The organism is Pseudomonas bananamidigenes, assembly GCF_001679645.1.
Taxonomy (GTDB): domain Bacteria; phylum Pseudomonadota; class Gammaproteobacteria; order Pseudomonadales; family Pseudomonadaceae; genus Aquipseudomonas; species Aquipseudomonas bananamidigenes.
Map to the genome: position 1 here is coordinate 1 of NZ_LRUN01000034.1, position 54,476 is coordinate 54,476.

The 54,476-nt window shown below is 59.5% G+C and carries 60 protein-coding genes and 2 pseudogenes (1 of these 62 running past the window's edge); 31 read left to right on the plus strand and 31 right to left on the minus strand.

The features are described 5' to 3' along the window. Positions 1-166: 166 nt before the first annotated feature. Positions 167-2,122 carry an acetate--CoA ligase gene (acs, locus tag BBF94_RS12220; RefSeq protein WP_065259281.1) on the minus strand — a complete coding sequence of 652 codons (1,956 nt, stop codon included), beginning with the start codon at positions 2,120-2,122 and terminating at the stop codon, positions 167-169. Positions 2,123-2,515: 393 nt separating this feature from the next. Here acs and BBF94_RS12225 point away from each other — a divergent pair, with 393 nt between their 5' ends. The 5 genes from BBF94_RS12225 (at position 2,516) to BBF94_RS12245 (ending at position 7,430) form a co-directional block, all read left to right on the plus strand. Then, on the plus strand, positions 2,516-2,776 hold the full coding sequence (locus tag BBF94_RS12225) for a DUF2790 domain-containing protein (RefSeq protein ID WP_007951066.1): 261 nt from the start codon (positions 2,516-2,518) through the stop codon (positions 2,774-2,776). Positions 2,777-3,319: 543 nt separating this feature from the next. Then, on the plus strand, positions 3,320-4,570 hold the full coding sequence (locus BBF94_RS12230; protein ID WP_065259282.1) for a ribonucleotide-diphosphate reductase subunit beta: 1,251 nt from the start codon (positions 3,320-3,322) through the stop codon (positions 4,568-4,570). 346 nt (positions 4,571-4,916) lie between these two features. Next, a complete protein-coding gene (locus BBF94_RS12235; protein ID WP_065259344.1) occupies positions 4,917-5,447 on the plus strand; it encodes a BRO-N domain-containing protein in 531 nt (176 codons plus the stop codon). A gap of 114 nt (positions 5,448-5,561) precedes the next feature. Next, a complete protein-coding gene (locus BBF94_RS12240; protein ID WP_065259283.1) occupies positions 5,562-6,275 on the plus strand; it encodes an HNH endonuclease in 714 nt (237 codons plus the stop codon). 168 nt (positions 6,276-6,443) lie between these two features. After that, complete coding sequence (locus BBF94_RS12245) at positions 6,444-7,430, plus strand: hypothetical protein (RefSeq protein WP_065259284.1); 987 nt, start codon at positions 6,444-6,446, stop codon at positions 7,428-7,430. Between the two features lie 3 nt (positions 7,431-7,433). On the opposite strand, the gene BBF94_RS12250 is transcribed toward BBF94_RS12245, so the two are convergent. Then, positions 7,434-8,690 (minus strand): hypothetical protein, encoded by a 1,257-nt coding sequence (locus BBF94_RS12250; RefSeq protein ID WP_225875050.1) that lies wholly within the window; start codon positions 8,688-8,690, stop codon positions 7,434-7,436. Then, positions 8,678-9,493 carry a sulfite exporter TauE/SafE family protein gene (locus BBF94_RS12255; RefSeq protein ID WP_065259286.1) on the minus strand — a complete coding sequence of 272 codons (816 nt, stop codon included), beginning with the start codon at positions 9,491-9,493 and terminating at the stop codon, positions 8,678-8,680. Before BBF94_RS12255 ends, BBF94_RS12250 begins: the two co-directional genes overlap by 13 nt. Positions 9,494-9,604: 111 nt before the next feature. Here BBF94_RS12255 and BBF94_RS12260 point away from each other — a divergent pair, with 111 nt between their 5' ends. From BBF94_RS12260 to BBF94_RS12275, 4 genes are read left to right on the plus strand one after another with little or no spacing between them, the layout of a single operon-like run. Further along, the gene (locus BBF94_RS12260) at positions 9,605-10,405 is read left to right on the plus strand and encodes an AraC family transcriptional regulator (protein WP_065259287.1); all 801 of its coding nucleotides are present in this window, start codon (positions 9,605-9,607) and stop codon (positions 10,403-10,405) included. A gap of 60 nt (positions 10,406-10,465) precedes the next feature. Further along, positions 10,466-10,783 carry a helix-turn-helix domain-containing protein gene (locus BBF94_RS12265; protein ID WP_065259288.1) on the plus strand — a complete coding sequence of 106 codons (318 nt, stop codon included), beginning with the start codon at positions 10,466-10,468 and terminating at the stop codon, positions 10,781-10,783. 42 nt (positions 10,784-10,825) lie between these two features. Beyond that, a complete protein-coding gene (locus tag BBF94_RS12270; RefSeq protein ID WP_065259289.1) occupies positions 10,826-11,179 on the plus strand; it encodes a type II toxin-antitoxin system RelE/ParE family toxin in 354 nt (117 codons plus the stop codon). A 2-nt stretch (positions 11,180-11,181) separates the two neighbouring features. Next, on the plus strand, positions 11,182-11,502 hold the full coding sequence (locus BBF94_RS12275; protein WP_065259290.1) for a helix-turn-helix domain-containing protein: 321 nt from the start codon (positions 11,182-11,184) through the stop codon (positions 11,500-11,502). A gap of 12 nt (positions 11,503-11,514) precedes the next feature. On the opposite strand, the gene BBF94_RS12280 is transcribed toward BBF94_RS12275, so the two are convergent. Then, positions 11,515-12,567, minus strand: coding sequence for an MBL fold metallo-hydrolase (locus tag BBF94_RS12280; RefSeq protein ID WP_065259291.1), 1,053 nt, complete (start codon positions 12,565-12,567; stop codon positions 11,515-11,517). A gap of 215 nt (positions 12,568-12,782) precedes the next feature. Here BBF94_RS12280 and BBF94_RS12285 point away from each other — a divergent pair, with 215 nt between their 5' ends. The 3 genes from BBF94_RS12285 to BBF94_RS12295 all read left to right on the plus strand — a co-directional run bounded on the left by BBF94_RS12285 (position 12,783) and on the right by BBF94_RS12295 (position 15,173). After that, positions 12,783-13,391: a TetR/AcrR family transcriptional regulator gene (locus BBF94_RS12285; RefSeq protein ID WP_065259292.1), complete on the plus strand. Its 609-nt coding sequence runs from the start codon at positions 12,783-12,785 to the stop codon at positions 13,389-13,391. A 145-nt stretch (positions 13,392-13,536) separates the two neighbouring features. Next, positions 13,537-14,589: a diguanylate cyclase gene (locus BBF94_RS12290; protein WP_065259345.1), complete on the plus strand. Its 1,053-nt coding sequence runs from the start codon at positions 13,537-13,539 to the stop codon at positions 14,587-14,589. Positions 14,590-14,642: 53 nt separating this feature from the next. Next, positions 14,643-15,173 (plus strand): DUF1003 domain-containing protein, encoded by a 531-nt coding sequence (locus BBF94_RS12295; RefSeq protein ID WP_065259293.1) that lies wholly within the window; start codon positions 14,643-14,645, stop codon positions 15,171-15,173. On the opposite strand, the gene BBF94_RS12300 is transcribed toward BBF94_RS12295, so the two are convergent. Next, positions 15,174-16,115: a LysR family transcriptional regulator gene (locus tag BBF94_RS12300; protein WP_065259294.1), complete on the minus strand. Its 942-nt coding sequence runs from the start codon at positions 16,113-16,115 to the stop codon at positions 15,174-15,176. It abuts the gene before it with no gap. A gap of 15 nt (positions 16,116-16,130) precedes the next feature. On the opposite strand from BBF94_RS12300, the gene BBF94_RS12305 reads away from it, so the two are divergent. Together BBF94_RS12305 and BBF94_RS12310 are read left to right on the plus strand one after the other, a co-directional pair. After that, entirely contained in the window at positions 16,131-16,838 is a 708-nt protein-coding gene (locus BBF94_RS12305) for a CTP synthase C-terminal region-related (seleno)protein (protein ID WP_065259295.1), read from the plus strand. Further along, positions 16,835-17,149 carry an antibiotic biosynthesis monooxygenase family protein gene (locus BBF94_RS12310; RefSeq protein WP_065259296.1) on the plus strand — a complete coding sequence of 105 codons (315 nt, stop codon included), beginning with the start codon at positions 16,835-16,837 and terminating at the stop codon, positions 17,147-17,149. Before BBF94_RS12305 ends, BBF94_RS12310 begins: the two co-directional genes overlap by 4 nt. Before the next feature lie 133 nt (positions 17,150-17,282). Here BBF94_RS12310 and BBF94_RS12315 read toward each other — a convergent pair whose 3' ends face one another. Beyond that, complete coding sequence (locus BBF94_RS12315; RefSeq protein WP_065259297.1) at positions 17,283-17,606, minus strand: DUF2025 family protein; 324 nt, start codon at positions 17,604-17,606, stop codon at positions 17,283-17,285. Between the two features lie 215 nt (positions 17,607-17,821). Here BBF94_RS12315 and BBF94_RS12320 point away from each other — a divergent pair, with 215 nt between their 5' ends. Next, complete coding sequence (locus BBF94_RS12320) at positions 17,822-18,949, plus strand: glycerophosphodiester phosphodiesterase (RefSeq protein ID WP_065259298.1); 1,128 nt, start codon at positions 17,822-17,824, stop codon at positions 18,947-18,949. Between the two features lie 138 nt (positions 18,950-19,087). After that, positions 19,088-19,393, plus strand: coding sequence for a PepSY domain-containing protein (locus tag BBF94_RS12325; protein WP_065259299.1), 306 nt, complete (start codon positions 19,088-19,090; stop codon positions 19,391-19,393). 121 nt (positions 19,394-19,514) lie between these two features. On the opposite strand, the gene BBF94_RS12330 is transcribed toward BBF94_RS12325, so the two are convergent. The 3 genes and pseudogenes from BBF94_RS12330 to BBF94_RS28390 form a co-directional block, all read right to left on the minus strand. Beyond that, complete coding sequence (locus BBF94_RS12330; protein ID WP_065259300.1) at positions 19,515-19,958, minus strand: hypothetical protein; 444 nt, start codon at positions 19,956-19,958, stop codon at positions 19,515-19,517. A gap of 112 nt (positions 19,959-20,070) precedes the next feature. Next, on the minus strand, positions 20,071-20,838 hold the full coding sequence (locus tag BBF94_RS28385; RefSeq protein ID WP_371859721.1) for a methyl-accepting chemotaxis protein: 768 nt from the start codon (positions 20,836-20,838) through the stop codon (positions 20,071-20,073). A 165-nt stretch (positions 20,839-21,003) separates the two neighbouring features. Further along, a pseudogene (locus BBF94_RS28390) lies at positions 21,004-21,777 on the minus strand (hypothetical protein); the annotation flags it as partial. A gap of 192 nt (positions 21,778-21,969) precedes the next feature. On the opposite strand from BBF94_RS28390, the gene BBF94_RS12340 reads away from it, so the two are divergent. From BBF94_RS12340 to BBF94_RS12355, 4 genes are all read left to right on the plus strand, one after another. Beyond that, entirely contained in the window at positions 21,970-22,992 is a 1,023-nt protein-coding gene (locus BBF94_RS12340; protein ID WP_065259346.1) for a transporter, read from the plus strand. Positions 22,993-23,144: 152 nt separating this feature from the next. Beyond that, a complete protein-coding gene (locus tag BBF94_RS12345; protein WP_065259302.1) occupies positions 23,145-24,758 on the plus strand; it encodes an inorganic phosphate transporter in 1,614 nt (537 codons plus the stop codon). A 179-nt stretch (positions 24,759-24,937) separates the two neighbouring features. Then, positions 24,938-25,804: a 2OG-Fe(II) oxygenase family protein gene (locus tag BBF94_RS12350; protein WP_065259303.1), complete on the plus strand. Its 867-nt coding sequence runs from the start codon at positions 24,938-24,940 to the stop codon at positions 25,802-25,804. Continuing rightward, on the plus strand, positions 25,801-26,523 hold the full coding sequence (locus tag BBF94_RS12355; protein WP_065259304.1) for a TylF/MycF/NovP-related O-methyltransferase: 723 nt from the start codon (positions 25,801-25,803) through the stop codon (positions 26,521-26,523). The genes BBF94_RS12350 and BBF94_RS12355 overlap by 4 nt, the downstream gene beginning before the upstream one ends. A 67-nt stretch (positions 26,524-26,590) precedes the next feature. On the opposite strand, the gene BBF94_RS12360 is transcribed toward BBF94_RS12355, so the two are convergent. Further along, the gene (locus BBF94_RS12360) at positions 26,591-27,487 is read right to left on the minus strand and encodes a LysR family transcriptional regulator (RefSeq protein ID WP_065259305.1); all 897 of its coding nucleotides are present in this window, start codon (positions 27,485-27,487) and stop codon (positions 26,591-26,593) included. A gap of 120 nt (positions 27,488-27,607) precedes the next feature. Between BBF94_RS12360 and BBF94_RS12365 the strand changes: the two genes are divergently transcribed. Then, entirely contained in the window at positions 27,608-28,363 is a 756-nt protein-coding gene (locus BBF94_RS12365; protein ID WP_065259306.1) for an SDR family NAD(P)-dependent oxidoreductase, read from the plus strand. 46 nt (positions 28,364-28,409) lie between these two features. On the opposite strand, the gene BBF94_RS12370 is transcribed toward BBF94_RS12365, so the two are convergent. Then, positions 28,410-28,847: a multidrug/biocide efflux PACE transporter gene (locus tag BBF94_RS12370; protein WP_065259307.1), complete on the minus strand. Its 438-nt coding sequence runs from the start codon at positions 28,845-28,847 to the stop codon at positions 28,410-28,412. Positions 28,848-28,935: 88 nt separating this feature from the next. Between BBF94_RS12370 and BBF94_RS12375 the strand changes: the two genes are divergently transcribed. Then, positions 28,936-29,790: a LysR family transcriptional regulator gene (locus BBF94_RS12375; protein ID WP_065259308.1), complete on the plus strand. Its 855-nt coding sequence runs from the start codon at positions 28,936-28,938 to the stop codon at positions 29,788-29,790. Between the two features lie 65 nt (positions 29,791-29,855). Here BBF94_RS12375 and BBF94_RS12380 read toward each other — a convergent pair whose 3' ends face one another. The 3 genes from BBF94_RS12380 to BBF94_RS12390 are packed head-to-tail and all read right to left on the minus strand — an operon-like array spanning position 29,856 to position 31,903. Beyond that, a complete protein-coding gene (locus BBF94_RS12380) occupies positions 29,856-31,100 on the minus strand; it encodes an RNA polymerase sigma factor (RefSeq protein ID WP_065259309.1) in 1,245 nt (414 codons plus the stop codon). Continuing rightward, positions 31,093-31,437 (minus strand): YciI family protein, encoded by a 345-nt coding sequence (locus BBF94_RS12385; protein ID WP_065259310.1) that lies wholly within the window; start codon positions 31,435-31,437, stop codon positions 31,093-31,095. Before BBF94_RS12385 ends, BBF94_RS12380 begins: the two co-directional genes overlap by 8 nt. 40 nt (positions 31,438-31,477) lie before the next feature. Beyond that, complete coding sequence (locus BBF94_RS12390) at positions 31,478-31,903, minus strand: YybH family protein (RefSeq protein WP_065259311.1); 426 nt, start codon at positions 31,901-31,903, stop codon at positions 31,478-31,480. Positions 31,904-32,044: 141 nt separating this feature from the next. Here BBF94_RS12390 and BBF94_RS12395 point away from each other — a divergent pair, with 141 nt between their 5' ends. Beyond that, positions 32,045-32,551 carry a GNAT family N-acetyltransferase gene (locus tag BBF94_RS12395; protein WP_065259312.1) on the plus strand — a complete coding sequence of 169 codons (507 nt, stop codon included), beginning with the start codon at positions 32,045-32,047 and terminating at the stop codon, positions 32,549-32,551. After that, positions 32,548-33,153 carry a pyridoxamine 5'-phosphate oxidase family protein gene (locus BBF94_RS12400; protein WP_065259313.1) on the plus strand — a complete coding sequence of 202 codons (606 nt, stop codon included), beginning with the start codon at positions 32,548-32,550 and terminating at the stop codon, positions 33,151-33,153. The genes BBF94_RS12395 and BBF94_RS12400 overlap by 4 nt, the downstream gene beginning before the upstream one ends. Before the next feature lie 74 nt (positions 33,154-33,227). On the opposite strand, the gene BBF94_RS12405 is transcribed toward BBF94_RS12400, so the two are convergent. The 3 genes from BBF94_RS12405 to BBF94_RS12415 form a co-directional block, all read right to left on the minus strand. Then, on the minus strand, positions 33,228-33,716 hold the full coding sequence (locus tag BBF94_RS12405) for a GNAT family N-acetyltransferase (protein ID WP_065259314.1): 489 nt from the start codon (positions 33,714-33,716) through the stop codon (positions 33,228-33,230). A gap of 316 nt (positions 33,717-34,032) precedes the next feature. Beyond that, positions 34,033-34,527, minus strand: a complete 495-nt coding sequence (locus BBF94_RS12410) for a GyrI-like domain-containing protein (protein WP_065259315.1) — start codon at positions 34,525-34,527, stop codon at positions 34,033-34,035. 69 nt (positions 34,528-34,596) lie between these two features. Beyond that, complete coding sequence (locus BBF94_RS12415) at positions 34,597-35,259, minus strand: LysE family translocator (RefSeq protein ID WP_065259316.1); 663 nt, start codon at positions 35,257-35,259, stop codon at positions 34,597-34,599. Positions 35,260-35,398: 139 nt separating this feature from the next. On the opposite strand from BBF94_RS12415, the gene alaC reads away from it, so the two are divergent. Further along, positions 35,399-36,616 (plus strand): alanine transaminase, encoded by a 1,218-nt coding sequence (alaC, locus tag BBF94_RS12420; RefSeq protein WP_065259317.1) that lies wholly within the window; start codon positions 35,399-35,401, stop codon positions 36,614-36,616. 178 nt (positions 36,617-36,794) lie between these two features. Here the strand turns inward: alaC and BBF94_RS12425 are convergent, their stop codons facing one another. Further along, entirely contained in the window at positions 36,795-38,147 is a 1,353-nt protein-coding gene (locus BBF94_RS12425) for a GntP family permease (RefSeq protein ID WP_065259318.1), read from the minus strand. Between the two features lie 82 nt (positions 38,148-38,229). Beyond that, positions 38,230-38,763, minus strand: coding sequence for a gluconokinase (locus tag BBF94_RS12430; protein WP_065259319.1), 534 nt, complete (start codon positions 38,761-38,763; stop codon positions 38,230-38,232). Positions 38,764-38,979: 216 nt separating this feature from the next. Between BBF94_RS12430 and gntR the strand changes: the two genes are divergently transcribed. Then, the gene (gene gntR, locus BBF94_RS12435; RefSeq protein ID WP_065259320.1) at positions 38,980-40,011 is read left to right on the plus strand and encodes an HTH-type transcriptional regulator GntR; all 1,032 of its coding nucleotides are present in this window, start codon (positions 38,980-38,982) and stop codon (positions 40,009-40,011) included. Between the two features lie 134 nt (positions 40,012-40,145). On the opposite strand, the gene BBF94_RS12440 is transcribed toward gntR, so the two are convergent. After that, positions 40,146-41,018 (minus strand): LysR family transcriptional regulator, encoded by an 873-nt coding sequence (locus BBF94_RS12440; protein ID WP_065259321.1) that lies wholly within the window; start codon positions 41,016-41,018, stop codon positions 40,146-40,148. A gap of 121 nt (positions 41,019-41,139) precedes the next feature. On the opposite strand from BBF94_RS12440, the gene BBF94_RS12445 reads away from it, so the two are divergent. The 3 genes from BBF94_RS12445 (at position 41,140) to BBF94_RS12455 (ending at position 43,846) form a co-directional block, all read left to right on the plus strand. Beyond that, positions 41,140-41,580: a PACE efflux transporter gene (locus BBF94_RS12445; protein WP_065259322.1), complete on the plus strand. Its 441-nt coding sequence runs from the start codon at positions 41,140-41,142 to the stop codon at positions 41,578-41,580. 125 nt (positions 41,581-41,705) lie between these two features. Next, positions 41,706-43,127: an MFS transporter gene (locus BBF94_RS12450; protein WP_065259323.1), complete on the plus strand. Its 1,422-nt coding sequence runs from the start codon at positions 41,706-41,708 to the stop codon at positions 43,125-43,127. Positions 43,128-43,279: 152 nt separating this feature from the next. Beyond that, positions 43,280-43,846 carry a hypothetical protein gene (locus BBF94_RS12455; RefSeq protein WP_065259324.1) on the plus strand — a complete coding sequence of 189 codons (567 nt, stop codon included), beginning with the start codon at positions 43,280-43,282 and terminating at the stop codon, positions 43,844-43,846. A gap of 61 nt (positions 43,847-43,907) precedes the next feature. Here BBF94_RS12455 and BBF94_RS28395 read toward each other — a convergent pair whose 3' ends face one another. From BBF94_RS28395 to BBF94_RS12480, 6 genes and pseudogenes are all read right to left on the minus strand, one after another. Then, positions 43,908-44,447, minus strand: a complete 540-nt coding sequence (locus BBF94_RS28395; RefSeq protein WP_371320920.1) for a methyl-accepting chemotaxis protein — start codon at positions 44,445-44,447, stop codon at positions 43,908-43,910. A gap of 9 nt (positions 44,448-44,456) precedes the next feature. Continuing rightward, positions 44,457-45,227 (minus strand): annotated as a pseudogene (locus BBF94_RS28400) (PAS domain-containing protein); the annotation flags it as partial. 509 nt (positions 45,228-45,736) lie between these two features. Beyond that, entirely contained in the window at positions 45,737-46,750 is a 1,014-nt protein-coding gene (locus tag BBF94_RS12465) for an ABC transporter substrate-binding protein (RefSeq protein WP_065259326.1), read from the minus strand. Beyond that, positions 46,747-47,292 (minus strand): sigma-70 family RNA polymerase sigma factor, encoded by a 546-nt coding sequence (locus BBF94_RS12470; RefSeq protein ID WP_065259327.1) that lies wholly within the window; start codon positions 47,290-47,292, stop codon positions 46,747-46,749. Before BBF94_RS12470 ends, BBF94_RS12465 begins: the two co-directional genes overlap by 4 nt. Before the next feature lie 127 nt (positions 47,293-47,419). After that, the gene (locus BBF94_RS12475) at positions 47,420-48,211 is read right to left on the minus strand and encodes a phosphate/phosphite/phosphonate ABC transporter substrate-binding protein (RefSeq protein WP_065259328.1); all 792 of its coding nucleotides are present in this window, start codon (positions 48,209-48,211) and stop codon (positions 47,420-47,422) included. A gap of 7 nt (positions 48,212-48,218) precedes the next feature. Continuing rightward, positions 48,219-49,160, minus strand: coding sequence for a fatty acid desaturase (locus BBF94_RS12480; RefSeq protein WP_065259329.1), 942 nt, complete (start codon positions 49,158-49,160; stop codon positions 48,219-48,221). A gap of 120 nt (positions 49,161-49,280) precedes the next feature. Here BBF94_RS12480 and BBF94_RS12485 point away from each other — a divergent pair, with 120 nt between their 5' ends. Continuing rightward, positions 49,281-49,700 carry a GNAT family N-acetyltransferase gene (locus tag BBF94_RS12485; protein ID WP_065259330.1) on the plus strand — a complete coding sequence of 140 codons (420 nt, stop codon included), beginning with the start codon at positions 49,281-49,283 and terminating at the stop codon, positions 49,698-49,700. Here the strand turns inward: BBF94_RS12485 and def are convergent, their stop codons facing one another. The 3 genes from def to BBF94_RS12500 all read right to left on the minus strand — a co-directional run bounded on the left by def (position 49,701) and on the right by BBF94_RS12500 (position 51,561). Beyond that, entirely contained in the window at positions 49,701-50,240 is a 540-nt protein-coding gene (gene def / locus BBF94_RS12490) for a peptide deformylase (protein WP_065259331.1), read from the minus strand. Between the two features lie 2 nt (positions 50,241-50,242). Next, a complete protein-coding gene (locus tag BBF94_RS12495; protein ID WP_065259332.1) occupies positions 50,243-51,193 on the minus strand; it encodes a YihY/virulence factor BrkB family protein in 951 nt (316 codons plus the stop codon). Between the two features lie 176 nt (positions 51,194-51,369). Continuing rightward, positions 51,370-51,561, minus strand: coding sequence for a CsbD family protein (locus BBF94_RS12500; RefSeq protein WP_065259333.1), 192 nt, complete (start codon positions 51,559-51,561; stop codon positions 51,370-51,372). Between the two features lie 196 nt (positions 51,562-51,757). On the opposite strand from BBF94_RS12500, the gene BBF94_RS12505 reads away from it, so the two are divergent. Further along, positions 51,758-52,135, plus strand: a complete 378-nt coding sequence (locus BBF94_RS12505; RefSeq protein WP_065259334.1) for a hypothetical protein — start codon at positions 51,758-51,760, stop codon at positions 52,133-52,135. Positions 52,136-52,308: 173 nt separating this feature from the next. Here the strand turns inward: BBF94_RS12505 and fadD1 are convergent, their stop codons facing one another. After that, the gene (fadD1, locus tag BBF94_RS12510; protein WP_065259335.1) at positions 52,309-54,006 is read right to left on the minus strand and encodes a long-chain-fatty-acid--CoA ligase FadD1; all 1,698 of its coding nucleotides are present in this window, start codon (positions 54,004-54,006) and stop codon (positions 52,309-52,311) included. Between the two features lie 350 nt (positions 54,007-54,356). Further along, positions 54,357-54,476 carry the 3' portion of a long-chain-fatty-acid--CoA ligase FadD2 gene (gene fadD2 / locus BBF94_RS12515; RefSeq protein ID WP_065259336.1) on the minus strand. It continues 1,569 nt past the right edge of the window, so only the last 120 of its 1,689 coding nucleotides appear in the window; its start codon lies beyond the right edge, outside the window — the gene reads right to left on this strand; its stop codon occupies positions 54,357-54,359.

Here is a 54,476-nt window from a genome sequence, read left to right on the forward strand (position 1 = left end):
CGTGGGAATGCAGCCCGGGACGCTCCGCGTCCCAAGAGCGGACGCAGAGCATCCAAGAAGGCGTTACCGCGCAGAGCGTGGGAACGATCAACGTGGCGTGATCGAAAACAAAAAGCCCCGCCCGGCGCGATGCCGGGCGGGGCTTTTCAGCCTTCAGACCCTTCGCTTACGCGACGTTCATGGTCTTGTGCGTGTCGATCAGATGCTGCACCACACTCGGGTCGGCCAGCGTCGAGATGTCACCCAGGCCTTCGTACTCGGCGGTAGCGATCTTGCGCAGGATGCGGCGCATGATCTTGCCCGAACGGGTTTTCGGCAGCCCCGGCGCCCACTGGATCACGTCCGGCGAAGCGATCGGGCCGATCTCCCTGCGCACCCAGTTTTTCAGTTCCAGGCGCAGTTGCTCGCTCGGCTCTTCGCCATTCTTCAAGGTGACGTAGACATAGATGCCCTGCCCCTTGATGTCGTGCGGCACACCGACCACCGCCGCTTCGGCGACTTTCGGGTGAGCGACCATCGCGCTTTCGATCTCGGCAGTACCCATGCGGTGGCCTGAGACGTTGAGCACGTCATCCACGCGACCAGTGATCCAGTAGTAACCGTCGGCATCACGACGAGCGCCGTCACCGGTGAAGTACATGCCACGGAAGGTCTTGAAGTAGGTGTCGACGAAACGGTCGTGGTCGCCGTACAGGGTGCGCGCCTGACCCGGCCACGAATCGAGAATCACCAGATTGCCTTCGGCCTCGCCCTCGATGATGTTGCCGAGGTTGTCCACCAGCGCCGGCACCACACCGAAGAACGGACGTGCGGCCGAACCTGGCTTCAGGGTATGAGCGCCCGGCAACGGGCTCATCATGTTGCCGCCGGTTTCGGTCTGCCACCAGGTATCGACGATTGGGCAACGGGACTTGCCGACGTTCTTGTAGTACCAGTCCCAGGCTTCCGGGTTGATCGGCTCGCCCACCGAACCGAGCAGACGCAGGCTGCTGCCGTCCGCGCCTTCGACAGCAGCGGTGCCGGAAGCCATCATCGCGCGGATCGCGGTCGGCGCGGTGTAGAGAATATTGACCTTGTGCTTGTCGACGATCTTCGCCACCCGGGTGATGTCCGGGTAGTTCGGCACGCCTTCGAACAACAGCGTGGTCGCACCGTTGGCCAGCGGGCCGTAGACGATGTAGGAGTGACCGGTGACCCAGCCGACGTCGGCGGTGCACCAGTAGATTTCGCCCGGACGGTAGTCGAACACGCGCTCATGGGTCATGGCCGCGTACAACAGGTAACCGCCAGTGGTGTGCTGCACGCCCTTCGGCTTGCCGGTGGAGCCGGAGGTATAAAGGATGAACAGCGCTTCTTCGGCGCCCATCTCTTTCGGCGCGCAAACGGTACCGGCCACTTTCATCAGGTCTTCGTACCAGATGTCGCGATGCTGGTTCCACTTGATGTCGCCGCCGGTGCGCTTGCACACGATGACTTTCTGGATGCTGCTGGTTTCCGGGTTGGTCAGAGCGTCGTCGACGTTGGCCTTGAGGGAAATCTTCTTGCCGGCACGGATGCCTTCGTCAGCGGTGATCACCACTTTCGAGCGGCAGTCGATGATGCGACCGGCCAGGGCTTCCGGCGAGAAGCCGCCGAACACTACCGAGTGAATCGCACCGATCCGCGCACAGGCCAGCATGGCGACCACGGCTTCGGGAATCATCGGCATATAGATAGTGACAACGTCACCGCGGTGCACGTCCTGGCCACGCAGGGCGTTGGCGAACTTGCAGACCTGTTCGTGCAGTTCGCGGTAGGTGATGTTGCGGCTTTCGGAAGGATCGTCGCCTTCCCAGATGATGGCGACCTGATCGCCACGCTCGGCCAGATGACGGTCGAGGCAGTTATAGGAAACGTTCAGGGTGCCGTCGGCAAACCACTTGATGTCGACATGGTGATCGTCGAACGAAGTCTGTTTCACCGTGGTGAAAGGCTTGATCCAGTCGAGACGCTTGGCTTGCTCGCGCCAGAAACCGTCAGGGTTGACGACCGACTGCTGGTACATGGCTTTGTAGGTCGCCTCGTCGGTCAGCGTATTGGCCAGAACCTCGGGACGAACGGGATACAGAGAAGCCGCACTCATCTTTCCTACCTCGGTGTAATAGTTGTTTTTGTATGACCCTGTTGTAGCCGGGGCGTCCGTATAGAACCATTCGACGATGGTAGTAACAAGCCCCTACAGGTCGTGGCGATAATCCCGATGCTTCCCCTTGAGCACCCCGCAAGCCTTGATTCCTGTGGCTCGGCGGCGATTGTTACCAAATCTGCCAAAGGTGTTTATCAAAACCGCATCTGTTTACCCCCACCCCGCCTCCCTAAAATCTGCCTCGCCGACAAGGCAAAGTGATTAACAAGGTTACAGCCCCCACGAAGGCCGTTAATCCAGCTCCGAAGTAACAAACCAAACGATGAAGTTCCACACGCAACCCCAAAAAGGTTGCGTGACCCCACTCGACCTCAAGAAGGTAAATTTCAAATGAAAGCTTTATTGGTTCTGGCCCTCAGCAGTCTGTGCGCAACCGCCATGGCAGACGAGGTCCCGACTGATGTCGCACAGCAACAACCGGCCATCGAGGAATACACTTACTCCACTCACCTGGACATCGCCAAAGTTGTATCGATGAGCGAAGTTCCGAATGTCTGCGAAGTGGTACCGATGAAAATGGAGTACGACGACTCCACCGGCCAGCGCCACATCCTGCGTTACAGCATCATGGGCAACGGCTGCACCAATTGATGGTTTGAGACTGCACCGGATCGGACCGCTCGGCGCAACATCGAGGGTCGATTCCAGCCCGGCTTCGGTCGGGCTCAGTTGTGTCTGGAGCTGCAAAAAGCTCTTGCAAAACACAACATGTAGTGAAAACGGTGTTTTTTTGTTCGTTTTTTGAGCAAATCCACAATTGCGAGATTTTTTCGAAAAAAATTCTATCCCCGGCAAAGCCCTGTAAACCCTCGCTCTCGTCGAAAAACCAGCCTCCCCGACCGCGCCATGCGCGGATTCGCCTCAGCACAGCCGTGTTTTTTTCCCTATAATGCCGCCCCATCGGGTCAGCAATATTCCCTTACAGGGATCAAAGCCATTCTGAAGCCCCGCAGCAGCGTCAACGCTGACTCGCGCCCGTCAGAGGCTCTCGGAAACCCGAAAAAAATTTTCTGTTTATTGCCTGCGTAGCACCGCTGCAAAAAACGACATCCAACGCGGCCTGTACGGCCGTGTGAAAAACCAACCCATCAGTTTTCACACGGGCACAGGCCCTCACGCAGGAGACGACACGTCATGCTGAGCTGGGACGAATTCGACAAAGAAGACAGTGAAGAAGCAGTAGTGAAAGGCGCCAACGCCGGCCGCGCCGCCGAAGCCACCATGGACCGCCTCGACAGCGCCGGCGGTGCCGCCGCCCTCGAAGCCCGCGCCGTGACCGCCAACGACTCGGCTGCCGTTGCCCGCGCCAAGGCTGCACTGGATTCGCTCGACGTCGCCGAAGGCCTCGCCGAACTCGAAGGCTCCGCCGCCCGTGTCGCCGTTGACGAAAAGCGCATGATCAACTGCCGCGCCGACCTCAACCAGCTCGTGCCATTCAAGTACGACTGGGCCTGGCAGAAATACCTGGACGGCTGCGCAAACCACTGGATGCCGCAAGAAGTCAACATGACCGCCGACATCGCCCTCTGGAAAAACCCGGAAGGCCTGACCGACGACGAGCGCCGCATCGTGATGCGCAACCTCGGCTTCTTCTCCACCGCCGACTCCCTGGTGGCCAACAACCTGGCCCTGGCCGTGTACCGCCTGATCACCAACCCGGAATGCCGCCAGTACATCCTGCGCCAGGCCTTCGAAGAAGCGATCCACACCCACGCCTACCAGTACTGCATCGAATCGCTGGGCATGGATGAAGGCGAGATCTTCAACATGTACCACGAGATCCCGTCGGTCGCGAAAAAAGCCGCCTGGGGCCTGAAATACACCCGCGCCATCTCCGACCCGGAATTCAACACCGGCACCGTCGAAACCGACAAGGAACTGCTGCGCAACCTGATCGCCTACTACTGCGTACTGGAAGGCATCTTCTTCTACTGCGGCTTCACCCAGATCCTCTCCATGGGCCGCCGCAACAAAATGACCGGCGTCGCCGAGCAGTTCCAGTACATCCTGCGCGACGAATCCATGCACCTGAACTTCGGCATCGACGTGATCAACCAGATCAAAATCGAAAACCCGCACCTGTGGGACGCGGAAATGAAGGAAGAAGCCTCGCAAATGATCCTGCAAGGTACCCAACTGGAAATCGAATACGCCCGCGACACCATGCCTCGCGGCGTATTGGGCATGAACGCCGCGATGATGGAGGACTACCTGAAGTTCATCGCCAACCGTCGTCTGTCGCAGATCGGCCTCAAAGAAGAATATCCAGGTACGACCAACCCGTTCCCTTGGATGAGCGAAATCATGGACTTGAAGAAAGAGAAGAATTTCTTTGAGACGAGAGTGATCGAATACCAGACTGGTGGTGCTCTGAGCTGGGATTAATCGTCTCGCTCGCCATGGTTTGACGATTGCTGCTTGAGTCGTCGAATTGAGAAAGCAAAAAGCCCCGATTTTATCGGGGCTTTTTATGGGCGGCTGTTTGTACTTTTCCGTACCTACGTTACAGCGCTCAATCTCCTACAGCACTTACAGCTGCTTCGCATTGAAGCCAAATGCAGGCACCTCTAAGCTCAATTGCAGGTGCCTAAGAAACACCCAACGTAAAAAGCTTGGTCAGTCACACAGACGCGTACGCCGTCGGTGGAGCTGCCTCGCTCGTTGGAATTTCTTAAGTCCACTCTACGTTGGGGTCAGGCCCTCCAAAAATCTAAACGTAGAGGTAATGGATATGCCCAATCCTTTTTCTGTAACAGTCTTCACTCGTCACAACCTCGCACTACACGCCCTTCTGCTCGAAAACCAACCGTGGTTCTGTGCTCGCGATGTCGGCCGCTTGATGGGTTTCCATCTGTGCGAACGCATGGTCAACAAACTAGATAAGGATCAACGTCGCGATTTGTGGATTGAGTATTTTCGGCAACCTGAAAAGCAACTGATGCTCAGCGAGTCAGGTGTGTATGCGCTGCTGGTGTACCACTACGTTCCGGGGAACCGGTTGTTGCGAGAGTGGTTGACTCAGCAAGTTGTGCCGGCCCTACGCGACGCAGAACACTTGGGAGATTCAGAACGACCGACGTTGAGTTTGTTGGATTGGCCGGAGATGTCGTTGAGTTTGCTGCATTGGCAGGATGAAGGATGGATTCGGCTACGGGATATGCCTTATCTGCTGAGTGATCAGACGCATCGGCAGAGACCGGGGAAGCCCTGGTGGCGAAAGGTTGCCCAGGTGTTTCAGTCTTCGGGACATTCCATGGGCTAGTAATGGCGGTTGTAGGACTTTGCGAGATCCGTCGTTATTTTATGCAGGAATTTTCGTAGACATAGGTGATGGCCACTCAGTATCGTCCGAGGGTTTTCAACCCTCGGCGATTGTATGGACACGGAAAAAAGTAATAGCGATTGGAGTGACGTAGAGATTCAGGCAGCGGTCGATGCCTACCTCAAAATGCTGGCACGCGAGCAGAGCGGCCAGAAATTCGTCAAAACTGAGGAAAATCGCATTCTGCGTGAAGGCCCACTCGCCGGTCGGACGAAGGGTTCTGTCGAATTTCGGATGCAGAACATTTCTACCGTGTTAGCAGAGCTGGGTCGAGAGCGTATTGAAGGCTACAAACCTGCCAAGAATGTTGGTGCGAATGTAGCGCGTAGCATCCGTAAGGCACTTGATGCATCCATTGTTCTGACGTTTGAAGACTCCAATCCAACTGCTGACGAAGCGTTACTGGAACAACGCGCAGACAAATTTGAGCGAACACAATTTGATTACGTCCCCAAAGGGATTAAGACACCTCTCCAAACGACGTCCACTAGAAAGGTTTACTTTCGTGATCCCGAATTGAGGGGCTGGGTTCGCCAGGAAGCCAATGGGAAGTGCGAAGGCTGTGGCGAAGAAGCACCATTTAAGAAAAATGGAAAACCGTTTCTTGAAGTTCATCACGTAAAGCATATGTCGCAAGAAGGATCGGACCAGCCTTCGAATGTCGTGGCGCTGTGTCCCAACTGTCACCAACGTTGCCACCATTCGGACGACAGAGAGGCTTTCACTGCTTGGCTGTATGACAACGTCGGAAGACTCGAAAGGGAATAATCGCGGTTTATCTGACAAATCGCGTTTGCTGATTTCTGGGCTGTTCCTCAGCCCAGCGGGAGCAGGCTCACTCACACAGAATTTGCATCATCCCGAAAACAATCAGTGCAACCCACCCCACCACCCGCTATTAATACCCCTCCCCCACTCAAGGACCCGAGCCCCACCATGAAATTCGACCTCGCCTACTGCCTCAGCCTCGACGACAAGTTGTCGATCTATGACGTTCGCGATCTCAATTTCGATGAGACGGTGGCGTTCGATTCTGCGGAGGAGCATTTCCAGTGCCCCAACGATGCCTGTCGTGCGGCGTTCGATGCGTCCAACGAGTTGGGGACGTTCAACGCCAAGAACGTGAATTACGTGCGCACGCCGCATTTCAAGAATCTGCCCGGTACGCAGCATGTGGCGGGTTGTCCATATGTGAGCGTGAAGACGTCGGCGTCGGGGGTTGAGGCGGCGGATGGGGAAGCGGATGACGGTCGGGAGGAGCATTTCCCGTCGGAGTTGTTGCTGACGCGCCGTGAGTATGTGCGCAAGCCTGCTGCGCCAGCGGGGGCGGCGGATGTGTTGCGGGATGATCCGGTGCGGGTGGCGACTACCGCCTCAAAAGAGTCGTCGAGTCGGGAGACGGCGCCGGACAAGACCAGTGTCTTCGCTCACCCCGTGGAGTGTTTTGTATCGAACTTCGCGGACAAGGACTTGCTCAAGCGCATGCCGTTGAAGATTGGCGAGCATACGGCGCCGTACAGTTCGTTCTTCAAGAAAATCGAGTACCTGACGGACAACAAGGGGCTGATTTACTGGGGCCGGATCAAGAAAATCGAGGACTTCCACAGCGCCAGTTTCCGGATCGATTTCGAGGACAAGGTCTGGTTCAAGAAGCCGGATGACAGCAAGAAAAAACCTTATCCGGTCAGTGTCTATCTCAACAAAAAGCTGATCGACAACTACCGCAAGCGCAAGGCGTTTCTGGAAGAGATCAAGCACGCGATCGACAGCGACAAGGCGTTGTTCTGCTTCTTTTATGGCGTGACGCCGGAGTTGAAACAGGTGCCGGGCAAGAAGAACCCCGAAAAGCCTTTCGAGGTCTTCAATGCCAATATCGAGAACCTGGATCACTTCATCATTCGTGAAGCGCCGGGTCTGGCGTGAGAGTCAGCCCTGGGGCAGTTGCAGTTTGACGGCGCCGGGGTGTTGTTTGATGACTGAGTACGGCAGAACACTCCAGTCGACGAATCCGCACACGGCCGCGACATGCGGATACGACGAATCAAATTTGATGCCCTGCTCCATGAAGTACCACCCCGGGAATTGCCAAGGATCGTTCTCGTCGTAGTGACAGTCGTTATCGCCCTCTGCCGTGACTGTCATTTGCCGGGGATACAGTTTCAGCAACTGTGCGACCAGCCAGGGTGCCAACTCTGTAGTCCGGTATTTCGACCAGGCATCAAAAGAACCGGGAGCCCCCGCATTGAAATCATCGTGTTGTTCATAGTGCAGCGGCTGACCTTGCCCTACCCACAAGACGTCCTCGAGCGTCAGTGTCTGACCGGTTGTGGCATCGAAGTTGAGCGCGTCATTGCTTTGGTCCGGGTAGGCGCCGCCACAGTAATAATCCGTTGAAATCCGCACACTCATTACCGATGGCGTCATCCACAGAGGTTGGCTGGATTGAGAGTAATCACCCGAGCAACTGAAATACGCCATCACCTCTCCCCACAATCGGCCCATCAATTGTTGGTTGATGCGTTGAAGCACTTGCGGGGAATAACCGGACACCACTTCAAAAAGCGAAGCTTGTGATTTGGGCTCGCTCCACCATTGCAGTGTGTAGCCCATGAAAGTTTCGGTTTTGCCCTTTTGCAGTTTCATTCCTTGCAGCCGTAAATACTCATAAGGGGCCTTCTCACGCAGGCTGACGATATAGGGCAATGAGTCGGCGGGGGCTTGCGGAATCATTGCGGGCTGCAATTCAACCTTGAGGGTTTTCCCCGCTGGATTACTCCACTCACCGGACCAATTGCTCCCGATCGCGTGTAAACGAAGCGTTGGACGGGAGTCCCCGTCCATCATCGAACCTTCGCTGAGTTCGAGCGTGTCCCCATCCCTGGAACCTTCGAGCTCCAGATCCTTGCGGTACTTCTGGTAAAAGTAACGCCCCTCTCCCGTTCGGGTATTCATCTCCAGAACGATCGCCGTCTTGCCCAACGTTCCTGTGTAGACCTGCGTAGCGTTTTCCGCCCATGCCAAGGGATGGAAGAAAACGGCGAGTACCAAAATGCCGGAAAGGCGCAACAATCCGTGAAACATCAATTCTTCCTTGAGCAAGCGGACAAGTGCCGCAAAAAGTGACCGCAGATTATGTCGATGTTGTGACGGGGAATCGAGCTTCGTCCGGATCAACTCGCGCACATGCTGAACATCACAATCACCAGCAACCCGATATACACCCAAGCATGCACCCGATCCGGTATCCGCCCGATCCACGGCGTGGCCAGTCGAATTCCCAGCATCGAGCCCAGCGTCAGCACTGCAAATGCCAGCAGATCCACATATCCGATAAACCATGGCCCGAGCTCTGTCTCGCTGAACCGCGCCATCAGCATGTAGGTCAGCGTGCCCGCCAGTGCCACCGGTACGCTCAATGGATTGGCCATGGAAGTCGCCTGAGACATGCTCAACCCGCAACGGCGCAGCAATGGCACGGTCATGACGCTTCCTCCTACGCCGAGGAAGGTCGCGATGGCGCCAATGCCTACACCACTGCCGGACGTTTCCAGTGTTCCCAATCGCCGAGGGATGACACCTTCGGACTGCGTAAGAAATCCCTTTCGCAGCAGACAGTCGACAATCGTCACGCCGAGGTAGGCGATGAAGGCATAGCGAATGACTTCGCCGCTGACCCACACCGCGGCGATTGCACCGACGACCGCGCCCAACCCAATGAACCCGCCCAAGGGCCATAGGTAATCCCGGATCAGGTTGCCGGCGCGGCGGTGTTTGTCGGTGGCGACCAGGGCGTTGACGATCATCACGCAGGTCGAGGTGGCGACGGCGATGTGCATGGCGGATTGGCTGATCGGGTCGTCGGCGCCGTGGCTGGCGGTGAGCATGCGGTACAGCAGCGGTACGACGACGAAGCCGCCGCCGAATCCGAAGAGTACGGCGGTGACGCCGGTCAGGCAGCCGAAGAGTGTCAGCAGTAGGTAGAACATGGTGCGTCGTCCATTGTTTGGAAGCCGGTCGACGATAGAGCCGCAGCGCTTGGCCCGCTTCAGCAAGTCCGCCAATAATGTTTGCGTTTACGCCAATCGCCGGAGCCGCTCATGCGCAATGTTTCGATCAATTTGCTGGATGACACACCGCGCACGGTGGTGGCGATCGGTACGGATTATTCCTACGGCTATCTGTTGCCACGTCATACGCATCGGCGGGCGCAATTGTTGTACGGCGCGACCGGGGTGATGCAGGTCAGCACCCATGACGGCAACTGGGTGGTGCCGCCGCAGCGGGCGGTGTGGATCCCGCCGGGAGTGGCGCATGAGGTGTTGATGCTGGGGGTCAGCACTCGCAGTGTGTATATCGAACCGGGTGCGGTGGATCTGGGCGAGTGCTGTCAGGTGATCAGTGTGTCGCCGTTGATGCGGCACTTGCTGATGGAAGCCGTGGAGCTGCCGCTGACCTATGACCTTGCCGGACGTGACGGTGTGCTGATCGATTTGTTGCTGCATGAATTGGTGCGCAGCGCACCACTTCCCTTACATATCCCGCTGCCGTCTGACGGAAGACTGCTCGATCTGTGTCAGACCTTTCTGCATCAGCCGAATGTCCACCAATCCCCCCAGCAATGGGCCGATCAATTGCACATAAGCTTGCGCACCTTCAACAGACTGTTTCGCCAGCAGACCGGCCTGAGTTTCAGTCAATGGCGCCAGCGCGCCTGTGTGGTGCTGGCGCTGGCACGGCTGGCGGCCGGTGAAGCGGTGACGCGGATAGCTCTGGACTTCGGCTATGACAGCCCGGCAGCGTTCTCGACGATGTTCCGTCGGATCCTCGGTCAGGCACCGTCCGTCTGGTTGGAAGCGTCGAAGCGGGGAAAATCAAAAAATGCGTTTGATCCCGGCTGAAAACAACTGTACAAAAACACAGTACATTTTCCATCAGCACCCTCGAGCCCGGAGCACACCATGGCCTCTTCAGCGATGAACCTCATCCTCGAACGTATCGCCCTTTTCCAGTTCACCCCGACCCACTGCGTCCAGGCCCGAGGGATGTTGGGCTGGAGTGTGGAACAACTGTCGCGGGAGACAGGGGTTTCGGTAGACGACATCCAGCGGTTCGAGGCGCAGCAGGACGTGGCGGACTCGGCGCGGCTGGCGTTGACGTACCGGTTCGAGGCGCAGGGGCTGGTGTTTTTTCCGGGGTTTGCGCCGGGGCGTGGGGGGAATGTCAGAGGTGCTATGCCGGAATCAGCGGGTCATGGAGATTACGCGATGGCTGACTGAAAGGATTGATTGTGATTATTCCAATATAGGTATATTTTTCGCATGAGTACAAGGAAGCCACTCCTGTGGGTTAGCAGTAGCAAGAAAGATCTCAAGCAGATGCCCACAGATGTACAGGATGTTTTTGGTTACGCACTGGACCTGGCCCAAAGTGGTCTCAGGCATCCAGATGCAAAACCTCTGAAGGGGTTTGGAGGCGCGGGTGTCCTTGAGTTGATTGAGGACTTTGATACGAATACCTACCGCGCCGTTTACACAGTCCGTTTTGGCAATGCGATTTACGTCCTGCATTGTTTTCAGAAAAAGTCGACCGCAGGTATCAAAACCGCGCAATGCGATATCGACCTGATCCGAAAGAGACTTCAAGCCGCTCAGGACCACGCGAAAGGAACATAGAAATGAATGAAATCGAAGAAGGCAGCGGAAACGTCTATCAAGACCTTGGCTTACCAAATGCCAGTGAAATGCAGGTCAAGTCACAGCTAGCCGCAAAGATCGGCGAAATCATCAAAGCGCGTCATCTCACTCAATCTCAAGCTTCTGAAATCCTGGGGTTATCACAACCCAAGCTGTCCGAAATGCTGAGAGGAAAATTCCGCGGCATCAGTGAGGCCAAGATGATGGAATGCCTTTCCCACCTCGGCCGAGATGTGCAGATTGTGGTCAAACCGGCCCCCCGCTCTCGCAAAGAGGGCCGAATTGAGGTGGTGTTCGCATAACGCGAAACCCTACTACGCCCCTTGCACCACCGCCTCACTCTCCCCTTCAACCGCCAGCCACCACGCATTCCCGCGTTGCGGTTGTGCCAGGTTGAACGCCTCACCCATTTTCGGCGTCGTGATGGAAACACTGCGCTCCCAGGCCAAAGCAAGGATGCGGTCAAACGGTTCATGCCACGCATGCATCGCCAGATCGAACGTACCGTTGTGGATCGGAAACAGCCAACGGCCCTTGAGGTCGATATGGGCCTGCAGGGTTTCTTCCGGTTGCATGTGCACGTGGGGCCATTCGACGTTGTAGGCGCCGGTTTCCATCAGGGTCAGGTCGAACGGGCCGAACTGTTCGCCGATGCGTTTGAAGCCGTCGAAGTAGCCGCTGTCGCCGCTGAAGAAAATCCGTGTGTCACCGTCGATGATCACCCAGGAAGCCCACAGTGTCTGGTTGCCATCGAACAGGCCACGGCCGGAGAAGTGCTGCGACGGAGTGGCGATGAAGCGGATGCCGGCCACTTCGGTGCCTTGCCACCAGTCGAACTGGCGGACCTTGTCGGCATCGATGCCCCATTTGATCAGCGTGTCACCGACGCCCAGCGGGGTGAGAAACAGGTTGACCTTGTCCGCGAGTTTCAGCACCGCCGCATAGTCGAGGTGGTCGTAGTGGTTGTGCGAAAGGATCACGGCTTCGATCGGCGGCAACTCGTCGATGCTGATCGGTGGCTGGTGGAAGCGTTTCGGGCCGGCCCATTGCACGGGCGAGGCGCGCTCGGCGAAGACCGGGTCGGTGATCCAGAATTTGTCTTGCAGCTTCAGCAGCAAGGTCGAGTGGCCGAGGCGGTATACGCTGTGGTTCGGCGCGGCAATCAGGTCGGCACGGGTCAGCGACTGCACAGGAATGGCCGACGCCGGACGGGTGTTGTGCGGTTTGTGGAAGATCATGTTCCACATGATCCGCAGCATTTTGCGCACACCTTCGCGCTGCACCGGCGCGTGGTTGCGGAATGTCCCTTCGGCCTGGCGCGAAGCTTCAGGTACAGGACTGACCGCGGAGGAAATTGATTTGGCCATGACTGAATGACTCCAGAAAAACCGCACAATTCACGGTTTTCCAAGGTGGGACGATAAATGGCCAAGGCACGCACGCATCAGCCGGACATCTGGTTTTAGGTGGCACCGATTAACGCAACATTACACTGACCGGTGTACTTTCTAGGTTGCATGAATCCGGATGACAAGTAAACTGCCGAGTGTAATTTCCTCCACATTCCTGCCGAATCGAATTTATGACAGCTCCAACGCGCCTCACCGACCGTAAACGCGAAGCCATTATCCTGGCGGCCATTTCCGAATTTCGAGCCAATGGCTTCGAGGTCACCAGCATGGACAAAATCGCGGCCAGCGCCGGTGTGTCGAAGCGCACGGTGTACAACCATTTTCCGAGCAAGGAAGAGCTGTTCGCCGAAATTCTCAACCAGTTATGGGCACGGATCAGCACCGAGCAAGCCGTGTCATATCAACACGATCAGCCCTTGCGTGATCAATTGCGAACGATGCTGCTGGCCAAACTGCAGATGATGGCGGACGACAATTTCATGGATCTGGCCCGGGTCGCCATCGCCGCCACGATCCACTCGCCCGAGCGCGCCCAGAACATGGTGACGCGCATGAGTGAACGCGAGGAAAGCGTGACCGTGTGGATTCGCGCCGCCCAGGCGGATGGCCGGTTGAGACCGGTCGACCCGGAGTTTGCCGCGCATCAGATACAAGGCCTGCTCAAAACCTTCGCGTTCTGGCCGCAGATTTCCATGGGCCAGCCCTCTCTCGACAGTGCCACGCAAAACGCCGTGGTCGATTCCGCGCTGGACATGTTCCTGGCCTGCTACCAGCTCTAGAACAGGTCTGCGCCGCGTAATTGGCTCACAAGGACACTGAATTTTCCCGCTGGAATAAATGACAATGTCTGTCATTGACCGATGAACGGTCGCTCTGAAGAATTACACTGCAAAGTGTTTCAGAATGAATCTGGCGCAGAACATCATGGAAAACCGACGCGGCAAAGGCTTGTCATTCGCCAGACGTATTTATCTGCCACGTGCCATTGGATTGGGCATCGGTTTTTTCAGCGTCGGCGCCGCGCTGTACCCGCTGAACGTGCCGGCGTGGCTCTGGGCGCTGCTGCTGTTCAATGGTTTTGTCTGGCCCCATGTCGCCTATCAATGGTCGATCCGCTCGGCTTTTCCCTACCGCGCCGAGCGTCGCAATCTGCTGTATGACTCGGTGTTCGGTGGTTTCTGGACCGCGTGTTTCCAGTTCAATCCACTGGTTACCGTGACCATTCTGTCGATGATGACCATGAACAACGTCGCCGCCGGCGGTCGACGGTTATTCCTGCTCGGCGCCCTCGCCCAGGTGATTGGCGTGCTGTTGGGGTGGTCGCTGTTCGGGGTCAGATTCACCCTGACGGCCACACAGACCCAGGTCTGGGCGTGCCTGCCGATGCTCACTCTTTATCCGCTGGCGCTGGGCATGGTCTGCTATCGGCTGGCGATCAAACTCGCCGAACACAAGCGCACCTTGAGTGCCCTGAGCCGCACCGACAGCCTGACCGGCCTGCTCAACCACGGCGCATGGAAAGACCTGCTGCACCTCAAGTTCCAGCAGTGCCGCGAACACAACCATCAGGCCACCCTCGCGCTGATCGATGTCGACCACTTCAAGGTGATCAACGACAGCTACGGACATATCGTCGGCGATGCGGTGCTCCAGCAACTGAGTCGAGAACTCAAATCCCTGCTGGCTGAAAGCGAACTGGCCGGGCGTTACGGCGGCGACGAATTCTGCGTGATCCTGCCAAGCCTGCCGTTGAGCAGAGCAGAAGCGCTGATGGAGCAATTGCGTCAGGCCCTGCATCAATACCGTCATCCCGATGTGCCGCAGTTGCAGGTCAGTCTGAGCATCGGACTGGCGCGATTTCACCCGACCTATCCGGATGCCTTGCACTGGCTGGATGATGCCGACAAAGCGCTGTACACCGCCAAGCACACGGGCCGTAACACGATCAGCGTTGCGCTGAGCCGCTCCAGCGCGTGACGGATGACGCGAAGCTATAGTGACTCAACGTCCCAAGCACCGCCGAGCCCGTCATGACCACCGAAAAAAACGATTCCCCCACCGCGCCTGTCGATCACCTGCGCTTCCACCGTCCCCATGCCCACCTCAACACAACCTTCGGCAACGACAAGTTTGCCTTGCGCGCCGAGGCGTTTGCGCGGTTCTTCGGTACGCCGACCTTTCTTGGTGCACAGACCCTGATCGTGGTGTTGTGGGTGTTCCTCAACATGTCCGGCATCACGACCTTCGACGTCTATCCGTTCATCCTGTTGAACCTGGCATTCAGCCTGCAATCGGCCTACGCGGCGCCACTGATATTGCTGGCCCAGACTCGTCAGGCCGCGCGGGACAAGGCGCAATCGGATGCCGATGCGCAACACCGCGAAGCGCTGGCAATCGCCAATTCCGAGCGCCAGGCCCAGGCAGCGAAGAACACGGCGCAATTGCTCGAACTGCTGGAGCAGAACACCCGGCTCACCGAGATGACCAAGAACCTGACCGAACGCATCGAAGGTCTGACCCGCGAGCTGCACGACCACATGCGTCAGAACCTGCAACATTGATCACGACAAACGCAGCGCCCGCCCCAGTTCATCGAACAGTGTGACCACCGAGCGTAACGCTCGGCAGTCCGGGCGGGTCAGCAGCCACAGCGCGGTGTCGTAGCCATGCAGCGGCTCGCTCAGCGCTTGTAGTCCTTCGGTTATCAGAAAGTCCGGCAACGCCGCGACGCCGAGTCCGGCACGCACCAGTTCCGTCACTGACAGCATGCTGTTGCAGCGATACCCCGGCATCACGCCCGGCAAGTGCTGTCGACGCCAGACAACGGTCGGGTGATCAGGCAGGAAATCGTCCGGGGCGATCCAGGTCATGGCGGCCGGATCGGATGCATCGACCTTCTGCAGATATCGCTCACTGGCGCAGACCCGGTAGGAAATCTTCGCCAGCTCCCGCCCGACCAGATGTTCCGGTGGTGTAAGAGTCAGGCGCAGAGCGATGTCGGCATCGCGACGGCTGAGGTTGGCGAAATCATTGGAGGTGCTCAATTCGATGGTCAGCGCCGGATAGTTCGGCATGAACTGCGCCAGCGCCGGCAGCAACAAGCCTTGCAGCACCGAATCGGTACAGGTCAGACGCACCGTACCGCTGATCACTTCGCCGCCCTGCTCCACGCCGATGCGCGCGGCTTCCAGTGCCTGCTCGGCACGCTCGGCCTGCTCCGCCAATGATTGCGCGAGGGTGGTGGGCAGGTAACCGGCACGGCTTTTTTCGAACAGTTGCTGACCGAGTGCGGCCTCCAGTCGGCGTACGGCGCGAAACACCGTCGACACATCGACCTTCAACAGCTGCGAAGCCCGGGCCAGAGAGCCGCCACGTACCAGGGCGAGAATAAGCGTCAGATCCGGGAAGTCGAGTCGATAGTGCGTCGCTGCATTGATCACTTGGGAAAACGCCCATATGGAGTGCGTGAACGCCAATCTATAGTGAGCGCCATCCCTCAACAAGCACAGCGAGCACTCATGGAATCCAGAGCCCTGCGCATCGCCCTGATCGGTGATTACGACCCGCAAGTCACCGCTCATCAAGCCATCCCCGTCGCCCTCGGGCTGGCGGCGGAACACCTTCGCCGTCCCGTGGATTTCGAATGGCTGGCTACGGACGCCATTCACCTCGATACACCGCTCGACGGCTTCGACGGTTTCTGGTGCGTCCCGGCCAGTCCTTACAAAAGCGAAGCGGGCGCGCTACGGGCCATTCGTTTTGCCCGCAAACAGCAGCGACCGTTCCTCGGCACCTGCGGCGGTTTTCAACACGCGGTTCTGGAGTTTTCCCGCAACGTGCTCGGATGGGCCGATGCCGAGCATGGCGAAACTTCACCTGATTCGAGCCGTGCGGTGCTCTCGCCGCTGACGTGTTCACTGGTGGAAGCGGTGGACAGTATTCATCTGGTACCCGGTTCGTTGATCGCCAAGGCGTACGAAACGTCGGATATTCGCGAAGGGTATCGCTGCCGTTTTGGAGTGAATCCGCAGTTCGAACGAGATTTGCTGACCCATGACCTGCATGCCGTGGGCCACGATTCGGCCGGTGACTTGCGCGCCATCGAACTGAAACACCATGTGTTCTTCGTCGCCACGCTGTTTCAACCGGAACGTGCTGCGCTCAAAGGGCAATTGCCGCCGCTGGTGCGGGCGTTCGTCGAAGCTTGCGCGGAGCAACCTAGATGAAACAGGACACTGAGTGTTTCGCCGTGATTTTCACCTCGACCCGCACCGAAGGCGACAACGGCTACGCAGAAGCCTCCGAGCGCATGATGCAATTGGTGGCCGGGCAACCGGGGTTTCTCGGCATCGATTCGATCCGGGGCGCGGACGGGGTGGGGATTACGATTTCGTATTGGGAGAGCGAAGCGGCGATTCTGGCCTGGCGCGAGCACCCGGAGCACCGGGTGATTCAGGCGCGTGGGCGGGCCGAGTGGTATTCGGCGTTTCATACGCGGGTATGTCGGGTTGAGCGGGAGTATCGGTTCGGAAAGTGAGTATTGCGGTGTAATCACTGGCCCCTTCGCGGGCAAGCCCGCTCCCACAGGGTTGTGCGCTGTTCTCAAGATCACGCCGTACCTGTGGGAGCGAGCTTGCTCGCGATGGCGGCAAATGGATCACCGAAGAACCTCAGTCCTTCAGACTGCGCACCGCCACAATTTCCGGCACTTCGCGTTTTTGCATGTACACCCGCAACGGCTCGGTGATGTTGATCCGGTCGTCGATGTGCTGATCGAGCAGCAACTGGATCGACTCGCGCTTGAGGGTCATGGTCTGTCCGGAGGCCGGTGACCAGACAAATTCGCTGGCGGGCATGATGCCGTCATCGGCCACGTCCATGCCGAACGAGTCCTCGCTGAATCGCACGATGTACTGGCCGGTCTTGCGATTGAGGCCGACAAAACCCTTGAGGTCGTCGGCGGCCTGGCAGATGAGTTGGGATGTGATGCGCATGGTAAACCTCACGAAAAGGATCGATGGTCTACACGCAGGGCGTTGAGGCACCCCCTCTGCCGGGGTGGTTGCCGTGGCCAAGCGTACTGCAAACGAACGCACAAAAGTGCGGAAATTTTCGCTTTCAGTACGTTTATGTCGGTCTTGCGATAGCAGGTTTTCGTTTGAGTTGCTAAAAGGGACATCTTTGAAAATCCCTGCGAAAGGACCTCGATATGCCCGCCACGTTTACCAAAAGCGCTCTGCTGCTGAGCCTGATGCTCGGCCTCGGCCAGGCGCACGCTGCCAACCCGCCGAGCCCCGCTGCGCTTGCTGCCTCCGAGGGCATTCCGCACCCGGCAGTGATCGCCCACCGTGGCGCCTCCTTCGACGCACCGGAATCCACCGCAGCCTCCTACAAACTGGCCCGCGATCTCGGCGCCGATTACCTGGAAATGGACCTGCAGCGCAGCAAGGATGGCGTGCTGTTCGCCCTGCACGACAACAACCTGCAACGCACCACCGACGTCGCCACCAAATTCCCGGACCGCAAGGACAGCCCGGCCAATGCTTTCACAATGGCCGAGCTGAAAACCCTGGATGCCGGCAGCTGGTACAACAAGGCCTACCCGGATCGCGCCCGTCCTTCCTACGCCGGCCTGCAGATTCTGACCCTGGATGAAATCATCGATATCGCCCAGGCCAATCCGCAGCACAAACCTGGCCTGTACATCGAGACCAAGGAGCCACAACTGTTCCCGGGCATCGAGCATGACCTGAAGGAAAAACTCCAGGCCCGTGGCTGGCTGATTCCGGCCGGCGCCAAACCGGCCAAAAACGTTGCCAGCGTCGGTGAGAGCAACGGCAAGGTGATCCTGCAGACCTTCGAGAAGAACAGCCTGGAACTGCTGCAAAAGGAAATGCCGCAGGTGCCGAAGATCCTGTTGCTGTGGGTCGGTGAGGGCAGCATCGAACCGAAATCGAAAGTGACCTTTGCCGAATCCGGCGAGAAGGACAAGAACGTTTTCTACGGCAAGCAGGAGCCGAAATCCGAAGCTGAATTCAAGCAGTGGATCGACTACGCCAAGGCTCAGGGCGCCATCGGCACCGGCCCTTCGGCCAAGCTGACCCACGGCGGCGATCAGAGCTATTCGGACCTCGTGCAGCCATGGATGAACAAATACACCCACGACAAGGGAATGCTGGTGCACGTCTACACCGTGGATGAGCCAGTGGACTTCCAGAAGGTCATGGCCGCCGGCGTCGACGGTATCTTCACCAACCGCGCCAGCGAACTGCTGAAGTTCTACAAGCGCCCGGCTGCCGCCAGTGTGGATCAGGTGTTGAAGAACAACGGTTTCTGATCTTTCAATCGGGCGTCAGTAATGCGAGCAGGCTCGCTCCTCCAGGGAGTCCGGCCTGCTCGCTGTTTTTTAAGGGTGAATTAAGTTGCGGTGATTAACCTGAACTCACTTGAACGAATCACCCCAAAGGAATAACCGATGAAAACTTTGACTGCCCTGTTTACCGCTGCCGCCCTGACCCTCACCGCTGGCCTGGCCCAGGCTGACGTTCGTGTCGATCAGATCCCTGAGCTGGTCAAATCCGGCAAGATCAAGCCGCTGGAAGAGCTGAACAAGATTGCCCTGGCCCTGCACCCGGGCGCGACCATCGTCGACACCGACCTGGACAACCATTTCAACGGCTATGAGTACGAAGTCGAGCTGCGTACCGCCGATGGCAAGGAATGGGACGTGGATCTGGACGCGGCCACCGGCAAGGTGCTGAGCAACAAGCAAGATCACTGATAACCCCGACACCCCCTGTGGGAACGAGCTTGCTCGCGATAGCGGTGGATCAGTCAACATTGAGTTGTCTGACCGAACGCCATCGCGAGCAGGCTCGCTCCCACAGTGCTTTGTGTTGAGTTCAAGCGCTAGTGCTGACCAACGAACCCGACGTGCTGCTGTCGGACTCCTGCAACGCCGCCAGCAAAGCCGCCGTCGCCGTCTGCAACGAAGCCGACGTCGTCGCGATCTGCGACTGCGCAGCCGCAACATCCGCCGCTTTGGCATCCTGACTTTCCTGCCTGGCCTGAGCCGCTTGCAGCGCTTGTTGCTGTTCCTGCAATTGCTTTTGCAGTTCGGCGATCTGCTTGCGCAATTCCTTCACGGTATCCGATTCATCACTGCTGGAACTGCTGTCGCCCGACGGTGCCGCACCACCGCCCGCCGCGACTTTGCTGGTGTCGGCCTTCACACCGGTGCTGGCTGCCGCAGTGGTGGACGTGTCGTCGCCCGCGTCGGTAATCGAGGTTTTGCTGGTGGACGTGGTGACGGTCTGATTGATTGAAACGGACGTGATGCTGACCATGGAAAATCTCCAATGACGGTTATGGTTAACCGGCCATCGGCGGCGGCCTGCACGAATTGAGATCGACTGTGTACCGACTCGGTAACCGGGCCGGTACACAGTCACAGTCGGGTCAGACGCTCAGGCGAGCAGTGACATCGTTCAGTTGTCCGGACAGGCCATGCAGGTTCTGGCTGGCGCTTTCGGTGCGCTGCACGTTGTCGAGGTTGGTGCTGGCGATCGAAGTGATCTCGGTCAGGTTGCGCGAGATGTCTTCAGCCACCGAAGTCTGCTCTTCGGCGGCGGTGGCGATCTGGCGGTTCATGTCGCGGATCGCTTCCACCGCATGGGTGATGCGCTCGAGCATCGCGCCGGCCTGGGTCACCTGCTCGACGCTTTCATCGCTGCGGGTCTGGCCGCTGTCGATGGCGTGGGCCGCATCCACCGCGCCGGTCTGCACGCTCTGGATGATCTGGTTGATCTCGATGATCGACTCCGCCGTGCGCTGCGCGAGATTGCGCACCTCATCGGCCACAACCGCAAAACCACGCCCGGCTTCACCGGCACGAGCCGCTTCGATGGCCGCGTTGAGCGCCAGCAGGTTGGTCTGTTCGGCGATGCCGCGGATCACTTCCAGCACCTTGCCGATACGACCGCTGTCGGCTTCCAGACGTCGGATGACCGTGGCGGTGTTGGCGATTTCGCCACGCATCTGGGTGATGCTGTGGATGGTGCTCTGCATGACCTTCTCGCCCTGCTGGGCGGACTGGTCGGCATCGTCCGCCGCACGCGCCGCGTCGGCGGCATGACGGGCGACTTCCTGGGCGGTGGCGGACATTTCGTTCATCGCCGTGGCCACCTGATCGGTACGGTTGAACTGCTCGTTGGTGCCGCCGGCCATCAGCGTGGCGATGGCGTTCAACTCGCCACTGGCACTGTCCAGATCCTTGGCGCTGCGTTGCAGGTGATTGAAGGTTTCGGCGAGGAAATCGCGCAGGGTGTTGGCCGCGGCGGCCAGGTTACCCAATTCGTCCTGACGACTGCTGGCGACACGCTCGACCAGACGGCCCTTGCTCAACTGCGTGACGTAATCGATGAGGTTGCGGATCGGCTCGACCAGGTTGCGGTTCACCAGCCACAGGCTCAGCAGGCCGATCAACAGACCGGAGGCGAGCATCACCACAATCCCCAGCATCACGGTGCGATCGGCACTGGCGCTGATCAGCGCCGACTTTTCGGTGCCCTGCTTGCGCAGTTCGGCCACCAGTTCGCTCATCTGGTCGCTGGCGGCGCGGTCGACGCCTTTGACGGCCACGTCGCCCGCAGCCGGATCAGCACCGGCGGCCACGTAGGCATCGCGCCCCTTCTGATACGCGGCACCGAGCAGGCGGTGTTCTTCACGCAGGCGTTCGATGCGGGTTTTCAACGAAGGCTCGAGGCCTTTCTGATTGGCCAGTTCACCGAGGATGTTCTGCACATCACGCTGACGGTCTTCAAACTGGCCCCAATATTTGGCCAGGTCCGCCGGTTGCTTGCCGCGCAGCAGAACGTTTTTCCACTCCTGGACCTGCACCTTGAATTGCAGGTTGGCTTCGTCGATCAGTTGCGACGTGTGCAAGGGGCCGGCGATCAACTGGCTGTAGCTTTGCACGCCGTTGGACAGGAAATGAAAGCAGGCCAGCGCGATCAACAGCATCGCCACCAGGCTGCCGCTCAGCAGGGCAAGAATTTGCGCTCTCAGGGATTTTTGCAGCATCGCAGGTACTCGGGACAGGGATGAGGCACGCCCGACAAGGCGTGAATTGTGGCCGGACATCCGTGTCGCCGAACCTTGGCTCATGGCCGAAGGCGCGCAACCTAACTCATGCGTGATCGGCGTGCCAGAGCACTTCTTGAGAAAATTCCGACCGCCGGTAAGGCATTGATTTTGACGTCATTTCATCGTCACCAAAACGTCACATTGCGTTGCGATGATGCGGCTCGGGTGAACCTGCAAATCCCGCAACTGACGCCTTCCCTGCAGCGAGACTTCATGAACCACAGCCTGGATATCAGCCATCGCGATCCTGATCTGTTCGGCCTGCTTTACGGCTTCCGTTTTCGCCCGGGCGAGCGCGGACGCGAAGTGGATTCGGCGACCGCCCTGCGCTGCCTGCAGGACGACAGCGACAGCGACGAATTCCTCTGGCTGCACCTGAATCTGGCCCATGCCGCGTGCGAGCGCTGGATGAAAAGTCATCTGCAACTGCCACAGGAATTTTTCGAGGCGCTGCACGAAGGTTCGCGCTCGACCCGCATCGAGCATGTCGATTCGGCGTTGCTGGCGGTGGTCAACGACGTGGTGTTCAACCTCAGCAGCATGGTCTCGTCGGACGTGTCGACGTTGTGGGTCTGCGTGCGCAGCAAACTGATCGTCAGTGCGCGCCTGCAACCGTTGCACTCGGTGGACAAACTGCGTTCGTCGGTGAAGGCCGGCGAGTGCTTTCGCTCGCCATCGGAGTTGCTTGTGCACCTGCTGCGCGACCAGGGCGAAGTGCTGACCCAGATCGTGCGCAAGACCAGCCTGAGCGTCGATCAGGTCGAGGACGAGTTGCTGTCGTCGCGACTGTCGACCAACCGCGCCGAACTCGGCGCCAACCGCCGGGTGCTGGTGCGCCTGCAACGGCTGCTGGCGCTGGAGCCGGGCTCGCTGCTGCGCCTGCTGAACCGGCCGCCGTCCTGGTTGCAGAAGGAGGACGTCAAGGAGCTGCGCAAATCCACCGAAGAGTTCGCGCTGATCATCAACGACCTGACCGCCCTCGGCGAGCGGATCAAGCTGTTGCAGGAAGAAATCGCCGCCAACGTCAACGAACAGAGCAACCGCACGCTGTTCACCCTGACCGTGGTGACGGTGCTGGCGTTGCCGATCAACATCATCGCCGGTTTCTTCGGCATGAACGTCGGCGGCGTGCCGCTGGCCACCGATCCGGAAGGGTTCTGGATTCTGGTGGCTCTGGTGGCCACGTTCACCGCGATTGCCGGGCGCTGGGCGTTTCGCAAGCGCGGGGATTACTGATCCACCTGTGGCGAGGGAGCAAGCTCCCTCGCCACAGTGCATCCATATCAATGCGGGGCTAATCCACCGAACACTGATCTGCCGCAGTCTCTCTGTAATATTTAGCAACGATCATGGGCGACACTCCTTCCCTCGCTCAGGATTGTCCTGCCATGGCTACTCCCTCCCTGACCGCCAGCCCGGCCTCCGTTTCCAGCGGCAGACCGGCGCTCGACAAGAAACCCGGCCCATTCACGTACGTGGTGTTCTTCGCCGTGCTGGCCATGGGGATGCTGTTCACCGCCTACAGCCTGATGCACGACATGCACGAACTCGGCACGGTGGTCACCACCTGGACACCGTTCCTGCTGCTCGGCGTAGCCCTGTTGATTGCCCTGGGTTTCGAGTTCGTCAACGGCTTCCACGACACCGCCAACGCCGTGGCCACGGTGATCTACACCCATTCGCTGCCGCCGAATGTGGCTGTCGTGTGGTCCGGGTTCTTCAACTTCCTCGGTGTGTTGCTTTCGAGTGGCGCGGTGGCGTTCGGCATCATCGCGTTGCTGCCGGTGGAGCTGATTCTGCAGGTCGGCTCGTCCGCCGGTTTCGCGATGATCTTCGCGCTGCTGATCGCGGCGATCCTGTGGAACCTCGGCACCTGGTGGCTGGGCCTGCCGGCCTCGTCGTCGCACACGCTGATCGGTTCGATCATCGGTGTCGGCGTGGCGAACGCCTTGATGCACGGCCGCGACGGCACCAGCGGCGTGGACTGGGCCCAGGCCATCAAGATCGGTTACGCGCTTCTGCTGTCGCCGTTGGTCGGCTTCGGTTGCGCCGCGCTGTTGCTGCTGGCCCTGCGCGCCTTCGTGAAGAATCGTTCGCTGTACAAGGCGCCGGACGGCAACACCCCGCCGCCGTGGTGGATTCGCGGCCTGCTGATCGCCACCTGCACCGGCGTGTCCTTCGCCCACGGCTCCAATGACGGCCAGAAAGGCATGGGCCTGATCATGCTGATTCTGGTCGGCACCCTGCCGATGGCCTATGCCCTGAACCGCACCATGCCCGCCGATCAGACCTTGCAGTTCGCAGCGGTAGCTGAAGTCACCCAGCAGGCGCTGGTGAAAAGCGCCCCGCTGCCGGCCCCGGCCGATCCGCGCCCGGTGCTGGCCGATTACGTGCGCAGCAAGCAGGCCACACCGCAACTGGTTCCGGCCCTCGCGGCGCTGACCGGGCACATTGGCGACGAGGTGAAAGGCTACGGTTCGCTGTCGAAAGTCCCGGCGGAGGCCATGGGCAACGTGCGCAACGACATGTACCTGGCCAGTGAAACCATTCGCTTGATGGACAAGCACAAGGTCGGTTCCTTTGATGCCGACACCACCAACAAGCTGCAACTGTTCAAACAGCAGATCGACAACGCCACGCGGTTCATTCCGCTGTGGGTGAAGATTGCCGTGGCGATTGCATTGGGACTGGGCACCATGGTCGGCTGGAAGCGGATCGTGGTCACGGTCGGCGAGAAGATCGGCAAGACCCACCTGACCTACGCCCAGGGCGCCTCGGCGGAGACCGTGGCGATGCTGACCATCGGCGCCGCCGACATGTTCGGCCTGCCGGTGTCCACCACCCATGTGTTGTCCTCCGGTGTGGCCGGGACCATGGTCGCCAACGGCGGCGGCCTGCAGATGAAGACCATCCGCAATCTGCTGATGGCCTGGGTGTTGACGCTGCCGGCGGCCATTGTGTTGTCGGGCAGCCTGTATTGGCTGTTTACTCAACTCTTCTGAAGCCGACGTATCCATTCAAGAATCCCGGCCCGGTGCGCGCCGGGATTTTTTCATTCCGCCCGACTCATTCCATCCGTCGGCCTCCGGGCTTGAGCCATCCTCGACCTGGCAGATTTCACTTCAGTTTGCCGGTGCAGTGCCGACTCTTAAGAAACTCGATGCATTGAGGAAACGTGTCCGTGAACCTGTATATCAATCAGCTACAACAAAAAGCTGACTTCAAGGAAGCCATCTACGCTGGCGACATCTTCTTGAACACGCAACTGCGCGCCGCCCATGAACTGTGTGCCTTTGCCCAGGAAAGCATCACCGCCGCATTCAATGGCGAAACCAATCACCAGGCTTTGCACACGCTGATGCCGGTGGAAGAGTTCGTGGTGCTGGTGACACGCCTCAAGGGCCAGTTCACCAACAGCCTGCGCGCCAAGGAGCTGATTCTGAGCTTTATCGACGAAGTCGGCCTCGACCCGCGCGAATACATTTTCGACGTGCCACGCATTCGCGTCGTGCCCAACTATGACTACCTGCATGCCGGCGTGAGCTATGCCTACAAGCCGCACCGCGACACCTGGTACGGCAGCGTCGATTGCCAGATCAACACATGGATGCCGGTGCACACCATTTCCCCGGATCAGACCATGATGATCAACACGGGCTACTTCGACGTGCCGGTGAAGAACTCCTCGGCCCAGTGGAGCCTCAACGACTGGATCAACAACCAGCGGCACAAGGCCAAGGACAACCTCAAGGAAGAGGTCCGGGTGCACCCGGTGCCTCTGGAAGAGATCAACGATGCGGCCGAATTGCGCATCGCCGGCAACACCGGCGAGATGCTGATTTTCTCGGGCTCGCACCTGCACGGTACGGTCGCCAACCACACGCAGCAAACCCGTTTCAGCGTCGACTTCCGTCTGATGCACCTCGATGACCTCAAACACAATCGTGGCGCGATCAACGTCGACAGTGCCTGCCCGGATGTCGGAGCGGGCTTCAAAGATTATTTCCACGCACACGACTTCTCGAATTTTCAAGGAATCCAGCCATGACCAAGCGCCGCATCACGCCTGCCGAAGCCCAGTACAACGAAACCCGCGCCGGTGTCCTCAAGCGTGTTGACGCCGAATACGTGGCCGACGCCCCGTTCGTGTTCGCCAACCGCATCGGTGTCACCGCTGCGCTGTCGCGAATGGAGCTGTTCAAGAAAGTCGCCGAAATCCCGGGCGCGATCATTGAGTGCGGTGTGTACAAGGGCAACTCGCTGATGCTGTACATGCACCTGTCGATGATCCTCGAACCTTACGCGATCAATCGCTCGATCGTCGGTTTCGATACCTTCGAAGGGTTCCAGAGCATCAGCAAGACCGATGACCCGGCCGACGTCAACGAAACCATGTTTTCCGACACCGACCAGTCGCTGATCCAGGACATGATCGACGCCAACGACCTGTTGCGTCCGGTCAATCGCATCCCGCGTTGCGAACTGGTGAAGGGCGATATCGTCAAGACCGTGCCGGAGTGGGTGAAAACCCGCCCTGACCTGGTGGTGGCAATGCTGATCCTCGACACCGACCTCTACGAGTCGACCAAAGTCGCGCTGGAAACCTTCCTGCCGTACATGCCCAAAGGCGCCATCGTGGTCCTGGACGAAGTCGCCTACCGCAACTTCCCGGGCGAAACCAAGGCCCTTCGCGAAGTGCTGGACCTGAACAAGATCGAACTCAAGCGTTTGCCGTTCGATTCTTGCGTGGGTTACTTCCACGTCTGATCCCGCTGCAATCCACACCTGCGGGAGCGAACCTGTTCGCTCCCGCATTTGATCCGCCCGGAGACGGTCAAAGCGTCGAGCGGATCAACGCCCCCAGCCAGTCCATGAACACCCGCACCCGCAACGGCAGATGCCGCTGCCGGGCGTACAGCAGCGAAATGCCCATCGCCGGCGCGGTGTACTGCGGCAACACGGTCACAATCTCGCCGCTGTCCAGATAGCTGTTCATGCCGGTACGCGGCACCTGAATCAGTCCGAAACCACCCAGGCACGCCGACTCGTAGGCATCGGTGCTGTTGACCGTGACACTGCCTGCCATCGGCACACGATGGACCTGGCCGTCCTGCTCGTAGACAAACCCTTCCGAACGCGAACCCAGCACCCCGACGTAGTGCACCAGTCGGTGCTGCGCCAGGTCTTCAAGTGATTGCGGCACACCGTAGCGTTGCAGATACGCGGGGCTGGCGCAGTTGATCATGCTGAAATCCCCCAGGTGTCGCGCCACCACCGACTGATCGGGCTGCGCGCCGATGCGCACCACACAATCGAAGCCTTCGGCGAGCAGGTCGACGCGACGGTCGGTGCTGCTGATTTCCAGTTCCAGATTCGGATGCCGCGCCATGAATTCCGGCAGCTTCGGCATGATCAGCCGTCGCGACAGAATGTTCGGCATATCGACCCGGATCCGCCCGGTCAGCGACGCTTCGTCCTGACGGAACAGGTTCTCGATTTCGTCCATGTGCGACAGCAGATCCTTGCTGCGCTCGTACAGCGCGAGGCCGTCCTGAGTCGCCTGCACCCGTCGGGTGGTGCGTTGCAGCAGGCGCGTACCGAGCAGGGTTTCCAGGGCCTGCACCTGCTCGGACACCGTCGAGCGCGGCAGTCCCAGGCTCTCCCCCGCCATCGTAAAACTCGACAATTCGCTGACCCGGACGAAGGTGCGCAGCAGTTCCAGTTTGTTCATGGGTGACCTGTTGATTGTTCGCAATGACCGACCAGTGATTCCGGTTTCAGTCTGTTTATCACCTCAGGGCGGATAAATAAACTTTGCTGCATCAACCGTCACCGCTCTCGAGGAAGACCCATGAACCGCAAAATCGCATTGATCACTGGTGCCAGCCGTGGCCTTGGCAAGAACGCTGCCCTGCATCTTGCCGCGCAAGGCGTGGACATCATCGGCACCTACAACAGCCGCGCCGATGAAGCGCAATCGCTGGTCGAGGAACTGAAAACACTCGGCGCCAACGCCGTGATGCTGCAACTGGATGTTGGTCGCAGCAAAGGCTTTGCCGACTTCGCCGTGCGGGTCGAACAAGCGCTGCAACAACTCGGGCAACCGCGCTTTGATTTCCTGATCAACAACGCCGGGATTGGCGTGCATGCCTCCTTCGCCGAAACCACACCGGAGCAGTTCGACCTGCTGATGAATGTGCAGTTGAAAGGGCCGTTCTTCCTGACTCAGCAACTGCTGCCGCTGATCAACGATGGCGGGCGGATCATCAATATCTCCAGCGGTCTGGCCCGCTTCACCCTGCCGGGTTATGCGGCCTACGCGGCGATGAAAGGTGCGATGGAAGTGCTGACCCGTTATCAGGCCAAGGAGCTGGGCGCGCGGCAGATCGCCGTGAACATCCTGGCACCGGGTGCCATCGAAACCGACTTCGGCGGCGGCGCCGTGCGCGACAACTCGGCGCTGAACGCCATGGTCGCCAGCAACACCGCGCTGGGCCGCGCCGGACAGCCGGATGACATTGGTGGCGCGCTGGCGCTGTTGTTGTCGCCGGGGGCTCAGTGGATTAACGGTCAGCGCATTGAGGCGTCGGGCGGGATGTTTCTCTGAACCTGCAAAAGTGGCGAGGGAGCTTGCTCCCTCGCCACAGCTGTGTTTATCCCTGGCAAGCGTTGCGCATCACCAGCCGCTCGCGCACCAGGTCATAACCCCAGTGGTAGACGTAGGTGTACGGCAGGAAGAACAGCAACACGCCGATGTCGAGCAGGAACGCCTGCCACAGGCTGACCGACAGCCATCCGGCAATCAGCGGCACGCCCATCAAGATCAGCCCGCCCTCGAACAGCAACGCGTGCAGCACCCGCACCCAGGCATTGCGGGCGATGTTCCAGCGCTTGAGCATCCGGTCGAAAAAGCCGTTGAACACCACGTTCCAACCCAGGGCCAGCAATGCGATGGCGATAGTAACGGCGCCCATTTCCACCATCGGCTTGCCCATGATCCACGCCAGCAAAGGGGTGCAGATCAGGATCGCCAGCAGTTCGAAACCGATGGCCTGGAAAATACGTTCAGTGATGGATTTGTTGGCAGTCATGGCCGAAGTCCTCTGTGAAGATGGTTGCCATGATCCAGCACCGCACCGATACTTCATAATCAATAACCATCGATCAAGGCGATAGTGCATGGCGTCTCAGGAAGTGTTGCTGGCGTTTGTCCAGGCGGCGACTCAAGGCTCGTTTTCCGCGGCGGCGCGCAAACTCGGGCGCAGTCAGTCCACCGTCAGTGCGGCGGTGGCCAGTCTGGAAATCGATCTTGATCTGATTCTGTTCGACCGCAGCAGCCGCAAGCCGACCCTGACCCCGGCCGGCCACGTGATGCTGCAACGGGCCGAGGCGATTCTGTCGGCCAACAGCCAGATGGAAATGACCGCCCGGCAATTGGCCCAGGGCGTCGAGCCGAAACTTACGGTGGCAATTTCCGACACTTATCAGTCCGAGCGCTTCGAAGCGGCGCTGGTGGGTTTCGAGCGGCGCTATCCGGATCTGGAACTGGAGTGTCTGATCGCCGAATGCGATGACCTGATCGAACTGGTACAACGCGGTCGCGCACACCTGGCGTTCGCCGAGATGCAGGACAATTACCCGCCGGATCTGGCGACCTCGACCGTCGCCGAGCGCACTGAAATCGCCCTGTTTGTCGGCCGTAATCATCCGTTGGCGACACTGGAATCCGTCGATCAGACGGTCCTTGAACAGCATCGCGAGCTGCGCCTGGCGACCATCGTCAATCCCTATGACAGTCGCGGCAAAGGCCGGGTATGGTCGGCGCCGAGTTATTTGATGCTGCTGGAAATGGCCCAGAAAGGTTTTGGCTGGGCACCCCTGCCGCGTTGGCTGGTGGCGCATTTCGGCAACGATTCGCTGGTTGAACTGAATGTGCGCGGCTGGCCGAAACCGGTGTTCGTCGATGCGTTGTGGTCGCGGCTGTATCCGCCGGGGCCGGCGGGGAGCTGGTTGCTCGGCAAGATGCTTGAGTAAAGGTTCAGGCAGCGGCAATGGCTGGCGGTGCTGGAAAAACCGGCCGGCCCCACGTTTCGGGATGGCTAGGGTGAGAGCAAGCGGTCCAGAGCCGAAAGCCGTCCCTCGATAAACCGCCGCTCCGGCTCCTGCCGCGTCAACGCCAGCGCCCGCGAATAAGCCGCCCGGGCCTCCCCGACCCGCCCCAATTGCCGACAGAACTCCGCCCGCGCCGAATGCGCCAGGTGGTAATCCTGCAAGTCCCCGCGCTCCAGAATCCCTTCGATCAAGGTCAACCCGGCCTGCGCACCGTCGCGCTTGGCCACCGCCACAGCCCTGTTGAGTTCGATCACAGGCGACGGCACGGCCCGCAGTAATACGTCATACAGCCCGACGATCTGTTCCCAGTCCGTCTCTGCTGCTGTCGGCGCTTCGGCGTGCACCGCCGCAATCGCCGCTTGCAGGCAATACGGCCCGAAGCGTCCGGTGGTCAGCGCCCGCTCCACCAGATCGCAGCCCTCGGCAATCAGCCCGGAATTCCACAGCTCGCGATCCTGATCATCCAGCAGAATCAGTTCCCCGTCCGGCGATGAGCGCGCCGACCGTCGCGACTCGTGCAGCAGCATCAATGCCAGCAGGCCCATGACTTCCGGGTCGGGCAACAACTCCAGCAGCAGACGCCCCAGACGAATCGCCTCACGGGTCAAATCCTCGCGGGTTACCTGCTCGCCGCCGGACGCCGAGTAGCCTTCGTTGAACACCAGGTAAATCACCCGCAGCACACTGTCGAGACGCTCGGGCAATTCGTTCAGGCCCGGAACTTGATAGGGGATTTTCGCATCGCGGATCTTTGCCTTGGCGCGCACGATGCGCTGGGCAATGGTCGCCGGAGCCGAGAGGAACGCCCGGGCGATTTCTTCAGTGGTGAGGTCGCAGACTTCACGCAAGGTCAGCGGCACCTGTGCATCCGATGCCAGCGCCGGGTGGCAGCAGGTGAAAATCAGCCGCAGGCGATCGTCTTCCACGTCTTCGGCGTCCCATTCGGACTGTTCCAGCTCTTCCAGTTGTGCCAGCAACAGCGGTTGCGACGCCTTGAACCGTGCACGGCGGCGCAATACGTCGATGGCCTTGAAGCGCCCGGCGGACACCAGCCACGCTCGTGGATTGTCCGGAACGCCATCGCGCTGCCAGCGCTCGACCGCGACGAAGAACGCCTCGTGCAAGGCTTCTTCGGCGAGGTCGAAATCGCCGAGCAGGCGGATCAGGGTCGCAAGGATCCGCCGCGAATCTTCGCGATAGACCTGCTCGACCCGGGCCCTGACCTCAGACATTCAACTGCCGCACGGGACGCACTTCGACACTGCCGACCCGGGCCGCCGGAATGTGGCCGGCGACCTGGATTGCTTCATTGAGGTCCCGTGCGTCGATCAGGTAAAAACCGGCCAGTTGCTCCTTGGTCTCGGCGAACGGACCGTCGGTGATCGACAGCTTGCCGTTGCGCATGCGCACCGTGGTGGCGGTCTGCACCGATTCCAGCGCTTCGGCGGCGACCATCCGGCCGCTGCCCTGGATCGACTCGGCATAGGCCCAGCACTCGGCGTCTTCCGGGCTGTCGGGCGACGAATGCAGCAGGCGCTCATCGCTGTAGACCAGGCATAAATACTTCATGGCGTTCTCCTGAATCGGACGGATCAACTATGGCTGAAGATCAGGGTTTCGCATCGAACAGGGTCGAGCCGGTCATCGGATCGAACGGTGCCGACCAGTGTTCGTGGGCAATTTTCCACGCTCCGTCGACCAGCCGGTAACAGGCGGTGGCGCGCATCCAGCAACTCTGGGTTTCGCCCTTGTCATTGGTGCCTCCGCAGTTGGCGACCCAGTGGGCGAAGGCGATGCTGTCCCCGGTCTCGATGGCGATTTCGTGGAATTCGAAGATGTGCGGGCCGGGGCACATTTCCATGCAGGCGATCCAGTGGGCGCGGTAGGCCTCCTTGCCCTTGAATTGCAGGGCCTTGATGGCATCGAACGAAACGATGTCGTCGGCGTACAGGGTCATGACCTTGTCCACGTCCTTGGTCATCACGGCCTGACGGTAGATGTCGATGATGGCTTGAATCTGCGCTTGCGTGCTCATGGGGTTTCTCCATGTTTTTGTTGTGAAGACACCCTTTGTCGTTCGGCAATGGGCCGGATCGACAACGTGAACAAAAAAATTCGCTCGCCAACAAAATCGCTAGAATCCCGGATTCATCTTTGCAGGAAAAAGGAAATTCCCGTGTCCGCCCGACTGGTGCCTTACGAAAGCCTGAACGCCACCCAACGCCAGCAGGTCGAGGCCATTGAAATCCACCCTGAGCAAATCAGGTTCTCCGGCGACATCCACGGCGCCCTGCACACGCTGCTGTCGAAACCCGGCCCCGGCGTGAAAGGTTTTGCGTTGCTCGCTGACGAGGTGCCGGTGGCATTCCTGCTGCTCAAGCGCCCACCGGTGTTGCCGGCCTGGGCCAATGAACACAGTGCCACCTTGCACGCCTTGCAGGTCGATCACCGGGCTCAGGGCAAGGGTTACGGCAAGGCCTGCCTGCTGGCGCTGGCGGACGTTGCGCGTCAGGCCTGGCCAGAGATCAAAGGACTGGAACTGTCAGTGGACGCCGACAACGACGCCGCGATTGCGCTGTACGCCAAATACGGCTTCGTCGACAGCGGCGAAGCGTACAAGGGCCGCATCGGTTACGAGCGGCGCATGAGCCTGTTTTTCCAATCGTCGGGGGAACAACGATGATCGATTCAATCGAAGCGCTGGAAGCCATTTACGGCTTGCCCCACGAACGTGCCGTGCGCAAGCAGATCGATTTTCTCAACGAGGACTATCAGGCGATGGTCCGGGTCTCGCCGCTGGTGATTGTCAGCTCGGTGGGCGTCGATGGCATCGACGGCTCTCCGCGTGGCGATACGCCGGGGTTTGTGCGGATCATCGACGAGCGCACCCTGGCCCTGCCCGACCGACCGGGCAACAACCGCATCGATACCTTGCGCAACGTGCTCCACGATCCACGGGTGTCCCTGTTGTTCATCATTCCGGGGATCGGCGAGACGCTGAGGGTCAATGGCACTGCGACCATCAGCGCTGATCCTGAGTTATTGGAAAGCTTCGCGGTCAACGGCAAACCGGCACGTACTGTGTTGCTTGTGACGGTGGAAGCGGCGTTCTTCCATTGCTCGAAAGCGTTTGTGCGTTCGGATGCGTGGAATCCGCAAACCCATCTGCCGCGCTCGACGCTGCCGACGGCGGGCGCGTTTCACAAGCGTCTGAATGACGGGCAGTTTGATGCCGAGGCTTATGATCGCGAGGCCCCGGCGCGGGTGCGTGAAACCCTTTACTGACACCGCCCATCGATCGTTCCCGCGTCGAGGCGTCGAACCGTCTGCGTGGGAACAATCAGGTCCGGGGCTGTTCTTCAGAGGGTCAGGATCATCTCATGCCACGCCATCCCGCCGTGGTCGGACTCGGACGGTTTTATGTAGGCAAAACCGAATCCGGCGTACAGCGGGATGTGCCGTTCCTTGCACATCAGGTGAATCGTTGCCTTGCCCTGGGCACGCATGCGCTCGATGAACTCGCCAAGCAGAGTTTTGGCCAGACCGAGGCCCTGATAATCCGGGTGCACCACCACCGACATGATCACCACGTTCGGCCCCGCCGGGTCGTGGCCGATCAGTTCCTTGAACGCCTCGTCCGACATCTGCACATCAAACGCCGCACCGGAGTTGATGAACCCGGCCACCTGCCCGTCCACTTCGGCGACGATGAAACCGTCCGGCCAGGTGGCGATGCGCGTCGCGATCTTCTCGCGGGTCGCGGCTTCGTCGCCTTCGTAGGCAAGAGTTTCGATGGCGTAGCAGCGGTCCAGGTCGGCGGCGGTGACGTGGCGGATGACGGTGTTCATGGCAGCTCGAAATCAGTGAAAACGGGGCTGCCAAGGATAAAGGAATAAGGTGTTCATATCGATCCGCACAGACAGCGTAAAGCCTGCGTATAAGCGCTTTTCTTCGCAATCGGGACGGTCTATTCCTGAGCACTGTCTCTGATCACCCGAGGGGGGAACAGTTTATGAGCAGCGTGGAAATCGGTTTGTTGATGGTGTTGGGTATCAGCGTCTTCGGCTTCATCACCCTGGGCATCGACCTGTTGCGGGCGCGACGGATCAAGGGCAAATAGCCTGGAACGGCAGCGCGAAACGGGCTCGCGCTGCCGGTCGCCCATCAGGTTTTCTTTTCGACCGGGACGCAGATTTCCAGCTTTCCGGTTTTGAGCCTTGGATTGAAGTCGGCGCTGTAGCGCTCCAGCTCCGGGGCGTTCAGCCCTTTGTATTCGGACGCCGGCAGCCAGGTGTTGTAGATGTAATCAATGGTTTTTGGCAACTGATCCAGCGAACCCTTGTGTTCGAACACCGCGTACTGACGCGGGAGAATTTCGATCCACGGATACTTTTCCTGCGGGAACTCATCAAGCTTGCTGATCTCGACGCCAGCCATGTAATCGAAACCGCCGTTGCCGTCGAAATTGCTGCAGACACCGTAGGTGACTTCGCCTTTCTGGCCGGGAATGTTTCCGATGTGCGGGATCAGCTTTTCCCACAACGCCGAGATGTCCTGAACGGTCTCTTTGGTGAAACGGTCGCGAAAACCTGCAATCAGCAGGAAGTGTCCATGTTCGAAGCGAGGTTCAGCCACTTCGACGCGTTTTTGCTCATCCATGACTCGACTCCTTGGAACGAAAAAAGTGGGTTCGGCTGGGAGTATAGAAGCCAAACCCGATTCGCACATTTACAGCGTATGCAGGGCCTCGGCGGTGCCTGAGCCGACGAATTCGTTATAACCGGATACGATCACGTAGACCGCGAAATAGCAGAAGATCGCTGCAGATGCCAGGTAGGAATAGCGCAGCAGTTTGTCGCCCAGCAGCTTCCCGCCATGACTTGCGGCGAAGCACAGACCCGCCGACCACAACAGCCCGGCACACAGGAAGCCGCCGAGGAACAGCGCCGAGCTCAAGGGGCCGCCGCCACCGGAACGGGCGATCAAGGTGCCGCCCACTGCCGCGAACCAGAGGATGGCGCTCGGCGATGACATGGCAACAAAGATCCCCCGAAAGAACTCCTTGCGATGGGAGTTCTGGCCGACCTCCGCTGCCTGCGCCAGCTGCGCTTCATGATGGATGGCCGAATAGATCATCTTCGCCGCGAAGTAGATCAACAGCGCCGAGCCACCGATCCACAGCACCCAGCGCACGGTTTCGTATTGCAGCAGAACGGTCATCCCGGCCAGGGCCAGCACTGCGTAGATCAGGTCACCGACGCAGGTCCCGAGACCCAGCGCGAAGCCCTGAAAATAGCCGCGCTGCATGGCCAGGGTGATCATCGCGATGTTGGCCACGCCGATGTCCAGGCACAGCGAAAGGCTCAGCAAGAAGCCGCTGGTGAATTCCATTGACCGTTTTCCTTGGGAAAAAATTGTTGTCGTGCACGCTGGACAGTCTGCCACTGCTGCCCTTATCTTCCGCCACAGGTCACCGCAGTGACCAGCGTCGCTCGGACGGTTCCGGGCGCTTACGTTATCCGAGGCAACAATGGCTGAACAAGGTTCGCCGCGCCGCTTTGCGCGCATCGATCGACTCCCCCCTTACGTTTTCAACATCACTGCCGAGCTGAAGATGGCCGCCCGACGTCGTGGCGAAGACATCATCGACTTGAGCATGGGCAACCCCGACGGCGCCACGCCGCCGCACATCGTTGAAAAACTGGTGCAGGTTGCACAACGCGAAGATACCCACGGCTACTCCACGTCCAAAGGCATTCCGCGCCTGCGCCGGGCGATTTCCAACTGGTACAGGGAACGCTACGAGGTCGATATCGACCCGGAAAGCGAAGCCATCGTCACTATCGGTTCCAAGGAAGGCCTGGCGCACCTGATGCTGGCGACCCTGGATCAGGGCGACACCGTGCTGGTGCCGAACCCGAGCTACCCGATTCACATCTACGGTGCCGTGATTGCCGGCGCCCAGGTGCGATCGGTGCCGCTGGTGCCGGGCGTGGACTTCTTCGACGAGCTGGAACGGGCGATTCGCGGCTCGATCCCGAAACCGAAGATGATGATCCTCGGCTTCCCGTCCAACCCGACCGCGCAGTGCGTGGAGCTGGATTTCTTCGAACGGGTGATCGCCCTCGCCAAACAGTACGACGTGCTGGTGGTGCACGACCTGGCCTACGCCGACATCGTCTACGACGGCTGGAAGGCCCCGTCGATCATGCAGGTGTCGGGTGCGAAGGACATTGCGGTGGAGTTCTTCACCCTGTCCAAGAGCTACAACATGGCGGGCTGGCGCATTGGCTTCATGGTCGGTAACCCGGAGCTGGTCAGCGCCCTGGCGCGGATCAAGAGCTACCACGACTACGGCACCTTCACCCCGCTGCAGGTGGCCGCGATTGCGGCGCTGGAAGGCGATCAACAGTGCGTGCGCGACATCGCCGAACAGTACCGTCAGCGCCGCAACGTGCTGGTAAAAGGCCTGCATGAACTGGGCTGGATGGTCGAGAACCCGAAAGCCTCGATGTACGTCTGGGCGAAGATTCCCGAGGCCTATGCGCACCTCGGTTCGCTGGAGTTCGCCAAGAAGCTGCTGGCCGAGGCCAAGGTCTGCGTCTCGCCGGGTGTCGGTTTTGGCGAGTACGGCGACGATCACGTGCGCTTCGCGCTGATCGAGAACCAGGACCGGATTCGTCAGGCGGTGCGCGGGATTCGCGGGATGTTCCGGGCCGATGGCCTGACACCGAAAACAAGCGGCTGACGCAAAACCTGTGGGAGCGAGCTTGCTCGCGATGAGGCCGTCACTGCAACAAAGATGTCGACTGGACCACCGCTATCGCGAGCAAGCTCGCTCCCACAAAGATTTGTGGATTCCGTGAAAAGTCATCACCCACAAAAAAACCGCATCGCTGCGGTTTTTTTGTGTCTTGCGTTCGAGGTTAGACGAACAGCGACAGCAACAGAATGAAACCCAGGCCCACTACCGACAGGATGGTTTCCATCGCTGTCCAGGTCTTGAAGGTCTCGGCCACGGTCATGTTGAAGTACTGCTTCACCAGCCAGAAACCGGCGTCGTTGACGTGGGACAGGATCAGCGAACCGGCACCGGTGGCCAGCACCAGCAGCTCACGGTTCACGCCCGGAATCATCCCGACCACCGGCACCACAATGCCCGCGCCGGTGATGGTCGCCACGGTGGCCGAACCGGTCGCGATGCGGATCACCGCCGCCACCAGCCACGCCAGCAGGATCGGCGAGATCTGCGCGCTGACAGCCATGTGGCCGATCACGTCACCCACACCGCTGGTCACCAGCATCTGCTTGAAGCCACCGCCGGCACCGATGATCAGGATGATCGCGGCGGTAGGCGCCAGGCTCGCATCCAGCCACTTGAGCATCTGTTGGGAACCGATGCCCTGCTTACGGCCGAAGGTGTACAGCGACAGCAACAGTGCCAGCAACAGTGCCGAGATCGGGTGACCGATCATGTCCATCCAGGTGCGGAAGAAATGACCGTCCGGCAGCGCCACGTCGGCGAAGGTTTTCAGCAGCATCAGGAACACCGGCAGCAGCACGGTGACCAGGGTGATGCCGAAGCTTGGCAGATTGGTCGAATCGGTTTCACGGGCCAGTTGATCGACCAGTTCCTGATTCGGCGTGCCCGGAATGTGTTTGGCGATGAACGTACCGAAGATCGGGCCAGCAATGATGGCAGTCGGCAGTGCGACGATCAGACCGTAGAGAATGGTCTTGCCGATGTCGGCACCGAACACGCCGATGGCCAGCAGCGGGCCCGGGTGCGGCGGTACCAGACCGTGCACGGCGGACAGACCGGCGAGCAGCGGAATACCGATCTTGATGATCGATACGCCGGTGCGACGGGCGACGATGAACACCAGCGGAATCAACAGCACGAAGCCGATTTCGAAGAACAGCGGAATGCCCACCAGGAAGGCGGCGAACATCATCGCCCATTGCACCTTGTCCTTGCCGAAGGCGCGGATCAGGGTCTGGGCGATCTGATCGGCACCGCCGGACTCGGCCATCATCTTGCCGAGCATGGTGCCCAGCGCGAGGATGATGCCGACGAAACCGAGCACGCCACCGAAGCCGTCCTGGAACGCCTTGATGATGGTGCCGATCGGCATGCCGGACGTCAGGCCGAGGAACGCGGCGGCGATGGTCAGGGCAATGAAGGGATGGAGCTTGAATTTGGTGATCAGGACGATAAGCCCGATCACCGTGACCACTGCATCGAGCAGCAGATAGGCGTCATGGGACATGCCAAACATTGGGGGTGTCTCCTGGTTTGTTGTTGTTATTAAAGCGGGTTAATCAGAAGCCGAAAGGACAGCGCTGTCTTCACAATCACACTCATACCGCCTGCTTCAGGCCATGGGCCTGCCACCAGACGTGAGCTTGTGAGGCCAGTTCTTCAACGCTGTGGATCGAAGCGTTCAGGGCCAGGGTCAACGGTTCGCCGACCGGCGATTCAAGCGTGGCGAACTGGCTTTCGATCAAGGTGGCCGGCATGAAGTGCCCCGGGCGATGGGACACGCGATCGGCGGCGACTTCAGGCGTCAATTCGAGGAACACGAAACCCAGGCCCGGCAAGGCACTGCGCAGACGTTCGCGGTAAATATGCTTGAGGGCCGAGCAGGTCAGCACCGGGCGCTCGCCCTTGGCGTCGACACGGCGCAGTTCGTCGCACAGGCTGTCGAGCCAGCCGGCACGGTCTTCGTCGTTCAGGGGAATCCCCGCGCTCATCTTTTCGATGTTCGCGGCCGGATGGAAAGTATCGCCTTCAATGGCAGTGGCGCCGCTCAATCGGCACAGGGCCTCGCTGACGCACGTCTTGCCGCAACCGGCAACGCCCATGATGACCAGGGCGGTGATGGGATGATTCATTTAACACCTCAGCGCGCAGACAGCGCTACCTTCGCTAGCTATGACTCTAGTGCACAGGCAGAAGTTGCCGACGCCTTCTTGTCGTTTTTTTGGGTTGCAGCAGGTTTTGTCCCCACGCCAAAAAGCGAGGATCAGGCAGGACCTCGCTCACGCATTTGCAGCTGCATAAGGACAGCGCTACCTTAGTGCCTTGATTTTTGTTTGGCAAGCCGCCCGATGACCACCCCCAAAAACGATAAAAACACCCGCACCACCGGCCGTCCCACCCTCAATGAAGTCGCCCGGCTGGCCGGCGTCAGTCCGATTACCGCCTCCCGCGCCCTGCGCGGGGTCAGCACCGTCGCCACCGAACTGGTGGAGAAAGTCCAGAAGGCCGCGCTGGAGCTCAACTATGTGGTCAACCCTGCCGCCCGCGCCCTGGCTTCGGCCCAGAGCCATTCGGTGGTAGTCCTGGTGCCTTCGCTGGCCAACCTGTTGTTCATCGATACGCTGGAAGCCATTCATCGGGTGCTCACGCCCAAAGGCTTCGAAGTGCTGATCGGTAACTTCCACTACTCCCGGGATGAAGAAGAAAACCTGCTGCGCAACTACATGGCCTATCAGCCACGGGGCCTTCTGCTGACCGGCTTCGACCGCACCGAAACCTCGCGTCGGATGATCGAGGCCAGCAACATTCCCTGCGTGTACATGATGGAACTGGACAGCGCCGCCGGGGTGAACTGCGTCGGCTTCTCCCAGCTCAGCGCCGGGGAAACCGCCGCCGAACATTTGCTGTCCCGGGGCCGCAAGCGTCTGGCCTACATCGGCGCGCAACTCGATCAGCGCACCCTGCTGCGCGGTGAAGGTTTCCGTAAAGCACTGCAGAAGGCCGGTCGCTACGACCCGGATCTGGAAGTGTTGACCCCGCGTTCTTCCTCCGTGGGCCTGGGCGGCGAGTTGTTCCTGCAACTGCTGGCGGCGCATCCGGACGTCGATGCCATCTTCTTCGGCAACGACGACCTGGCTCAGGGTGCCCTGCTCGAAGCGCTGCGCAACGGGATCAGGATCCCCGAGCAAGTGGCGATCCTCGGTTTCAACGACCTGCCGATGTCGGAGCACATGGTGCCGCGTCTGAGCAGCATCAACACCCCGCGTGAAGCCATCGGCCGGCGTGCGGCGGAGCAGATGCTGACGCTGATGGCCGGCAACAGCGTGGCGCGACCGGTGGAGGACATGGGCTTCGAACTGAAAATCCGCGAAAGCACCTGACCCCTGGGATCCCTGTGGGAGCGAGCTTGGTCCGGGCGGCGATCCGACGAAGGCGTCGTGTCAGCTGGCAGTTGCTTATCTGATCTACCGCTTTCGCGAGCAAGCTCGCTCCCACAAAGGGATCTGCGCAACGTTCAATGACCTAGTAGGTCGACAAGCGCAAGCGCGCCCTTCTGCAACGGCTGGCTCTTGAGCCACACCGCGTGCACCGGCAGCACCAGGCCGTTTTCGATGTTGCGGAAATTCAGCCGTTTCAATCGCCCCGAGTCCAGCCACGGCTGCACCACCGACAACGGAAAATTGCCCCAGCCCAGCCCCGCTTCCACCATTTCCAGTGCCGTTTCCAGGTTGTCGGTACGCCAGTGGGATTCGGCCACCAGCGGCCGGGTTTCGCTGATCGGCAGATCGCGACTGCCAACGACAATCTGCCGCACCTGCACCAGATCCTCGAGAAACAGATCCTGCCCCTGCAACAACGGACTGTCCGCCGCCAGCGTCGCGATCATCCGCTCGCTGCCGACAAACTGAAAGCGCTCCAGCACGTTCACGCTCAACCCGGCGAACGCCAGGCACACACTGACCCGACCGCTGTGGAGCATCGCCAGCACATCATCCTGCGGCGCGGTCAGCACTTCGATGTCGAGCAGCGGATGACGCTCGCTGATCTGCTTGATCGCCGCCAGCAACCGCCGACGATCGATATCCGTCGCCACGCCGATCGACAATTTGCTTTCCAGCCCCAACGACAACTGCACCGCGTGCACCTGCAACTGCTTGAGCTGATCGGCGATCAGTCGCGCATGAGGCACCAGCGACAGCGCCATCGCTGTCGGTTGCGGTTCGCGGCTGCTGCGGTCGAACAACGCATAACCGAGTTCGGCCTCCAGATTGCCGATGGCCATGCTCACCGCCGACGGCACTTTGCCCAAGGCCCTGGCCGCAGCGGAAAACGAACCACGCTCGATCACGGCGAGAAACAGCTCAATGCTTTCGCTGTTGAAATTCAATCCATGCACCTATCAATAAAACTGAAAGCTGATGACTTTTTCTGTCATCACCATTGAAGCTATCTTTCGTCGCCTTCGCCAGCCCGGCTGGCCACAAGTCGCAAGAAAGAGGCAATTCCCCATGCAAGGCGTCAAACGCAAACTGGTCTATGTGTCGCTCTATGAAGTGATCGGCATGACCTTCTCGGCTCTCGGCCTGGCGCTGCTGTCCGGCACCTCCCCCGGCAGCACCGGCCCGCTGGCGGTGATCATCACCACCATCGCCGTGACCTGGAACTTCATTTACACCTCGCTGTTCGAGCGTTGGGAAAGCCGTCAGACCTCGCGTACCCGCACAGTCAAACGCCGCATCGCCCACGCCGTCGGCTTTCAACTGACGCTGATCGTATTTCTGATTCCGCTGATCGCGTGGTGGATGAACATCAGCCTGGTGCAGGCCTTTCTGCTGGATCTGGCGCTGATCGTGTTCATTCCTTGCTACACCTTCGTCTTCAACTGGCTGTTCGATAAAGTGTTCGGCCTGCCGGCCTCGGCGCTACCGGATCCGGCACCCGCAGCATGAATCGCTGATTGGTAAGCGGATATTGCAAGAAATCGGCGGTTTTCCTGCTTGAGACGCCGATATAAGCAATCCCTGAGTTCCGATAGCAGGCTAAGCTTTTCCATCAATAAAAAATGGATCAGCCCATGACAGCACACGCACCCGCCGCGCAATGCGACGGCACCGACCCGATACGCGCCGCCCGGATTTCCGCCCGCATCGACCGCCTGCCGGCAGTCGCCACGATCTGGCGGCTGGTGGCGCTGCTGTCGATCGGTGGTTTCTTCGAACTCTACGACCTGTTCCAGACTGCCTATATCAGCCCCGGCCTGATCCGCGACGGCATTTTCGCCACCGGCAACCAGGGCGTGTTTGGTTTCTCCGATCAAGCGGCCTTCGCCTCGGCGACCTTCCTTGGCCTGTTTCTCGGCGCCAGCCTGCTGAGCCCGATGGCTGACCGTTTCGGGCGGCGGGCGATCTTCACCTTCGCGCTGGTCTGGTACACCGTGGCCACGGTGCTGATGGGCCTGCAGAGCTCGGCGCTAGGAATCATCTGCATGCGTTTTCTGGTGGGTATCGGCCTTGGCATCGAGCTGGTGACCATCGACGCCTACCTCTCGGAACTGGTCCCCAAACGCATGCGCAGTTCAGCGTTCGCCTTCGCGTTTTTCGTGCAGTTTCTGTCGGTACCGGCGGTGGCGCTGATGTCCTGGTGGCTGGTGCCGCAGGCGCCTTTCGGGGTGTCCGGCTGGCGTTGGGTCGTGTTGGCCAGCGCAGTGTTTGCGCTGTTTATCTGGTGGTTGCGCAAGCGCTTGCCAGAATCGCCGCGCTGGCTGGCCCAGCATGGACGCTTCGATGAGGCGAACCGGATTCTCGAGGGCATTGAGGCACGTTGCGAAAAAGATCACCGTCAGCCACTGGATGCGCCGGAAACCGTGGCCATCGACGTCGAAGGCAAGGGCCGCTTCGCCGACATCTGGCAACCGCCTTATCGCCGCCGCGCACTGATGCTGATCGTCTTCCACATTTTCCAGGCCATCGGTTTCTTCGGCTTCGGCAACTGGTTGCCGGCGCTGCTGTCCGGCCAGGGTGTCAGCGTCACTCACAGCCTGATGTACGCGTTCATCATTACCCTTGCCTACCCGCTCGGTCCGCTGCTGTTCGTCAAATTCGCCAACCGTTTCGAGAACAAATGGCAGATCGTCGGTTCGGCCCTGGGCGCCATGACTTTCGGCACCTTGTTCGCGTTGCAGACCAGCGCCTTCGGCCTGATCTTCTGCGGGGTGATGATCACATTTTGCAATGCCTGGCTGAGCTTCAGTTATCACTCGTATCAGAGCGAACTGTTCCCCACCAACATCCGCGCCCGGGCAGTGGGGTTCTGTTATTCGTTCAGTCGTTTGTCGACGGTGTTCAGCAGCCTGTTGATCGGTCTGTTCCTCGACCACTTCGGCACGCCGGGCGTGCTGGCGTTCATCGTCGCCAGCATGTTGATCGTGATGCTGACCATCGGTTATTTCGGCCCTCGCACCCGTAACCTGGCGCTGGAAAACATCGCCCATCGCTGACGGACAACGGTCATCTTCTGCCGCCTTCCGGCAAGGGATGACCGCTTAGCCTGTCCACAACAAACACAAGCCATTGAAATAAGAGGACTTATTGGGTGGGCACGGTATTTGCTGCCAAGGACTGACAGCCATTACCTACAGGTTCTTTCATCATGTTGGTCAGTGCAAAACAACAGCAAATCATTCACCTGCCCAAGCAGCTGAATGACGATGCAACTGCCACGGCAGCGGCCGGTCTGCAAGGCGGGCTCCACGGCGCAATGCTGCAAACCCTGCAAGCCCAGGCTCAAGCGCAAACTGCCGAAGCCTCTGCCAAAGTGCAGGATTCCGCGACCCGGCTCGCCACCCAGCAGGTCAACGAAGCCACACGCATCAGCGACAACGTCGACGAGGCGTTCGCCAAGACCCGTGTTGCCCTGCAAACCTCCGATACTTCGACGACCAAGTCCTCCGGATCTTCGGCGCTGGACGAATTCAAGGACTACATGAGCAAGTCGCCGGAACAGCGCCTGCGCGACAGCATCCTGAAGGAAATGGGTCTGACCGAAGATGACATCGCAGCGATGCCGCCGGAAAAACAACAGGCCATCAACAAAGAGATCGCCGACCGTCTGCAGGACAAGGTGAAACTGGCCGAAGCCGAGAAGCAGAACAAGCAGGACGCCAACTCGGTCAAGCTCAGCGACCAATCGGCCGACAAGTTCCTTGCTTCGCTCTGAAGCTGAAAAACGACGCAAAGAAAGAGGATCCCTGCGGGGATCCTTTTTTATCTCCAGGCCGTCAGTTCAATTGCAACGTCTCATTGAACTGACTGATCGCATCCACCACATGCCGGGAGCCCTGCTGAATCTCGCGGATTGCGTCTCCCGCTTCGTTCGCCAGCTCCACCCCAAGCCCGGTGCGGCTCAGGCTCGACTGCATGCTCGACACCGCACTCAGTGACAACTCGTGGTTCTTGCGCACCACATCGACGATCTCCAGGGTCGCCTGACTGGTCCGCGCCGCGAGGCTGCGTACCTCGTCCGCCACCACCGCAAATCCTCGCCCGTGTTCACCGGCCCGCGCCGCTTCGATGGCCGCGTTGAGTGCCAGCAGGTTGGTCTGGTCGGCGATCCCGCGAATGGTCTGGACGATGGTGCCGATGATGTCCGACTGTTTGCTGACCGCATCGATGCTCAGCGCCGCTTCGTTGAGATCGCGGGAAATGTCCTGAATGATCTGCACCGTCTGCTGCACGACCTGTGAGCCTTTTTGCGCGCAGGCGTCGTTTTGTACCGAGGTGCTGTGGGCCGATTCCGCAGCGGTCTGCAAGGTGGTCATCTGATGGGTGATGTCGCTGGCGAATTTCACCACTTTGTACAGCCGGCCCTTGGCGTCGAACAGCGGGTTGTAGGAGGCTTCGAGGTAAACCGTCTGCCCGGACTTGTTCTTGCGTTCGAAGCGGTGCGAGTGATATTCGCCGCGATTGAGCGAGGCCCAGAACGCCTTGTATTGTGCCGACTCGGCTTCGGCACGGTGACAGAACAGACTGTGATGGTGACCGACGATTTCATTGAGTGAGTACTGCATGGTCTTGAGGAAGTTGTCATTGGCCGAGATCACATTGCCTTCCGGGGTGAACTCGATGACGGCCATCGAACGGCTGATGGCGGCGAGCATGCTTTCCTCTTCTTTTTCCTTGTTCACCCGCGCGGTAATGTCCGAGGCCACTTTGATCACACTTCGAACCTGTTTGTCAGGGCCATACACCGGCATGTAACTGGCTTCCAGCCAGATCTCCTGACCGCGTTTGTTCAAGCGCAGGAAAGTCCCGCTGAGCGGTTCGCCACGGGCCAGGTCACGCCACAATTTTGCGTATTCCTCGCTGCGATAAAACGCTTCTTCACAAAAGATCCGGTGATGCTTGCCCCGTACTTCCTCGGCGCTGTAGCCCATGGTCTTGCAGAAGTTGTCATTGGCATCCAGCACGATGCCGTCGGGGGTGAATTCGATCATCGCCATGGAACGGCTGATCGCTTCCAGCCTGGCATTGGCTTCGGTCAGGGCACAGCTGAAACGCTCGATTTCCTGCAGGTCAGCCTTGTGATGTAGGTTGAACATGTTTGTATCACCTTCAGCGCGGTCTTTTGATTTGATGAAAGTTCAGCTCTTTCAGAATCCACCACTACGTTCCACAGAACAGGCACACGCATTCCTCCACGGGAGGAAGTTGTCAGGTGATAAATGATGATTAATCAAAGAGTCCATGCAGCGACGCTCTAATCAAGACATCCTTCTCTTGATAGCCCGCGAACGGGCCATTCCTAACGCGTAAAAGAACTTCCATTTAAAAAACATGCTCCTTGCCGGTTAAGTGTCGGTGCCTTGGATTGCGCACTCTGGCAGCTTTGTTCTCGGCTAACCGGTCGAAGCGCTTTGATTGCGGTCGACATAGTTAGTTACGTGTGAGCATAGACAGCGCAAAGCCTTGCGCAAGGCCACTAGTCGGCCAGCACTCGGCGACTCCGGACAAGATAAGGACAAGAAACGGTTCAGCGGACGGAAGGTTTGTTGCCATTGCGACAGACTCGCAATGGCAACTTTAAAACAACTTAATGACCGGAAAAGAACTACAGACCTGCACTGACTTTATTCGCCACCTCTCCCGGAACCCACGGTTTCCAAACTTGCGATTGATCGCGCAGAAATGCCTCGGCGACCTGGCGTGGCTGCTGACGTTTTTCGCTCATTCCGGCCAGGGTCCGGTTCAGCAGATCAATCGGAAAGTCGACCTTCTCAAAGAATGTCACCAGCTCCGGGTACTGCGCCTTGAACGGTGCCGAGACGCCAATCGCCAGGCTTGCCGGCATCGAGCGGGTACCTCGCGGATTGGGGTTATTGGCATCGGCGAGGGTTTTCCAGGCCTCGGCGTCGAACGGCGGCTCTTCCAGCTTCACCAGTTTGAAGCGACCGAGCAACGGCGTCGGCGACCAGTAGTAGAACAGCACCGGTTTGCCGCGCTTGATCGACGACGCCACCTCGGCATCCAGTGCCGCGCCGGAACCGGTACGGAAGTTGACGAAGCTGTCGTTCAGCGCGTACGCCTTGAGCTTCTGACTGTTGACGATCTCGGAAGTCCAGCCGGTCGGGCTGTTGAGGAAGCGCCCACGACTGGGGTCTTCCGGGTCCTTGAACACATCCTTGTAGCGCGGCAGGTCGGCCACCGATTTCAGCTCCGGCGCCAGCGGTTTGATCCCGCGCTCGGGGTCGCCCTTTATCACGTATTCCGGCACCCACCAGCCTTCGGTGGCGCCCTTTACCGTATCGCCGAGGCCGAACACTTTGCCCTCGGCAGCCGCCTTGACCCAGGCCGGACTGCGCCCGGCCCACTCTTCGCCGATCACCTGGATGTCGTTTTTCGCCAGCGCCGCTTCCAGGCTGACGGTGCTGCCCGGCAGTGTATCGGTGGAGTAGCCGTAGCCTTTCTCGACAATCAGGCGCAGCACTTCGGTGATGAAACTGCCGCTTTCCCAGGTGATGTCACCGAAGTGGATCGGTGCCGTTTTTTCCGCTGCCACGGCGTGCCCGGCCGTCAGGGTCAGGACCAGCAGCGAACTGCCGAGCAGTTTTTTGATCGATCTCATGCGGACCTCTTGTTCTGGGAGGAAATCAGGGTTTGGTTGGCGCTGTGGCGGTTGCACAGCGCTTGGGAACGGGTCATGTACAGGCTCACCGAACGCTGGGAGATGCCCAGTTCGGCGGCGATTTGCGGGTAGGTCAGGCCGTCGATGCGGGCCAGCAGAAAGGTCGAGCGCACCTTGCCCGGCAGACGCTGCAGCGTCCGGTCCAGATGTTTGAGACTTTGCGCCAGGTGTGCCAGGTCTTCGGGAGATGGCGCGTGATCATGGTCGCCCTGTTGAAGCTGATGCAGATACCGACGCTCCAGATCGCCCCGCCGCCAGCGCTCATACAGCAGGCGCCGGGCGATAGTGGTGAGCAAGGCGCGGGGTTCGCGGATGGCGGTCAGGGTCGACGCTTCGAGCAGCTGTGCGAAGGTTTCGGCGGCGAGGTCTTCGGCTGTGGCTGCATCGTTCGAATGCCGACGCAGACGTGTGCACAACCATTGGTAATGGTCGCGAAACAACGTGTTCACATGATTTCGATGGGATGAGTCGGCGCCGGACATGGGGGCTCCTTGGTCAAGGGTCGCTGAATGTCCGGTCGTCCGGTGGCGCGATCCTAGCAAGGCGCCTTATGCGTTAAAAATACTTAAAAAGAATTTTTATATTCCATTAAAGAATTATTCAAAACCGCTAGCGCAAGCGGTCATAACCCAGTTCTTCGGCCTCGCGCTGATAATCCAGCAGGACGAGGTAATCGCTTTCACTGGCGGGCAGGACTTGCGGCAATCCCAAAATGCGAGCTACGTCCGGCAAGTCTTGCAGGCCACGATTCATCGCCCGACGCAGCTGCTCGATCTGCGCGTCCGAAGCACTGGCAGCGGTGATGAAGGGCAAGGTCGGACTGAGCGCACTGCGTGCCACCACCCGCAAGCCGCTGACCTCTTCAGCGGCGTGTTGCGCCAGGTATGCAAAGGTCACGCTGTCGATGGCCGCCAGGTCGGCACGGTCTTCACGCAACCAGCGCAGGCTCTGGCGATGGCCGCCACTGAGGCCCACCGAAGCGAAAAAACGGCCGTCCCGCTGCAATGGCGCCAGACGCTGGCGCAACAGGTTCATGCCGCTGTTGGAGTCTTCGCTGTTGATCACCCCGCGACTGTCGAAGAACGCCGCCAGGTTCTCGCGCGGATCATCGGCCCGGGCCAGGATCAGGCTGCAATGATTGCCGGCCGTGGCGTCCGGCAACTCGTAGCGTGGACGACCGACAATCCTCACCTGCCCACGCAGCGCGGTCATCAGTGGATAGCCGCAGGTCTGGGTCAGCAGCAATTGCGGCGACAGCCAGAGTTCAGGCAGCGACAGGCCTTCGGCACTGCGCCGCGAGCCGTCCAGGTGATCGAGCATTCGCGCCAGCCACTGCTCATTCGCCGCCCGGATCGGCTCCGGTGCGATGTACATCAACAGCTCTGCGTAACCTGACGTCATGGTTTCCTCAACTGAACGGATGCTGCGGGCTGTCGATCGGTTTGAGGCCATGTTCGCGCCACAATTGCCCATAACCCTGAACCAGAAAGCCGCCGCTGCGTTCGACCCATTGCTTGCGACGCATACGGTAGGCCTTGGGCAAGTCGTACCACGCCAGCTTCGGCAAATCGTGGTGCACCAGATGGAAATTCAGATTCAGGAACAGCCAGCGCCACGGCCATCCGGCCTCGTTGAGTACCGTGCGCTGCTGCGATTGTGCGTGTGGCCGGTGTTCATAGTAAGAGCGGACCATCGCAATCGACAGCGCCGGCACACTGATCAAAAACAGGTAATGCCACACCGGCAGCAAGCTGTAGCGAGCGATGAAAAACAACATCAGCACAGTCAGGGAACCGTGGGTCAGCCACATCAGCCACGCCTGACGCTCGCCGTTTTTCAGGCGTTGCAGCTCCTCACCGGCCAGTGCCAGCAATGCCAGCGGCGCGCCGAGAATGAATCGGCCGAGCACAGTCTTGTTCAGCCAGTGCAGGTTGCGCTCGAATCGCGAGCTGCCCTGCCAACGCCCGGTACTCAGGTAACGGCTTTCCGGGTCAAGACCGGGGATCGTCAGGTCTTCATCGCGATGGTGCTGCAAATGGCTGTCGCGATAGAGCGTGTAGGGATACCACACGGCGAACGGCGCATAACCGAGGACTTTGTTCACCACAATCCAGCGCGTCGGATGGCCATGCAGCAGTTCGTGTTGTATCGACAGCCACAGCACCAGCAATGGAATCAGCAGCAACGTGCTCCACCAAAGACCCAGCCACTCGCTGCCCGCCACAAGGGCGAACCAGCCGCCGTACACGCCGATCAGCAGCAGCCAGGTCGGCCAGTCGGTACGGGCGGTGAAGCGTTGACGCAAATTCTCGATCTGTTGGCGATGGGCATCGTCGAAGTAATGGGGCATGGCGTGGCTCGGAACGAGGGTCTGATCGTTCTGTGCAACACCCGCGAGAAATCTTGCAGATTATTTTTGCGAGCCGGGATCCTTATAATTCCGCCTCTTTTTGAACCGGCAGCCCGAGTGATGACCGATACCCGTTATAGCCAGCTCGATGAATTGTCCTGGCCCTTGATGAACAAGTTCTACCGCCAGCATCAATCGTCGATGAAAGCGGTGCGCGAGGCGCAATTATGGGTGGCGCGGCGCGAGGAGATCGTCGCGGCGCTGTGTCTGCGACCGGTGTTCGGCGGGCACTGGCTGACCGGGCTGTTCGTTGATCCGGCCTGTCGTGAACAAGGCATTGCCGCGCAATTGATCGCGGCAGCGGTGAAAGATGTGAAGGCGCCGGTCTGGCTGTTCTGCCATCCGGACCTGCGCGGATTCTACGAGCGGCGCGGCTTCACCTTCGATCCCGCCCTGCCCCAGGCCATGGCCGAACGCTTGAGCCGTTATGCGCGGAGCAAGCCGATGATTGCCATGGAGCTGGTGCCGCCGGCGGATTGATCAGTCGTCGGCGTCGGGGTCGAGATCCGGGAACATCACCTCGGTGAAACCGAACTTGCTGAAATCGGTGATGCGCGACGGATACAGCCGCCCGATCAGGTGATCGCACTCGTGCTGCACGACTCGCGCATGAAAACCCGAGGCCACACGCACGATCGGCTCACCCTTGGGATCGAAACCTTCGTAACGGATCTGCTGGTAGCGATCCACCGCGCCCCGCAGCCCGGGGACCGACAGGCAGCCTTCAAAGCCCTCTTCCATCAGCGGGCTCAACGGCGTGATCAGTGGATTGATCAGAATGGTCTGCGGCACGGCTTCGGCGTCCGGGTAACGTTCGCTGTGCTCGAAGCCGAAGATCACCAGTTGCAGGTCGACACCGATCTGCGGCGCGGCGAGGCCGACGCCGCCGACGCTTTCCATGGTCTGGAACATGTCGTCGATCAGTTGCCACAGCTGCGGGCTGTCGAACATCTCGGCCAGCACCGGCGGGGCAATGCGCAACAGGCGTTCGTCGCCCATCTTCAGGATTTCACGGATCATGATCAGGCTTCGTCTGTGTTCGGCTTGAGCGACGGATCGCGGCCCAGGCCGGAAACGTGTTGTTTGGGATGTTCGTCGAGTTCACCGGGGACTTTCTCACCCGGGTCCTTGCCCTCGCTGGACATGTGTTCGATCACCGCGTTCATCTCCGCGCCCAGCAACAACACGGCGGCAGAAATGTAGAAATACAGCAACAGCACGATGATCGCACCGATGCTGCCATACATGGCGTTGTAGTTGGCGAACGTCTTGACGTAAAACGCAAAGCCCAGGGACGCGACGATCCACACCACCACCGCCAGCACCGAGCCCGGCGTGATGAAACGGAACTCCTGTTTGACGTCAGGCATCACGTAGTAGATCACCGCCACGGCCACCATCATCAGGATCACGATCACCGGCCAGCGGGCAATGGTCCATACCGTGACGATGAAGTCTTCCAGACCGACCTGCCCGGCGATCCACGTCATCACCTGCGGCCCCAGCACCATCAGCGCGGCGGCCACCAGCAACATGCCGGCGATACCGACAGTGTAGAAAATCGACAGCGGAAAGCGCTTCCAGATCGGCCTGCCCTCGACCACGTCATAGGCCGCGTTCATCGCGCTCATCATCAGGCGCACCCCGGCGGACGCGGTGTACAGGGCGATGACGATACCCACGGAAAGCAGGCCGCCCTTGGACTGCTGCAACTGGTCGATCACCGGGTTGACCTGCTCCAGCGCCTGGGGCGGCAACACCAGCTCCGATTGCAGGCGCAGCCAGGAGAAGAAGTCCGGCAGGTGCAGGAAACCGATCAGGGCAATCAGGAACAGAATGAACGGGAACAACGAGAACAGCATCTGGTAGGCCAGTGCCGAGGCATAGGTCGACATCTCGTCATCCATGAACTCGGTGACGGTACGCACGATGACCCGGTGCAGGGGCAGGCCTTTCATGTCGGGGAAAATCATTCGCGTCTCCTTTCGCCGCAAAACAGGTTGAAGTCGTGGCGACTCAGGGGCCGTGTTCTCTCATCAAAGTAGCCTACTTGGCGACTCTGAAACACTGTGATCCGTGACGGCATGTGAACGACACACAAAAACGGCCATCCTTGGATGGCCGTTCCGGTGTTTCGTTCAAGGCGCAATCAAGCCTTGTCGACGCCTTTCTTGATCGCGTCCTTGGCTTTGCCCACCGCTTGCTGGGCCTCGCCTTTCTTCTCTTGCAGTTTGCCTTCGGCTTGCAGCCTGGTGTTGTCGGTGGCTTTACCGACGCCTTGCTTGACGTTGCCGACGGCTTCGTTGGCCATGCCTTTCACTTTATCGCCTGTGCTGCTCATGGTGTTTCTCCTGGGTGCATTGAAGGGGAAAAGTCAGTACGTAACGATGGACTGTCCCGATTTGCGCCAGGTTTCATTTATTTTCAGGCCTCATTTCGTCGTGGCGTGCAGGTTGGGCTTTATGTTTGCAAGCGGAGCCCCGAGAATGCCCACCATAAGGCGTCAGGCGCCACAGAACCGATCCCGCAGGAATGTTATGAAACTCGATAAAAAGCAGGCCATCGCCCGTCGCAACCAGGAACTGGGCGGTGCCGTGCTAGGCACCAACAATTGCCACTTCGCCGAACTGAACCGCAACCGCAACATCTGGTGGTTCGATCTGCCGGTGAAGCGTCTGGCCATCGGTCAGTACGAGTGGATTCACCTGTTGATGCACACCCCGGCCACCGACGAACTGCTGCACCTGAAAGTGCCGACCGCGTTCCTGCGGGAAAAGCTCGACGGCCTGGTGATCCGCAACGAAGGCAAGCGCAAGGCGGCCCTGAGTCTGGAACTGAGCGCCGACAAGGACTCGTACCTGCAGGACATGCGCCCGGCGGGCACCAACGTGAACTTTGCGGCGTTCCGTCAATAAGACACTCAAGCTGATCGTTCCCACGCTCTGCGTGGGAATGCCGCCCCGGACGCTCCGCGTCCAGCACGGCGGGGACGCCGAGCGTCCCGGGATGCGTTACCACGCGGAGCGTGGGAACGATCAATCAACGTGAACCGCCAACAAAAAGCCCCGCATCTGCGGGGCTTTTTGCTTTACGCGGCGCTCTTGGCCTTGATCTTCTTCAGCTCTTCGTCGCGCAATTCGCGGCGCAGGATCTTGCCGACGTTGGTAGTCGGCAGCGCATCGCGGAACTCCACCGAACGCGGCACCTTATAGCCGGTGACGTTGGCGCGCATGTGCTCCATCACCGTTTCCTTGGTCAGCGTGACGCCTGGCCTGGCCACGATGAAAATCTTGATCGCCTCGCCCGACTTCTCGTCCGGAATGCCGATCGCCGCGCACTGCAACACGCCCGGCAGGGTCGCCAGCACGTCTTCCAGCTCGTTCGGGTACACGTTGAAGCCGGAGACCAGGATCATGTCTTTCTTGCGATCGACAATGCGCATGTAGCCGTCCGGCTGAATCAGCGCGATGTCGCCGGTTTTCAGCCAGCCTTCGCTGTCCAGTATCTCGTCGGTGGCTTCCTGACGCTGCCAGTAGCCCTTCATCACTTGCGGCCCCTTGACGCACAGTTCACCGATTTGCCCCAGCGGCTGCTCTACACCGCTGTCATCGATGACCTTGCACAAGGTCGACGGCACCGGAATGCCGATGGTGCCGATCTGGATGTTCTGGATCGGGTTGACCGTGGCCACCGGACTGGTTTCGGTCATGCCGTAGCCTTCGCAGATCGGACAACCGGTGACCGCTTTCCAGCGTTCGGCAGCAGCCAGCTGCAAGGCCATGCCGCCGGACAGGGTGACTTTCAGCGCCGAGAAATCCAGCTTGCGGAAACCTTCGTTGTTGCACAGGGCCACGAACAACGTATTGAGGCCGACAAAACCGCTGAACTTCCACTTCGACAGTTCCTTGACCATGGCCGGCAGGTCGCGCGGGTTGCTGATCAGGATGTTGTGGTTGCCGATCAGCATCATCGCCATGCAATGAAAGGTGAACGCGTAGATGTGGTACAGCGGCAGCGGCGTGATCAGGATCTCGCAACCTTCATTGAGGTTGGAGCCCATCAGCGCCTTGCACTGCAGCATGTTGGCGACGAGGTTGCGATGGGTGAGCATCGCGCCCTTGGCCACGCCCGTGGTGCCGCCAGTGTATTGCAGCACGGCAACGTCGCCGCTGTCCGGGTTGGCTTCGGCGACCGGCTGGCCCTGGCCTTTGCTCAGCACGTCGTTGAACTTGACGGCTTTGGGCAAGTGATAGGCCGGCACCATTTTCTTCACGTACTTGATGACGCTGTTGATCAGCAGACGCTTGAGCGGCGGCAACAGGTCGGCGACTTCGGTGACGATGACGTGTTTGACGCCGGTTTTCGGCACCACGGCCTCGGCCAGGTGCGCCATGTTGGCCAGGCACACCAGTGCCTTGGCGCCGGAGTCGTTGAACTGATGTTCCATTTCCCGCGCGGTGTACAACGGGTTGGTGTTGACCACGATCAGCCCGGCACGGATGGCACCGAAGACGGCGACCGGGTACTGCAACACGTTGGGCAGTTGCACGGCGATTCGATCACCGGGCTGCAAATCGGTATGCTGTTGCAGATAAGCGGCAAACGCACCGGACAATTCGTACAGTTCACCGTAGGTGAGGGTCTTGCCCAGGTTGCTGAACGCCGGTTTGTCGGCGAAGCGCTGGCAGGATTGCTTCAACACTGCCTGAATATTCGGGTACTCGTCTGGATTGATGTCGGCAGCAATTCCAGCGGGGTACTTATCCTTCCAAAAGTCTTCGATCATGGAAGCCCACTCCTCAGCAACGCGAATTCAGCACCGCATTTGATGCGATTATTATTGGTGTTTGTCTTGTATTGGTGAATCTGGCTTTTTGCAGGCCGAGAAGTCACAAAGCGCGCCGAGAGTAGCAGCTTTGCCGAGGGTCGACCAGAGCCAAAAGCGGCCCCTACAGTCATTTTAATGACTCAAGAATTACTGGCAGTCATTTTAGAGCAAAAATCCTATAACACCCTGAAAGTCCCGGTTTTCAGGGCCTTCAAAGCAAAAGATCGCAACCTGCGGCAGCTCCTGAACCGGAAACGTATTTCCTGGAGGCGCTACCGAAGGTTGCGATCTTTTTACTTCAAGCCGACCTATGCGATATCACGCAGCTCACGCCGCAGAATCTTCCCGACAGGCGTCATCGGCAGCGACTCACGCAGCACGATGTGCTTGGGTACCTTGTACGCCGTGAAATTCTCTTTGCAGTAGGC

What these genes read in the sequence shown, in the direction of transcription:
- BBF94_RS12310 (WP_065259296.1), top strand. Translation starts at nt 16,835, where the DNA reads ATGAAACAGGACACTGAGTGTTTCGCCGTGATTTTCACCTCGACCCGC.
- BBF94_RS12320 (WP_065259298.1), top strand. Translation starts at nt 17,822, where the DNA reads ATGCCCGCCACGTTTACCAAAAGCGCTCTGCTGCTGAGCCTGATGCTC.
- BBF94_RS12425 (WP_065259318.1), bottom strand. Translation starts at nt 38,147, where the DNA reads ATGTTTGGCATGTCCCATGACGCCTATCTGCTGCTCGATGCAGTGGTC.
- BBF94_RS12465 (WP_065259326.1), bottom strand. Translation starts at nt 46,750, where the DNA reads ATGAGATCGATCAAAAAACTGCTCGGCAGTTCGCTGCTGGTCCTGACC.
- BBF94_RS12385 (WP_065259310.1), bottom strand. Translation starts at nt 31,437, where the DNA reads ATGAAGTATTTATGCCTGGTCTACAGCGATGAGCGCCTGCTGCATTCG.
- BBF94_RS12340 (WP_065259346.1), top strand. Translation starts at nt 21,970, where the DNA reads ATGAACCACAGCCTGGATATCAGCCATCGCGATCCTGATCTGTTCGGC.
- BBF94_RS12245 (WP_065259284.1), top strand. Translation starts at nt 6,444, where the DNA reads ATGAAATTCGACCTCGCCTACTGCCTCAGCCTCGACGACAAGTTGTCG.
- BBF94_RS12315 (WP_065259297.1), bottom strand. Translation starts at nt 17,606, where the DNA reads ATGCGCATCACATCCCAACTCATCTGCCAGGCCGCCGACGACCTCAAG.
- fadD1 (WP_065259335.1), bottom strand. Translation starts at nt 54,006, where the DNA reads ATGATCGAAGACTTTTGGAAGGATAAGTACCCCGCTGGAATTGCTGCC.
- BBF94_RS12295 (WP_065259293.1), top strand. Translation starts at nt 14,643, where the DNA reads ATGACCACCGAAAAAAACGATTCCCCCACCGCGCCTGTCGATCACCTG.
- BBF94_RS12480 (WP_065259329.1), bottom strand. Translation starts at nt 49,160, where the DNA reads ATGCCCCATTACTTCGACGATGCCCATCGCCAACAGATCGAGAATTTG.
- BBF94_RS12345 (WP_065259302.1), top strand. Translation starts at nt 23,145, where the DNA reads ATGGCTACTCCCTCCCTGACCGCCAGCCCGGCCTCCGTTTCCAGCGGC.
- BBF94_RS12270 (WP_065259289.1), top strand. Translation starts at nt 10,826, where the DNA reads ATGAGTACAAGGAAGCCACTCCTGTGGGTTAGCAGTAGCAAGAAAGAT.
- BBF94_RS12430 (WP_065259319.1), bottom strand. Translation starts at nt 38,763, where the DNA reads ATGAATCATCCCATCACCGCCCTGGTCATCATGGGCGTTGCCGGTTGC.
- BBF94_RS12255 (WP_065259286.1), bottom strand. Translation starts at nt 9,493, where the DNA reads ATGTTCTACCTACTGCTGACACTCTTCGGCTGCCTGACCGGCGTCACC.
- BBF94_RS28385 (WP_371859721.1), bottom strand. Translation starts at nt 20,838, where the DNA reads ATGGCCGGCGGCACCAACGAGCAGTTCAACCGTACCGATCAGGTGGCC.
- BBF94_RS12285 (WP_065259292.1), top strand. Translation starts at nt 12,783, where the DNA reads ATGACAGCTCCAACGCGCCTCACCGACCGTAAACGCGAAGCCATTATC.
- BBF94_RS12325 (WP_065259299.1), top strand. Translation starts at nt 19,088, where the DNA reads ATGAAAACTTTGACTGCCCTGTTTACCGCTGCCGCCCTGACCCTCACC.
- BBF94_RS12390 (WP_065259311.1), bottom strand. Translation starts at nt 31,903, where the DNA reads ATGAGCACGCAAGCGCAGATTCAAGCCATCATCGACATCTACCGTCAG.
- BBF94_RS12410 (WP_065259315.1), bottom strand. Translation starts at nt 34,527, where the DNA reads ATGGATGAGCAAAAACGCGTCGAAGTGGCTGAACCTCGCTTCGAACAT.
- BBF94_RS12500 (WP_065259333.1), bottom strand. Translation starts at nt 51,561, where the DNA reads ATGAGCAGCACAGGCGATAAAGTGAAAGGCATGGCCAACGAAGCCGTC.
- BBF94_RS12260 (WP_065259287.1), top strand. Translation starts at nt 9,605, where the DNA reads ATGCGCAATGTTTCGATCAATTTGCTGGATGACACACCGCGCACGGTG.
- BBF94_RS12240 (WP_065259283.1), top strand. Translation starts at nt 5,562, where the DNA reads ATGGACACGGAAAAAAGTAATAGCGATTGGAGTGACGTAGAGATTCAG.
- BBF94_RS12475 (WP_065259328.1), bottom strand. Translation starts at nt 48,211, where the DNA reads ATGACGTCAGGTTACGCAGAGCTGTTGATGTACATCGCACCGGAGCCG.
- BBF94_RS12485 (WP_065259330.1), top strand. Translation starts at nt 49,281, where the DNA reads ATGACCGATACCCGTTATAGCCAGCTCGATGAATTGTCCTGGCCCTTG.
- alaC (WP_065259317.1), top strand. Translation starts at nt 35,399, where the DNA reads ATGGCTGAACAAGGTTCGCCGCGCCGCTTTGCGCGCATCGATCGACTC.
- BBF94_RS12280 (WP_065259291.1), bottom strand. Translation starts at nt 12,567, where the DNA reads ATGGCCAAATCAATTTCCTCCGCGGTCAGTCCTGTACCTGAAGCTTCG.
- gntR (WP_065259320.1), top strand. Translation starts at nt 38,980, where the DNA reads ATGACCACCCCCAAAAACGATAAAAACACCCGCACCACCGGCCGTCCC.
- BBF94_RS12470 (WP_065259327.1), bottom strand. Translation starts at nt 47,292, where the DNA reads ATGTCCGGCGCCGACTCATCCCATCGAAATCATGTGAACACGTTGTTT.
- BBF94_RS12330 (WP_065259300.1), bottom strand. Translation starts at nt 19,958, where the DNA reads ATGGTCAGCATCACGTCCGTTTCAATCAATCAGACCGTCACCACGTCC.
- BBF94_RS12275 (WP_065259290.1), top strand. Translation starts at nt 11,182, where the DNA reads ATGAATGAAATCGAAGAAGGCAGCGGAAACGTCTATCAAGACCTTGGC.
- BBF94_RS12235 (WP_065259344.1), top strand. Translation starts at nt 4,917, where the DNA reads ATGCCCAATCCTTTTTCTGTAACAGTCTTCACTCGTCACAACCTCGCA.
- BBF94_RS12455 (WP_065259324.1), top strand. Translation starts at nt 43,280, where the DNA reads ATGTTGGTCAGTGCAAAACAACAGCAAATCATTCACCTGCCCAAGCAG.
- BBF94_RS12290 (WP_065259345.1), top strand. Translation starts at nt 13,537, where the DNA reads ATGGAAAACCGACGCGGCAAAGGCTTGTCATTCGCCAGACGTATTTAT.
- BBF94_RS12405 (WP_065259314.1), bottom strand. Translation starts at nt 33,716, where the DNA reads ATGAACACCGTCATCCGCCACGTCACCGCCGCCGACCTGGACCGCTGC.
- BBF94_RS12370 (WP_065259307.1), bottom strand. Translation starts at nt 28,847, where the DNA reads ATGACTGCCAACAAATCCATCACTGAACGTATTTTCCAGGCCATCGGT.
- BBF94_RS12225 (WP_007951066.1), top strand. Translation starts at nt 2,516, where the DNA reads ATGAAAGCTTTATTGGTTCTGGCCCTCAGCAGTCTGTGCGCAACCGCC.
- BBF94_RS12450 (WP_065259323.1), top strand. Translation starts at nt 41,706, where the DNA reads ATGACAGCACACGCACCCGCCGCGCAATGCGACGGCACCGACCCGATA.
- BBF94_RS12375 (WP_065259308.1), top strand. Translation starts at nt 28,936, where the DNA reads ATGGCGTCTCAGGAAGTGTTGCTGGCGTTTGTCCAGGCGGCGACTCAA.
- BBF94_RS12380 (WP_065259309.1), bottom strand. Translation starts at nt 31,100, where the DNA reads ATGTCTGAGGTCAGGGCCCGGGTCGAGCAGGTCTATCGCGAAGATTCG.
- BBF94_RS12445 (WP_065259322.1), top strand. Translation starts at nt 41,140, where the DNA reads ATGCAAGGCGTCAAACGCAAACTGGTCTATGTGTCGCTCTATGAAGTG.
- BBF94_RS12495 (WP_065259332.1), bottom strand. Translation starts at nt 51,193, where the DNA reads ATGATTTTCCCCGACATGAAAGGCCTGCCCCTGCACCGGGTCATCGTG.
- BBF94_RS12365 (WP_065259306.1), top strand. Translation starts at nt 27,608, where the DNA reads ATGAACCGCAAAATCGCATTGATCACTGGTGCCAGCCGTGGCCTTGGC.
- BBF94_RS12505 (WP_065259334.1), top strand. Translation starts at nt 51,758, where the DNA reads ATGAAACTCGATAAAAAGCAGGCCATCGCCCGTCGCAACCAGGAACTG.
- BBF94_RS12305 (WP_065259295.1), top strand. Translation starts at nt 16,131, where the DNA reads ATGGAATCCAGAGCCCTGCGCATCGCCCTGATCGGTGATTACGACCCG.
- BBF94_RS12360 (WP_065259305.1), bottom strand. Translation starts at nt 27,487, where the DNA reads ATGAACAAACTGGAACTGCTGCGCACCTTCGTCCGGGTCAGCGAATTG.
- BBF94_RS12415 (WP_065259316.1), bottom strand. Translation starts at nt 35,259, where the DNA reads ATGGAATTCACCAGCGGCTTCTTGCTGAGCCTTTCGCTGTGCCTGGAC.
- BBF94_RS12355 (WP_065259304.1), top strand. Translation starts at nt 25,801, where the DNA reads ATGACCAAGCGCCGCATCACGCCTGCCGAAGCCCAGTACAACGAAACC.
- def (WP_065259331.1), bottom strand. Translation starts at nt 50,240, where the DNA reads ATGATCCGTGAAATCCTGAAGATGGGCGACGAACGCCTGTTGCGCATT.
- acs (WP_065259281.1), bottom strand. Translation starts at nt 2,122, where the DNA reads ATGAGTGCGGCTTCTCTGTATCCCGTTCGTCCCGAGGTTCTGGCCAAT.
- BBF94_RS12265 (WP_065259288.1), top strand. Translation starts at nt 10,466, where the DNA reads ATGGCCTCTTCAGCGATGAACCTCATCCTCGAACGTATCGCCCTTTTC.
- BBF94_RS12230 (WP_065259282.1), top strand. Translation starts at nt 3,320, where the DNA reads ATGCTGAGCTGGGACGAATTCGACAAAGAAGACAGTGAAGAAGCAGTA.
- BBF94_RS12400 (WP_065259313.1), top strand. Translation starts at nt 32,548, where the DNA reads ATGATCGATTCAATCGAAGCGCTGGAAGCCATTTACGGCTTGCCCCAC.
- BBF94_RS28395 (WP_371320920.1), bottom strand. Translation starts at nt 44,447, where the DNA reads ATGACCACCTTGCAGACCGCTGCGGAATCGGCCCACAGCACCTCGGTA.